This window comes from Paraburkholderia tropica (assembly GCF_900109265.1).
In the GTDB taxonomy this organism is placed as follows: Bacteria; Pseudomonadota; Gammaproteobacteria; order Burkholderiales; family Burkholderiaceae; genus Paraburkholderia; species Paraburkholderia tropica.
Genome location: NZ_FNZM01000003.1, coordinates 114,355 through 170,632, shown reverse-complemented (window position 1 = coordinate 170,632; position 56,278 = coordinate 114,355). Strand labels below are relative to the sequence as shown.

Genomic DNA, 56,278 nt, shown 5'->3' with positions numbered 1-56,278 from the left:
GAACAGCGTGCTCTTGCCCGCGCCGCTGCGGCCGACAATCGAGACGATCTCGCCGCTGCGCACGCTGAAATCGAGCCGTTCGAAGATCGGCACGTCGACACCATCGGCAGTCCGAAATGCGTGACTGAGTTGCTGGACCTTCAGGCGGTCCGTACCCGACGCATGCGTCGAAGCGATGTTCCCCGCGTGCGGGGTTGCAATGGCTGAGACACTCATGGACATCCTCATCGGTACGTGGCGTACGTTTGTGCTGTGCACAACACATAGTGCACAGTCAAAAAACCACGACGCAAGTGAAAAAATAAATTCCGCGCAATCGGGAATTCACCTGCTCGATGATGGTGCGTCAATGCGGATTCGCGGGCGCGAATCGCACCAGAGCGGCGTGCAAACGCCGTGCGATGGTGCGCTTTTCGGGGAGACGTGTGAACAGGGGGCGCGCGTCGAAAAAGAAACCGCGCGCAAACAACGAGACTAGCGAAATCAAAATAGAAACGCCGCCAGCGAGATCGCGGGCGGCGCGTCTTACTGCCGGAATCGACGATTAGCGGATACCGCCCGCCGCCAGCAGATGCTCGCCGGTTAGCCAACGCGCTTCGTCGGAAGCGAGGAACACCGCGACATCGGCGATATCTTGCGGCTGGCCCGCGCGGCCGAGCGGCGTCTTCGCGATGAAGTCCGCGGCCATGTCCGAGCCGGTAATGCCCGCGCTATGCGTGCCTTCGGTTTCAACGTAGCCGGGATTGATCGCGTTCACGCGGATCTTGCGCGGGGCAAGCTCCAGCGCCAATACGTTCGTGATCGCGTCGAGCGCGCCCTTGGTGCCGGTGTAGATCGCGCTCGCGGGCGGCGTGATGCGCGTGACGCCCGAACTGATATTGATGATGCTTGCGCCTTCGCCCAGATGCTTCACGGCCGCCTGGGTGACGAGCAGCGGCCCGAGCACGTTGGTGTCGAACTGGCGATGGAACTCCTCGGCGGTGATGTCCTCAACCGGCGAGAACGCATACACGCCCGAATTGTTCACGACGATATCGAGGCGGCCGAACGCGTCGATGGCCGTTTGCACGAGCTTCGCGGCGTCGGCGGGCTGCGAGACGTCGCCGCCTGCCGCCGTCGCCTTGCCGCCCGCAGCCTGAATCTGCTCGACGACCGCCAGCGCGCCGGATTGGCTGCTCGCATACGTCACCACGACCGACGCGCCCTCTTTCGCGAGCGCGCGGGCGATCGCCGCGCCGATTCCCTTCGATGCGCCCGTAACGAGCGCGACCTTTCCTTCGAGCCTGGCCATGACAAACCTCCAATGTGGGTTGAACCGTTCGCTCGCCGCGCTGCGGCTTGCGTCGGTGCCGAACCACAATGTAGAGGGTGCCAGTGCAGCGAAAAAGGGCCTGGCGACGAATGGAGTGGCCGCATTTGCCGAACAATGCGCGTCGTGGACAAAGCCTCGACAGCGCTCAGTCTTCGTGTGGAATCCCGTCGATCGGGCACTCCGCCGTGCCGGGCGTGCTGCGCGTGAGCGCTTCCACGCGTCGGCGCGTGGCCTCGGGGTCGGCCACCCAATCGCGATAGAAACCGAACGGGCAATCCGCCACGCCGTTCGCGCCGTCGCCGGAATGGATCGTGCCGGTATAGCCGCGATGCAGCAGCTTGTACAGATGGTTCTGCGACTGCATGTTGCGGCGCGCGTCGCGGATCATGCCGAGCGACAGTTCCGCGTATTGCACCCCCATTTCCTCTTCGCCGCATTCGCCGAGCGTGCGCCCGTCGAAGCCCACGATCGCCGAGTGGCCGAAGTACGAATACACGCCGTCCCAGCCCGTGGCGTTCGCGACCGCCACATAGGTGTTGTTCATCCACGCCATCGCTTTCGCGACCATCACCTGCTGCTCTTTCGCCGGATACATATAGCCCTGGCAGCGCACGATCAACTCCGCGCCGTTCATCGCGCAGTCGCGCCAGATCTCCGGATAATTGCCGTCGTCGCAAATAATCAGGCTGATTTTCAGGCCTTTCGGACCGTCCGACACATACGTGCGATCGCCCGGATACCAGCCTTCGATCGGCGTCCACGGCATGATCTTGCGGTACTTCTGCACGATCTCGCCGCGATTGTCGATCAGCACGAGCGTGTTGTACGGCACCTTGCGCGGATGCTCCTCGTGACGTTCGCCCGTGATCGAGAACACGCCCCACACATTGGCCTTGCGGCACGCCGCCGCGAAAATATCGGTCTCTTCGCCGGGAATCGTCGACGCCGTATCGAACATCTCCTGGCGGTCGTACATGATGCCGTGCGTGGAATACTCGGGAAATACCACGAGGTCCATGCCCGGCAAACCCTGCTTCATGCCGACCACCATATCGGCGATACGGCGCGCGTTGTCGAGCACCTCCGCCTTCGTGTGCAGACGCGGCATCTTGTAGTTGACCACCGCAACGCCCACACAATCGCGGCTGCTCGAAATATCACCATGTCGCATGATGCTTCCTCCTTGAATGCGTTGATGCCGCGCGCGAAGGCCGCCGCTTGCGGGCAGCGGTTCGCGCGCGGCACACCTTAGTGGCTGATCATCCAGGGCCGTCCCGCCGGCCGTTTGAGACCGTCCGACGCCGCGCCCGCGAGCTTCGCCGCGCCGCCCGAGCAGCAACTGCAGCCCGCGCGATGACGCAGTGGCGGACCGTCGCCGGACTGACGCGGCGCGTGCGCGGCGCGTTCGTTGGTCGCGTGCGCCGCGCGGCGCGTGTTCGCCATCAGCGCCAGCGAAGGCGCACTGATGACGCGTCCGCCTTCCGCGCCGCAGTCGGGACAACGGCACGGTTTTTCGCGGTCCGCAATGCGGCGCATGACGGAGAACGGCCCGCAGCTTGCGCACTCGAAGTCGTAGATCGGCATGACAGCTTCCTTTGAATGACGTCGGCGAGAATCCGGAATCAGGCCTTCACGAGATCCGGCGAACACGGCAGATCCACGCCGCCCTGAATGTGCTGGATCGGGCCGTCGGCGTTCGGGCGAATGTCGAAATCGAAGATCTGCGTGGGCAGCCACAAGGTCGCGCACGCATTCGGAATATCGACCACGCCGCTGATATGCCCCTGCACCGGCGCACAACCGAGCAGCGAATACGCCTGCGCGCCGGAATAGCCGAACTTCTTCAGATATTCGATCGCGTTCAGACACGCCTGGCGATACGCGGTGGTCACGTCGAGATAATGCTGGCCGCCCTGCTCGTCGACGGAAATGCCTTCAAAAATGAGGTAATCGTTGTAATTGGGCGTGATCGGGCTCGGCTGGAACACGGGATTGCGAATGCCGTATTTCGCCATGCCGCCCTTGATGACGTTCACGCGCATATGCACCCAGCCCGCCATTTCGATCGCGCCGCAGAACGTGATTTCGCCGTCGCCCTGGCTGAAGTGCAGATCGCCGACCGAAAGGCCCGCGCCATCCACGTAGACCGGGAAAAACACCTTCGAGCCGCGCGACAGATCCTTGATGTCGCAATTGCCGCCGTGCTCGCGCGGCGGCACCGTACGTGCGCCCTGCGCGGCGGCTTTGTCGCGTGCTTCGCCCGCGAGCTTGCCCATGTGCGCCGTGGCCGCGAACGGCGGATTCGCAAGCGGCGGCACGCGTTCCGGATCGGTGGCGATCAGGCCGGTTTCGCGCGCATTCCACGTTTCCAGCAGTTTCGGATCGGGCAGGCAGCCGATCAGACCCGGGTGAATCAGGCCGGCGAAATTCACGCCCGGAATATGGCGCGAACTCGTGTAGACACCGTGAAAATCCCAGATCGACTTTTGCGCGCTCGGGAAATGATCGGTCAGAAAGCCGCCGCCGTTCGTCTTCGAAAAGAAGCCGTTGAAACCCCACTGGCTGTCCGCTTTCGCGCCGATGTCGAGCAGATCCACCACGAGCAGGTCGCCCGGCTCCGCGCCGTGCACGCCCACCGGGCCGGAGAGAAAGTGCACGATCGACAGGTCGATGTCGCGCACGTCGTCGGCGCTGTCGTCGTTCTTGATGAAGCCGCCGGTCCAGTCGTAGGTTTCGAGGATGAAGTCGTCGCCGGGCTTCACCCAGCAGGCCATCGGAATGTCGGGGTGCCAGCGGTTGTGCACCTGTTCGTTTTCGTAGGCCGACTGGTTCAGATCGACCTTGATGAGAGTGTCGGGCATTGCGTTCGCTCCTGGGTTCGCGGATTGACATACGGCGCGGCGCGCGAACGCCGCGCCGCGCTCAGACGGAGAGGTATTCGCGGATGCGGTCGGTGTCGCCCGCATCGCGCGTGCTTTGGTGCACGAAGCGCCCGCCTTCGATCACGAAGAGCCGGTCGGCCACGTCGAGCGCGAAGCTCAACACCTGCTCCGACACGACGATGGCGATGTTGCGGCTCGTGCGAATCTGATTGAGCGCCTTGGCGATGTCCTTGATGACCGAAGGCTGGATGCCTTCGGTCGGCTCATCGAGCAGCAGCACTTTCGGGTCGGTCGCGAGCGCGCGCGCAATCGCGAGTTGCTGCTGCTGGCCGCCCGAAAGATTGCCGCCCTTGCGCTTGCGCATGTCGAACAGCACGGGAAACAGCGCGTAAAGTTCGTCGGGCACGCGCTGGCTCTGCGCGTTTTCGAGGCCCGTCTGAATGTTTTCCTCGACGCTCAGCGAGGCGAAAATCTGCCTGCCTTGCGGCACGTAGGCGATGCCTTTCGACACGCGGCGGTAACTCTCGTCCTTCGAGACGTCGGCGCCGCCCACGCGCACCGTGCCGCGATTGGCGGGCAGCATGCCGATCAGCGCCTTGAACAGCGTGGTCTTGCCCATGCCGTTGCGGCCCATCACGGCCACGCTTTCGCCTTGCGAAACGGAAAAGCCGATGCCGTGCAGCACTTCGCTCTGGCCGTAGCTGACGACGAGATCGTCGACTTCCAGCATGATGTGTTCTCCGTGTTGTCGTTCGTTTGCCGACTCGGTGGCCAACTCAGTGGCCCAGATAGACGTCGATCACGCGCGGATCGGCCTGCACCTGCGCCATCGGCCCTTCCGCGAGAATCTTTCCCTGATGCATGACCGTGACCTTGTGCGCGATACGCTCGACGAACGCCATGTCGTGCTCGATCACGATCATCGAGCGATTGCGGCAGATTCGATCGAGCAGATCGGCGGTCAGTTCGCGCTCGCGCACGCTCATGCCCGCGATCGGTTCGTCGAGCATCAATAGTTCGGGATCCTGCATCAGCAGCATGCCGATTTCGAGCCACTGTTTCTGGCCGTGCGAGAGCAATCCCGCTTCCATATCGAGCGCGGCGGCCAGACCGATTTCGTCGGCGACGTCACGCACGCGGTCGGCCACTTCGGCGTCTTCGCGATAGGCGAGCGCGCCAAACACGCTGCGTCCGCGCGGAAACGACACTTCGAGGTTCTGCGCCACGCTCAGGTTTTCGTAGATCGACGGCGTCTGGAACTTGCGGCCGATGCCCTTGCGCACGCGGCGAAATTCCGCGAGATTCGTGATCTCCTCGTTGCGGAATTTGATGCTGCCGGCCGTTTCCTTCGTCTTGCCGCAAATCAGATCGAGCAGCGTGGTCTTGCCCGCGCCGTTCGGTCCGATCACCACGCGCAGCTCGCCGCGTTCGAGATAGAGATTGAGCGAATCGATCGCCTTGAAGCCGTCGAACGACACGGTCAGGTCTTCGATCGCGAGCAGAAAGTCGGTATTGCTCATGCTTCATGCCTCCTTGTTCGCCGCGCCGAGCAGCCGCCGCACGCGCGGGCGCACGTGCTCTTCGTAGAGGCCCGCGAGCCCGTTCGGAAACACCATCACCACGCCGATGAACATCGCCGCCATCAGATAGAGCCAGAGATTCGGAAAGCTCTCCGAGAACCAGCTCTTGCCGAGGTTGACGAGAATCGCGCCGTACACCGCGCCGACCAGCGACATGCGCCCGCCGATGGCCGCGTAGATCACCATTTCGATCGACGGCACGATGCCCACGAACGACGGCGACATGAAGCCCACCTGCAGCGTAAACATCGCGCCGCCGATGGCCGCCAGCATCGCCGCGAGACAGAACGCGAACACCTTGAACATGGCGACGTCGTAGCCCGAGAAGCGCACGCGGTCTTCCTTGTCGCGCATCGCGAGCAGCAGCGTGCCGAGCTTGCTGCGCTGGACCCAGCGGCAGGCGAGCAGCGCGCCGATCAGCAGCGCGGCGTTCACGAAGTACAGCACCAGCTTCGCGTGATCGGTGCGAATGTCCCAGCCGAGCAGCGTGCGCAGGTCGGTGATGCCGTTCACGCCGCCCGTATAACCTTGCTGGCCGATGATCAGCACCGAGAGAATCAGCGCGACGGCCTGCGTGATGATCGCGAAGTACACGCCGCCCACGCGCCGCTTGAACATCGCGTAGCCGATCACGAACGCGAGCGCCGTGGGCACCACGAGCACCGCGAGTATCGAGAACGGCAAGTAGTGAAACGGCTTCCACCACGCGGGCAGCGCGGTGAGCTGATTCCAGTCCATGAAGTCCGGAATGCCGGGCGTGGTCTGCGTGCGCGTGGCGGCCGGATCGGACGCTTCGAGCTTGAGAAACATCGCCATCGCGTAGCCGCCGAGGCCGAAGAACACGCCCTGGCCGAGACTGAGCACGCCGCCGTAGCCCCACGCGATCACGAGGCCGATCGCCACGAACGCGTAGGTCAGGTACTTGCCCATCAGGTTCAGGCGGAACGTGTCGAGCGCGAGCGGAAACACGACCACGATCACCAGCGCGAGCAGCACGATGCCCGCGTAGCCCGAAGCGTCGAGCCACGCGAGGCGCGCGCGCCAGCCGGCCGGCGGCGCGCCCTGGCCGGATCGCGGGGATACGCCGCCCGCCGTGGGTTGGATGGGTTCCATGTCCATCTCCATACGAATGAAGCTGTGTGAATGAGGCTTGTGCAAAGACGTACGCTTTAACGCGGCTTCTGCGCGGCTTAAACGCGCCGCACCTTCGAAGCGAACAGACCTTGCGGACGCAGCATGAGAATCACCACGACGGTCAGCAGCGTGAGCACGCGCGCAATCGAGCCCGAGAGAAAGAACTCGCTGATCGACTGCATCTGCGCGATGCCGAACGCCGACGCCACGGTGCCGAGCAGACTCGCCGCGCCGCCGAACGTGACCACCAGAAACGAATCGACGATATAGAGCGAGCCGCTCGTCGGTCCCGTCGAGCCGATCGCCGTGAAGGCCGCGCCCGCCACGCCCGCGATGCCGCAGCCGATCGCGAAGGTCATGCGGTCGGTGCGCCGCGTGTTGATGCCCGCCGCGTTCGCCATCGGCCGGTTCGCGACCGTGGCGCGCACGCGCAGGCCCCAGCGCGAGCGATAGAGCGCGAGCAGCAGGCCGCCCGTCATCAGCAGCGCGAGACCCATCACGAACATGCCGCTCACCGGTATGTCGAGGCCGGGCGTGGGCTCCCACGAACCCATCAGCCAGTCGGGCAGCGCCGGGCTCACTTCCTTCGGCCCGAAGGTCGAGCGAAACACCTGCTGCATGCCGAGGCTCAGGCCCCAGGTGGCGAGCAGCGTGTCGAGCGGGCGCTTGTAGAGATGGCGGATCAGCGCCCATTCGGCGAGCCAGCCCGCCGCGAACGCCAGCGCGAACGCCGCGAGAATCGCGAAGAAGAAATACACGGGCGTGAATGCGTGCCAGACGTTCTGCGAGAACCACGAAAACATGTAGACCGTATAGGCGCCGATCGTCATGAATTCGCCGTGCGCCATATTGATGACGCCCATCTGGCCGAAGATCACGGCGAGCCCGAGCCCCATCAGGAGCAGGACGCTGAAGAGGCTCAGACCGGCGAAGCCCTGCATCAGCGTGATGTTGAAAATATCGGTAGCGGACATCGAACGCTCCTCGCGCGGCGGCGTCGTGCGCCGCCGCGCCGCTGCGGTTGACGGATTACATGTAGCCCTTCGGGAACGGATTCGGCTGGATCGGCTGCTCCGACTGCGCCACGACCTTGAACTGGCCGTCCGCCTGTCCTTCGCCGATCAGCGAACGGCTCCACAGGTGATGGTTCGGATCGACCTTCGCGTAGCCCTGCGGCGCGTTCGCCACTTCGATACCGGCCGAATGCGCGACCACCTTGTCGACGTCGAAACTGCCCGCGCGCTCGCACGCGGCCTTCCAGATCCACGGGCCCAGATAGGCGGCCTGCGTGACGTCGCCGATCACCGACTTCTGGCCATAGCGCGCCTTGAACGCCGCCACGAACTTCTTGTTGTTCTCGTTATCGAGCGACTGGAAGTACTTCATCGACGAGAAGAAGCCCGCGAAATTCTCGCCGCCGATGCCGAGCACTTCGTCTTCCGTGACCGAGAGCGTCAGCAGGAACTGCTTCTGCGGCGTGATGCCCGCGGCCTTGAGCTGCTTGTAGAACGCCACGTTCGAGCCGCCCACCACGGTCGCGAAGATGCAGTCCGGGCGCGCGAGCTTGATCTTGTTCATCAGCGAGGCGAACTCGGTCGTGCCGAGCGGGTAATACTCCTCGCCCACCACCTTCGCGTGCAGATGCTGTTCGATATGGCGGCGCGCGATCTTGTTCGACGTGCGCGGCCAGATGTAGTCGGAGCCGATCAGGAAGAAGGTCTTCGCTTTCTTGGTGTTCGAGGCCCAGTCGAGCGCCCAGAGAATCTGCTGGGTCGCTTCCTGGCCCGTGTAAAACACGTTCTTCGACTGTTCGAGGCCTTCGTAGAAGGTCGGGTAATAGAGCAGGCCGTTGTCCTTCTCGAACACCGGCAGCACCGCCTTGCGCGAGGCCGAGGTCCAGCAGCCGAACACGGCCGCGACGTGATCGTTCTCCAGCAGCTTCTTCGACTTTTCGGCGAAGGTCGGCCAGTCGGACGCGCCGTCTTCCTGAATGATCTGCACCTTGCGGCCCAGCACGCCGCCCATCGCGTTGATCTGCTCGATGGCGAGACGTTCGGCCTGGATCGAGCCGGTTTCCGAAATCGCCATCGTGCCCGTGGCCGAGTGCAGCTGGCCGACCGTCACCGTGGTGTCCGTGACCGCGAGGCCCGTGGTGTTGACCTTCGCGGTGGGCGGCGTTTGCGCAAACGCGCCGCGCGAGAAGCCCATCGCCATCAGCGGCGCGGCGGCCAGGCCACCGAGCATTTTCCGGCGCAGCGGCGAGGGCATCGGGGCATCGTCATCGAATCGATCGTCTGCGGACATCACGTTCTCCTTATCGGGTGCCCGGCGCTGAACGCTGCGGGCTGGGTCGAGGGTTGGACGCAATGTAGAAAGCCAAATTGACGACCGGAATACGTCGATTGACGTATTCCCGGCGCGCGCACTGGAATGTAATTTGCATCGCACTGCGATCCCGCGCGCCGCCGCGGTTTCCGCCGCTTTCGCACCAATCCGGAACATCGTCATGTCCCAGAGTCACCCGTCACTGGGCGCGCCCAGCACGCAACGCATCGTCAAGGTGCGCCGCGACTACAACGCCTGGGTCGGCGACGAAACCCTCGAGGACTACGCGCTGCGCTTCACGCCGCGTTCGTTCCGGCGCTGGTCGGAGCTGCGCGTGGCCAACACCGCAATCGGCGCGGTGTCGTTTCTGGTGCTGGAGGCGATCGGCGGCAGTCTGGTCGTCAATTACGGCTTCACCAACGCGTTCTGGGCCATCGCCGCGGTCTCCGTGCTGATCTGGCTGACGAGCCTGCCCATCAGCTATTACGCCGCGCGCTACGGCGTGGACATGGACCTGCTCACGCGCGGCGCGGGCTTCGGCTATATCGGCTCGACGGTCACCTCGCTGCTTTACGCGGTGTTCACGTTTATTTTTTTCGCGCTCGAAGCGGCCATCATGTCGCTCGCGCTCCAGCTTTATTTCCACATATCGCTGGCGATTGCCTACGTGGTGAGTTCGCTCGTGGTGATCCCGATCGTCATGTTCGGCATCACGCTGATCAACCGCCTGCAAAGCTGGACGCAGCCGCTCTGGCTCGTGCTGTTCGTGCTGCCCTACGCCGCCGTGCTCTGGCATCACCCCGATCTGCTCGCGCAATGGACCACCTTCGCGGGCTTCGCGCCGCAGGGCCGCGCGTTCAGTCTGATCGCGTTCGGTCAGGCGTCGACGGTCGTGTTCGCGCTGATCGTGCAGGTCGGCGAGCAAGTGGACTATCTGCGCTTTCTGCCGCCGCTGACCGCGAAAAACCGCACGCGCTGGTGGCTCGCACTGCTCTCGGCGGGACCGGGCTGGATCGTGCCGGGCGCGCTCAAGATGCTCGGCGGCGCGTTTCTCGCCTTCGTCGCGCTGCAGTACGAAGTCGATGCGAGCCACGCGGCGCAGCCCACGCAGATGTATCTCGTCGCCTATCACCTGCTGCTCGATCCGTTCGGGCTCGCGAGCTGGGCGCTGCCCGCGATGACGCTATTCGTGATCGTCTCGCAGTTGAAGATCAACGTGACCAATGCGTATGCGGGCTCGCTCGCGTGGTCGAATTTTTTCGCGCGGCTCACGCACAGTCATCCGGGCCGCGTGGTGTGGCTCGTGTTCAACGTGATGATCGCGTTGCTGCTGGTGGAAATGGGCGTGTTCGACGCGATCGGCAAGGTGCTCTCGCTCTACGCGAACATCGCGATTGCGTGGGTCGGCGCACTGTTCGCCGATCTCGTCATCAACAAGCCGCTCGGTTATAGCCCGCGCCATATCGAGTTCAAGCGCGCGCATCTCTACGATGTGAATCCCGTGGGCGTGGGCGCGATGCTGATCGCGGCCGCCGTCGCGATGCTCGCGCACAGCGGCCTGTTCGGCGTGCTCGCCAAGGCGATGTCGTCGTTCATCGCGTTCGGCGTGGCGTTCGCGTGCGCGCCCGTGCTCGCGGTGATCACGGGCGGACGCTACTACATCGCGCGCGCGGCGCAACCGACCGGCGACGCCACCTCGCTGCGCTGCGCGATCTGCGAAAACAGCTTCGAGCCCGACGACACGGCGTACTGCCCCGCCTACGGCGGCACGATCTGCTCGCTGTGCTGCTCGCTCGATTCGCGCTGCCACGACCGCTGCAAACCGCACGCGCGCTTCGCCTCGCAGGCCGACCGCGCGCTGCACCGCGTGCTGCCCGGCGCGCGGCTCGGTCCCGCCGCGCTGCGTCTGATTCATTACGCGAGTCTCGTATTCGCGATGCTCGCCGTGCTCGGCAGCGTGCTCTATCTGATCTGGTCGCAGAGCGCGACTTCAGTGGCCGCCGCCGATTCGATCGTCGGCCCTGCCATCGGCCACGCGATTGCGAGCAGCTTTCTGAAGATCTTTCTCGCGCTCTCGCTGGTCGGCTGCATCGCCGCGTGGTGGTTCGTGCTGGAGCGCGAAAGCCGGCGCGTCACGCAGGAAGAATCGCAGCGGCAAAACGAATTGCTGATGCTCGAAATCGACGCGCACCAGAAAACCGACGCGGCGCTCAAGCGCGCGACCGCCGCGGCCGAATCGGCGAACCAGGCGAAAAGCCGCTACGTGTCCGGCCTGAGCCACGAATTACGCACGCCGCTCAACAGCATTCTCGGTTACGCGCAATTGCTGTTACAGGCGAAAGACGAACTCACGCCCACGCGCTACAACGCGGTGCGTACGATCCATCGCAGCGGCGAGCATCTGCTTGCGCTCGTCGACGGTTTGCTCGACGTCGCGCGCATCGAGGCGGGCAAGCTGCAACTGAATATCGCCAAGGTACCGCTCGCGGATTTCGTCGCGCACGTGACGTCGATGCTGCGTCCGCAGGCGCTCGAAAAAGCGCTCGCCTTCGACGTGCAGACAGTCGGACGCCTGCCCGCCACCGTGCGCACCGACCAGAAATGCGTCGGCCAGATCCTCACCAATCTGATCGGCAACGCGATTCGCTTTACGTCGAGCGGCACGGTCACGCTGCGCGTGAGCCACGTGCTCGACACGCTCAAATTCGAAGTCGCCGATACCGGCCCCGGCATTCCGCCCGCCGAAATGGAGCGCCTGTTTTTACCGTTCGAGCGCGGCGTGGCGGCGCACGCGCACGATCACGGCGCGGGCCTCGGCCTCACGATCTGCCGCTTGCTCACGCAGGCGCTCGGCGGCAGTCTCGAAGTGGACAGCGAAGTCGGGCGCGGCACGCGCTTCGTGGTGCGCCTGTTCGCGCCCGCCGTCGACAGCGCCGCTGCCACGCATACCGAACTCGCGTCGATACGCGGCTACACGGGCGCGCGCCGCGCGATTCTCGTGGTCGACGATCTCGACGATCAGCGCGGCATCGTCGTGCAGTTGCTCACGCCGCTCGGCTTCGACGTCGCCGAAGCGGCCAGCGGCACCGACGCGCTGCGCTGGCTCGCCACGCATACGGTGGACGCGATCATCATGGATATTTCGATGCCGCTGATGGACGGCTACGAAACCAGCCGCCTGATCTCCGAAAACCAGCTCTCGAACGCGCCCATCGTGCTGCTCTCGGCCAACGCGTTCGCCGACGACCGCGAGCGCGCGAGCGCGACCGGTTGCGCGGGTTATCTGGTGAAGCCCTTGCAGGTGAATCTGCTGCTCGACAAGCTCGCGCAATTGCTCGCGTTCGAGTGGATCGCGTCCGAGACGAGCGCGCCCGCGCTGCCGGACGCGACTGCGGCCGACCACGCGAAGCCCGCTTTGTCGACTTCGGACGCGCCGCCCGCGCCTGCCGCGTGGCCGCTCGAACTCATCGACCATCTGCATGCGCATCTTGAAGTCGGCTACGTGCAGGGCGTGGTCGAACAGCTCAATGCCGCGCACGCGACCTGGCCCGCGTTGCAGGATCAGATCGACGTGCTGCGCGCATTGGCCGAAGGTTTTCAGTTAAGGGAACTCGAGCATGAACTCGACCGACTTGCGCGCGGCGCCACTTGACGCGCACGCCGCGCTTGCGCCAACGCCACGCACGGACGACGCGGCCGTCTGGCTGCGCGACCGCCCCGTGGTGCTGATCGTCGACGATACGCCGGACAACCTCGCGTTTCTCTCCGATACGCTGCAGGCGCACGGCTATGCGGTGCTGGTCGCGCTCTCGGGCGAGGACGCCCTCAAGCGTCTCGCGCGCGTGACGCCCGACGTGGTGTTGCTCGACGCGATGATGCCCGGCATGGACGGCTTCGAAACCTGTCGCCGCATGAAGCAGGACGCGCGGCACGAGCATCTGCCCGTGATCTTCATGACGGCGTTGACCGAGACCGAGCACGTGGTGCGCGGTTTTCGCGTGGGCGGCATCGATTATGTGACCAAGCCGGTGCGGCCCGAGGAGTTGTGCGCGCGCATCGGCGCGCATGTGCAGCGTTCGCGCGCGCAGCTTTACGCGCAGGCGGCGCTGTCGCTCGACGCGCGCGCGGCGTTGATCGTCGGCGCGGACGGCGCGATCCGCTGGCAGAGTCCGCAGGCCGCGCATCAGATCGCGGCCTACGACACCGGTCGCACGGATACGGCCACCATCCGCGATGCCGACGATGGCGACGATGCGCAGCCGAAGCTGCCGCCGTCGCTGCTCACCTGGTTCGTCGACTGGCTCGCGCGCGGCGCACAGAGCGACGCCGTCCACGAATTCACCTCGGGCCACGTGCGGCGCTCGGCCAGCGCGACGCCCGCACCGGAACCGGGCGAGTGGATCGTCATCCTCAAGGAAACCGACGACACCGTGCATCGCAATGCGCTCGCCGAGCGCTTCGGCCTGACCGCGCGCGAAGCCGAAGTGCTGCTCTGGGTCTCGCGCGGCAAGACCAACCGCGATATCGGCGACATCCTCGGCATGGCGGCGCGCACGGTGAACAAGCATCTTGAACATCTGTTCCGCAAACTGCATGTCGAGACGCGCGCGGCGGCGGCGGGCGTGGCGATCAAGACGCTCGATCGCGCCTGAGATCCGCGTAAAACGGAACCTTTTGGTACCGTTTTGTGTGCATTCTCGTTAGCACCGCGAAGCCGGTTCGTCAGCCGAATGCAACCCTGTCGTAAATATTTGCACCGATACAACACGCATTGATTGTAGGTAATTACCCGTAGTAGGATGCGCAACTCAATTAATAATGATTCGCATTTAGCTTGGGGTTCTTTTCAATGCGTCACCGCCAGATCTACGCTGCACTGCTGCTCGCCTTCTCCGCCACCCCAACGCTCGTGCTCGCGCAAGCCGCTTCCGCCGATGCCGCCAGCGCTGCATCAGAAAGCCCGCAGAAAGCTGGCGCGGATGCGCCCGCAAGCGCCGCCGGCAACGGCGAATTGCCCACGGTCAAGATCAGCGCGAGCGGCGCGCCGCGCGCGGCCTTCGACATGCCCGCCGCCGCGCAGGTGACGAAGTCGTCGGTGCCCTTGAAGGAAACGCCGCAGTCGATCAGCGTGGTGACGCGCGATCTGATGGACGCGCAGCAGGTCCAGACGCTCAACGACGCGCTGCACGACGTGCCCGGCGTGATCTCGGGCACCTATGGCCGGCGCGGCTGGGACGACTTCATCATTCGCGGCCAGACCGCGTCGGATTCGGTCTACCTCGACGGCCTGCGCGCCGCCATCAACAACCGCTTCGCCGAAGAGACCTTCGGCCTGCAGCAGATCGAAGTGCTCAAGGGTCCGGCCACGCTGCTCTCGGGCCTCGTGCTGCCCGGCGGCATGGTCAACGAAGTCAGCAAGCGCCCGGTGGACTACACCTTCGCCGATGTGGACGCCACCGTCGGCAGCCACGGCTACTACCAGGGCAGCGTCGACATGGGCACGCCGCTCTCGGAGAACGGCAAGGCCGCGTTCCGCATCAACGCGCTGGCGATGAATTCGAACGACGCCACCGATTACGTCTGGTCGCGCAATCGCTACATCGCGCCGTCGCTGTCGCTCGATCTCGGTCCACGCACGGAATTCACGATCCTGACCAGCTATCAGGAACGCAATTACATCCGCCAGCAAGGCCTGCCGTGGTCGGGCTCGGTGCTCGCGAACAAGAACGGCAGCCTCTCGCGCAGCACCTTCACGGGCGAGCCCGACCAGCAGCCGTACTCGGGTCACGAGGCGCGCGTGGGCTACAGCTTCGCCCATCACTTCGATTCGGGCTGGACCGTCAACCAGAACTTCCGCTGGCAGCAGTTCTCGCTCGGCGGCCAGCTGGTGGCCAACGGCAAGGTCGCCTCGAACGGCTATACGCTGAGCCGCACGGCCACCGATTCGCAATGGTCCGGCGACACGATCTCGCTCGACAACAACGCGCAAAAGACCTTCGATACCGCGCTCGGCCGCCACGAAGTGACCTTCGGCATCGACTACATGCGCGGTCGCGAAGACGCCGCCTCGACCACCTGCACGGTCGGTTCCATCAACATGTACGACCCGGCTTACACGGGCACGATCACCTGCCCGTCCACGCCGAAGACGCATACGTACACCACGATCCGCGATCTCGGCTTCTACGCGCGCGACCAGATCGCGCTCGGCCAGCGCTGGCGCGTGCTCGCGGGCGTGCGTTACGACAACGCGTCGAGCGACGTGCTGAACGAACTCAAGGACACGCGTAGCGGCAATCCGTCGAGCGCGACCACGGGCTCGGTCGCGCTGATGTACGAACTGCTGCCGGGCGTGCGTCCGTACGTGAGCTACGCGACTTCGTTCTATCCGAACAGCGGCGCGGACGTGAACGGCAGCGCGTTCGATCCGGAAACGGGCAAGCAGTGGGAAGCGGGCGTGAAGTTCGACATCGAAAAAGGCCGCACTAGCGTGACGGTCGCGGCGTTCGATCTGCGCCGCCGCAACGTGCTCGAAGACGATCCGAACAACGACGGCTACAGCATCGCCGTGGGCGAGGAGCATTCGCGCGGCTTCGAATTCAGCTTCAACACCGCGCCGACCAATCACCTGAGCGTGACGGGCGGCTATGCGTACACCTCGGCCGTGATCGCCGACGACGGCGGCCAGACGCCTTCGACCGACGGCACGCGCATCAACAACGTGCCGCGTCACAGCTTCAACGTGTTCGCGCGCTACAAGCTGCCGGGCGAGCTGTATCGCTGGGAAATCAACGGCGGCGTGCGCGGCCAGAGCAGTATGTACGCGTACGGCTACACGATTCCGGGCTTCGTGGTCAGCGACGTGGGCGTGGGCTATAGCGCGCCGCGCTGGCACGCGGCGCTGCGTCTGAGCAACATCTTCAACCGGCATTACTACACGGGCGGCTTGAGCAATGCCGTGGCGCTCGGCGACGACCGCGCGGTGATGCTCACGCTCGGGTATCGCTACTGAGCGAAGACTGAGCGAAGACTGAAGGAAGTGAGGCGGCTGCGCGCGGAGGTTGTGCGCAGCCGTGAAAGGCCATCAGGAAGACGGTAAAGAGCGCAGCGTCAGCCGCGTTTGCGCAGCGGATCGAGCAGGCTGCGCAGACCGTTGTGGTCCATCTCCTGCATCAACGCAAGCAGACGGCCGATCTCGCCAGGCGGAAAGCCTTCGCGGGCGAACCAGTTCAGATAGTGCCCCGGCAGGTCGGCGATGAGCCGGCCTTTGTATTTGCCGAACGGCATGGCGAGGGTGACGAGGCGTTCGAGGTCTTCGACTTTCATGAGAAGCGGCGGAAAAGCAGGCAAGCGGGTGAACGCATGATACCCGGCCTGCTCCGCCGCTTCACGTCATCAGAACGTTTCCCAGTCGTTGCTGTCGTCCTTCGCGACGACAACCGCTTCGCGCACAGGCGCGCGCGGCTCGGTTCGCGCCTCGGTTCGCGCCTCTGCTCGCGCCTCGATCTGCTTCGGCTTCGGCGCGGGCTTCGCGCTGGCCGCGCTGCCCGCACGCTTCATGCTGGCCTGGCTCGACTGGCTCGCCGGCTTCGACGCCAGCACGGGACGGCGCAGCGGCTCGACGCCCGCCGACATCGCGCCAGAACCGCCCGCGAGGTGGAACACCGACACCGCCTCGCGCAGACGCTGCGCCTGATCCTCGAGCGACTTCGCCGCCGCCGCCGCTTCCTCGACGAGCGCCGCGTTCTGCTGCGTGACGTTGTCCATCTGCACGACGGCCTGATTGACTTCCTCGATGCCGGTGCTCTGCTCCTCGGCGGCCGCCGCGATTTCGCCGACGATGCCCGACACCTGGCGGATCGAGTCCTTGATTTGCGACATCGACGCGCTGACCTGCGAAGCCTGATGCGCGCCGCCTTCGATCGTCGCCACCGACGCGCCGATCAACTCCTTGATCTCCTTCGCCGCCGCCGCCGAGCGCTGCGCGAGCGAACGCACTTCGCTCGCCACCACCGCGAAGCCGCGGCCCTGTTCGCCCGCGCGCGCCGCTTCCACGGCCGCGTTGAGCGCGAGAATGTTGGTCTGGAACGCGATGCCTTCGATGATCGTGGTGATCTCCGAAATCTTGCTGGAGCTTTCGCTGATCTGCGACATGGTCGCGACCATCTCCTCGACGGTCGACGCGCCGCCGTCCACGACCTGCGTCGCGTTGCTCGTCAGCTCGCTCGCGTGGCGCGCGTTGTCGGCGCTCTGGCGCACGGTCGTCGTAATCTGCGTCATGCTCGACGCGGTCTCTTCGAGCGACGCGGCCTGCTGCTCCGTGCGCGCCGAAAGATCGGTATTGCCCGCCGCGATTTCGATCGACGCCGACTTCACGCTCTCGGTCGCGTCGCGAATGCCGCGCACGGTGCCTTCGAGCTGGTCGCGCATCTCGCGCAGCGAAAAGATCAGGCTCGACGTGTCGTCGCCCTGCACCTCGACGCGTTGATCGAGACGGCCTTGCGCGATGTTGCGAGCGATTTCCTGCGCGTAAGCCGGCTCGCCGCCGAGCTGGTTCAGAATGCTGCGCCGGATGAGAATCGAGAGCCCGATCGAGATCACCAGACCCGCAAGCGCGAGCGCCAGCAAAGTGCCGCGCCCCGCGTCATAGGTCGAATGCGCCGACGCGGCGGCGCGCTTGTTCTTGTCGACTTCGTAGTCGCGGAAACGGCCGATCGCATCGGTCCACGATTGCAGCGCGGGCGACGTCTGCTGGTTGAGCATGTCGGCGGCCGTGGCGTCGCCCTTCATGCCAAGCGCCGCGTTGTTCATCACGAGCGGTTCGGCGGCCTGCGCGAGCTGGTTGATCTGATTGAGGAGTTCGCGCTCCTGGTCGTCGGTGTCGTCGCTTTGCTGGAGCAAGGCCGAGACCTGCGTGATGGCGTCGTGATAGCTCGCGAGTTTTTCGTCGACGCTGCGCTTTTGCGCTTCCATGCCGGCGGTGTCGTGCGTGACGATCAGGCGTTGCATCGCGAGCGACGCGCCCTGCGCCTTGCCGAGCGCGCGGCCGACGAGGCCGATCTTGGCCGAGCCCGAGTCGAGCCCCGAGGCGATCACGGTGTTGAGCGAATGCAGGACGACGAGCGACGCCCCGACGACGATGGCGAACAGCACCAGCAGGACGCCGAAAGCGACTGAGAGGCGCGTCCCTACGTTGAATCGCGAAAGCTGCATGAGAGACAATCCCCGAAAATAAAAAAAGGTGTCTCTTCCGTTTGCTGTCGCCCCTAAAGACCAAGGGTTGTTGTGATGGCCGGCGCCGCCGCCCAGCTTGCCGTTCTGGCGCAATCGATGTTGGAGGTGTGTGCTTTGCGCCGCGACAGTCGCTCTATCGGCAAGTCTGAGCCAAACTTTAGACGAATACCTCGAATGGCGGCGCAGGCCTTATTCCACGGGCCGCAGATGGCGCGCGAACCACTGCGCCGCGCGTTGGCTGGTGGTGTCGAAATGCTCGACGTAGGGCGTGAAATGGCCGCCGGCGATCATCTCCAGCTGCTTGGGCTGGAGCGCGTCTTCGTAGGCGCGCAGGCAGAGGTCGGTGGCGGTCAGCGTGTCGGCGTCGGCGACGATCATCAGCAGCGGCGTCGGGCTGATGCGCGCGATGTACACGCCCGGTTCGTTTTCGCGCGAGCGTTCGGCGCTGCGCAAGGTCACTTCGTTGCGCCAGGCCGGCGCGAAGGCCGCCGTTGCCGCGAAGAACGCGTGGCTGTCCGCGCCCGCCATCGCGCAAGGTTCGGCGGGATCGGCGCTGGTGGCGGGCAGCATCGCCGGTGCGCCGCCCGCGAAACGCTGGGCGCGGTCCGCTTCGAAGCGCGCCAGCAGCGCGGGCACCTGATCCGCGCGCGTGCGCCGCAACGCCGACTGATAGCCGCTGATTTGCGGCACCTGCGAGACCACGCACTTCACGCGACGGTCGATCGCGGCGACTTCGAGCACGTGACCGCCGCTGAAGCTCGATCCCCAGATGCCGATGCGCGACGCGTCCACGTCGGCGCGCGTCTGCACGTAGCTGATCGCGTCGCGATAGCCGCGCTTCTGCGACACCGGATCGACTTCCTGGCGCGGCAGACCTTCGCTTGCGCCGAAATTGCGATGATCGTAGACGAGCACGGCGAATCCCGCCGCGGCGAACACCTCGGCGTAACGGTCGAGATATTGCTCCTTGACCGCCGAAAAGCCGTGCGCCATCACGATGGCCGGATGCGGTCCCGTTTGCGCCGACGGCAAGTAAAACCAGCCGCGCAGGCGCGCGCCTTCCGAATCGAACTCCACGTTTTCACGTTGCATCGCGTATTCCTCCTGAGTTGAGCGTTTCAGGACGATACGCAGACGCGGCACGCGCTGCGTCGCGCGGCCGGACATCCGCTACGCCGGATCGGACAGCTTGCAATCCGCCGCATTGAAATACGCGCTCGGCGTCGCGCCCGTCACGCGGCGGAACATGGCCGCGAACGCGCCCGGCGTGTCGTAACCGAGCGCGGCGCTCACGTCGGCGACCGGCATGCCGCTCGCGAGCAGCGGCAGCGCGTGCTGCACGCGCACGAGCTGACGCCAGTGCACGAACGACAGCCCGGTTTCGGCGATAAAGAGCCGCGCGAGCGTGCGCGTGGATGCACCCGCCTCAGCGGCCCAGGCGTCGAGCGTGCGCGGATCGCCGGGCGCGCGGAGAATCGCGCCGCAGATGTGCTTGAGCCGGCGGTCGCCGCCCGCGGGCATACGCAGCGGATGGCCGGGCACCCAGTCGATTTCGGCGAGCAGATGCGCGATGACCAGCGCGTCGCGGCCCGTGGGTTCGTCGTCGACGGGAATCGATGCCGCGCGCACGATCAATTCGCGCAGCAACGGCGTGACGTTGACGGCGTGCGGCGTCGACGGAAAACCCGGCGGGCAATGTCCGTCGCGGATATACGGGCTGCGCAGCGAGACCGCGCCGCGCGCGCGCATGGCGTGCGGCGTGTCGGCGGGCATCCAGAGCGCGCGTTGCGGCGGCACGAGCCAGAGCGTGTGCGCGACCGTCACTTCGAGCACGCCGCGCGTCGCGTAGATCAGTTGCGCGCGTGCGTGACGATGCTCGCCGACCTCGAAGCCGTCCGCGTATTCCTTCGCGAGCACCGAAGCGGGACCGGGCGCGCGCTGATAATCGGCGGGATTCGTGCTCCGCGCGGGCAAGTTTGAAGAGGGCGACGAAAGCGGCGCGTTGCGTGAACGGCCTGACGAAGCGGCGGACGGCATGGGCGCGGACGAGCGGTGCAAAGGCCAGCAGTATAGTGCGGCCCCGGCGAGCGCGCCCGCGCCCGCGCGGCTTTAGAACTTGTGCAGCAGGCCCACGCGCCAGACCATCTGGTTGCCGCTCGACGACAGATCGGCGGACCCGACGATATGCGCCGCGTCCAGATCCGTTCCCGTGCTGCCGTTGGTGTGCTGCCACGCGCCCTGCGTGTACACCGAAGTGCGCTTGCTCAGGCTGTAACTGAGCGCGAGCGCGCATTGCAGCCAGTACGGACTGGTACTTGCCTGCGTCTCCTTGAACGAGCCGTGCGTATACGTGACCGCGCCCGCCAGCGACAGATCGGGCTGGATGAAATACTGGCCGTTCAGTTCGAAGTTATCGAATTTCCACGACTTCCAGGCATTGCCGCCGATGTCGCTCACATAGGCGTTCGCGGTCGGATCGTCGACATCGACGTGCGAATACGCGAAGCCCACGTTCGAGCCGTCGGAGAAGGTCCATTTGACGCCCGCGTTGATATTCTGCTGCGACGACGCCGTGAATACCGCGTCGCTGCCCAGCGCGCCGTTCGCCGTTGTGCCGCCATTGTTCGTGCGCATATAGGCCGCGGCCGCGCTCAGCGAACCGGCGGACCACGTCACGCCCGCGCTGTAGTTGCGGTTGTCGGCGAAGCCCGTCGAATTGCTGAAGCCGTAGACCGCTTCGACCTGCGCGCCGCCGAACACCGGCGACAGATACTTGACCGCGTTGTTCACGCGCGTGTCGTAGTCGGCGTTGTCGTTGTCGAACGGATGCGCGGCGAGATCGCCGATCGTGCTGCCCGCCGCCGTGAACGGGCTCCACAGATCGACGGTGGCGTCGTACTGGCGGCCAAGCGTGAGCGTGCCCGCCTGTTGCGAGGCGAGGCCCACGAAAGCCTGACGACCGAACAGGCGGCCGCCCTGATTCGCCGCGCCGGTGGACGCATTGAAGCCGTTTTCGAGTGTGAAGATCGCGCTCAGTCCGCCGCCCAGATCCTCGACGCCCTTGAGGCCCCACATCGACTCCTGGCTGTCGCCGCTGACCATCGCGAAGGCATGATGGCCCGCCGCATTGGAGGTGAAGTTCACGCCTTCGTCGATGGCGCCGTACAGCGTCACGCTGCTCTGCGCATGCGCCGCCGTAGCGCCGAGCAAGACCGTAGCGAGAATGGCGCTCGCGCGCGCTATGGTGTGTTTTTTCATGAGAGGTGGCTTTGTCGTTATCAGCATCTATTTGGATGACTAATTATTTGCAGGCGAAGAACGAATTTTTTGCAGCGCGGCGCGGCCCGAGTCAGATCCGCCCGCCGCCCCGCATTACCTCCTCAGAAAGTCGTGACGACTTCCGGCGTCGTGCTCGCGCTGCGCACATCGGGCGGTCCGGCAAAGCGGTTGCGCACACCCAGACCGAACCACAGCAGCGTCATCACGCCGATCAATCCGAGGCTGACGTAAAGCACTTTCTCGTTCGGCGGCTGGCAACCCACGTACACCAGCACGGAGCCGCCCAGCACGGCCAGCAGCGCCACCGGCTTCGACCACTTGCCCAGATTGAACGGGCCTTTGCGCGTCCACGTGCGACCTTCGGCGTTCAGGCCCGCCGCGATCGGCATCACATAGGAGACGTACAGGAAGACGGCGCTGCCCGTCGAGAGCACGGCGAAGGCGTCGCCGTAGAGCGTCACCGCGATGGCGAGCGCAGAGCACACCCAGATGGCCGCGCCCGGCGTGCCGTAGTCATTCACCTTCTTGAGCCAATCGGCTCGCCTTCCGAAACCGTGAACTTCGAAGGCATGACTCGAATCGAGATTCACGGCCAATGTTCGATGGTCATCGACGCGGCCCGCTCGCGCCTGTTCGGCGTTGAACGCGCCGTGGTCATCGCACGGTTCGCCCCGCTCGAAGCGGTCAAGCGCGTCGGCGTGACCGGACTTGTCGATGCGCTCGCGGGCGGCTCGCCAGTCGGCAACCTCAATGCGCTCGAATCGCTGGTTTGGCGTCGCTACGTTCCAAAGGGCTATCGCGACGGGTATTCGTTGCGCGCAATCGCCAAACGAACCGGCGTGTCGAAGTCAACCCTTGCGCGTGCATCGGAATGGATCGACGGTCAATGCGACGGCTTTGAACCTCGCGCGCTTCGGCGTCTCGAAGAAACCTTCGTGCCGCACGGCGTTTGAGGCGCGATAGTGTTGGAGGCATAACCGCGGTTCAGGGAAGCTTTGCGCGTAACTTGTCGCGCCAGTTCGGCGGAATGGCGACTGTGCCCGATGCGTCATCGCCCCCCCGGCGAAACATGACGGCGCTTTCGTCGGGCATGAATACGGGCAAACTACCGTCCATCGAATCGAAATCGGTTCTGGCTAGAAGCGCGCCGCTGTGTAACTCATACAATCGTCCGACAAAGGAAACAACGTTTCCATTGGCCCCTGTTTCACACGCTTCGGCGCGATATCGGCCGCTAGGCGAAGTAACCGAATAACAGTCGTTTGCTTTCGCGCGCTCCCGTGCATCGAATATGTATTGCACGACAATAAACGCGACGACTATTGAGACGCCGACAACGACGATGCGACGAACGCGCTTTGGCACGCTCATTTCATCACCCTGAATCTGATTGGATCAATCTTCACAACCCGGCAATCAGAGAACAGCACCATATCGCCGCCCGCGTTATGCGCGTCCTGCCAACGCCGGAAGTCGCTGTTATGCACGGGCCAGAATGTGCGACCGTGTGGGCCTTCTGGCCTGATGATGTAATTACTCCAACTCCCCCAGTTCGCTTTTTGTGCAACGAACCCTTCCGGTACAAGACAGATTCCATCCTTGTTCCAGTGTCCGAGATATTGCGGTCCACCTTCGCCCGGATCGTCAAAAAACGAATAAGGATTCTTGACGTATATAGCTACCTTGGTTATCGAAACTTCGATTCCGCCAATGAATAATGGTGTAAATGTCGCTTCGGCAATTGCCGCATACATAGCGAAGCCGCCCAGCGCCCCGGCAAGATCATCCGGCTTACCGTGGCGAAGCATTGCGCCGAAGAATTGTGCCGCCTTATCGAGCGCAGACGTATCTACTTTTACATATTGAAATTGGAAATTATTGTGTAGCGCGTGAATATTTCCCCCGACTAGATCTAGCGTATTGATTCGCTGTCGATGACGGTATGGATAGACACCGCTGACGAGAGATTCCCGTGTGTTGGTGCTTAAGTAGTTAGAATTCTGCAAGTTTTTAAACCCTGATTGCGTGCGCGGATATGAAAGCACCCAATCAAGTTTTATGGTTTCCTTGTCGAAGCGATCAGCCGGGTATACGCCTGTTTTCCCGTCTCGATTGATTCCATGTGGCTTCTGAAAGCTGTTCATCGCCTGATTCTTTGGCGCATAGGCAAACCACTTTCTCAGCAACGCAGCCGACTTGTGCCAACCCATCTTTGACATGGCACCAGGAATTTCAGTGACTTCGAACTTTTCATCGGTCGTGAATGTTTCGGGGCCGCGTGTTATGTCGGGAGAATTTCCGCCTTCTCGGTTCGACCACCAGATATCACCAGATTGTTGCCGCCATTCCCCGTTACTCGGCGTATAGACGGTTAATTCTTGCGCGCTCATAGAGTTCATCAGGAAACCTTTGGAGCGTTCCTTATAGCACTGTGCGTTCACGCAAACCACTCCAAAGCGTCAACGGCTGTCAAGTTTCGAGTTCGCCGTATCATGGTCAACTCCGATGCACTTTATGCGCAGCACATGCCCCCCGCGATATGCAACGCTTGCACCTACAGTCACATGTGAAGGTGCGCCGCCTTGAAGCTGACGTTGACCGCATGGCCGATGTACTCGCGTTGATCGTCACGCTTGCCGACAGCGACCCCGCGCCGTTCACGCCCGCCGACACCCTGACCGAAATCGCGCGGCTCGGGCGCGCCGCGTTGATCGGCGCAACACCGCCCGACACGTCGCCTTGACGGTCAGGAACAAATCCTCTAGCCTTTCGTCAGGTTCGAAGTAGTGTGTTCGCAAGACCGAAAAGCCCCGGAACGGGGCTTTTTTCGTTCATGGCGGGCCTCGGAAGGGTCGCGGAGCACCCAAGCATAGGCGACCCCGTTCATCGCCTAGAAAGCCCGCCAATCGAACAGACAGAATTCCGAAATAAATATATAGCAGTCCATACATATTCGTATAGGTCCGCATATACCCGGAAGCCCCATGAAACCCACGCCGACGCCGACGCCCCGAACACGCGAACGGAAGTGGCGTCGTATCATGGCGCGACAACTCGCGCACCATCCGCTTTGTAAGCATTGCTGGGATGAAGGCGGGTTTGTTGTCGAAGCAACGGAGCATGAGTTCCTGCGTGTAGCCCATGCTGCCGAGAATGCTGGCGTCGTGATCCGCCGCATCCGTCTTCGGGGTGGGTTCCATCCTGATCTCCTGGTCGGGTCGGCCCGCGTGCGCCTGGCGCGCGCGCCGGTTTGCCTGCGTTGCCGGTGTGTTGTCGTGCGTGTTTTAGTTGGTTGTGCTTATTCTTATTGCGCGGCGACGACTTGCGCGTCGCCGGGTGCTGCGGACTGCTTGTTTAAAGCGCGATCGTTCAGCGAGAGCGGCAAAAAGCGGCCCGCCGCAGCGGGCCGTTTGCTTCAGGGGAACTTCGCCATGATGTGGCGCGCGCACGTGTACTCTTCCAGCGCGAACACCGACATGTCCTTGCCGTAGCCCGACCGCTTCATGCCGCCGTGCGGCATTTCGCTCACGAGCGTGAAGTGCGTGTTGATCCACGTGCAGCCGTATTGCAGTTCGGCGGCCACCTTGAAGGCCTTGTTGACGTCGCGGGTCCAGACCGAACTCGCGAGGCCGAAGTCCGAATCGTTGGCCCAGTCGATCGCCTGCTCCGCGCCGTTGAAACGCGTGACCGACACCACCGGCCCGAACACTTCGCGGCGCACGATCTCGTCGTCCTGACGCGCGCCCGCCACCACGGTCGGCTCGTAGAAGAAGCCGCGGCCGTCGGCGAGCTTGCCGCCCGTCGTGATCTCGATGTGCTTCTGGCTCGCCGCGCGCTCGACGAAACTCGCCACGCGTCCGCGCTGGCGCTCGGAGATCAGCGGTCCCATCTCCACGCCTTCGAGATGCTGCTCGCCGTAGCGGATCGAACTCACGGCGCTCGACAGATCGGCAACGAGGCGATCGTAGATTTTGTCTTCCGCGTAGACGCGGCACGCGGCCGTGCAGTCCTGTCCCGCGTTGTAGTAACCGAAGGTGCGCAGGCCGGCCACCACTTCGTCGAGATCGGCGTCGTCGAACACGATCACGGGCGCTTTGCCGCCCAGTTCCAGGTGCGTGCGCTTCACCGTGCGCGACGCCGCTTCGAGAATGCGCTGGCCCGTCGAGACATCGCCGGTGATCGAAATCATGCGCACTTGCGGCTGCGTGATGAGCGGCGCGCCCACGGTGTCGCCGCGTCCCGTCACCACGTTGATGACGCCTGCCGGAAAAATCGCCGCGATCAGTTCGGCGAGCTTGAGCGTGGTGAGCGGCGTCTGCTCGGACGGCTTGAGCACGACTGTGTTGCCCGCCGCGACGGCGGGCGCGAGCTTCCACGCGGCCATCATCAGCGGATAGTTCCACGGTGCGATCGAGGCGATCACGCCCAGCGAATCGCGGCGGATCATGCTCGTGTGGCCCGCCAGATATTCGCCCGCGACCGGGCCGTGCTGCGTGCGGCACGCGCCCGCGAAGAAGCGGAACACGTCGGCGACCGCGGGGATTTCGTCGTTGAGCGCGCCGAGATACGGCTTGCCGCAATTGAGCGATTCGAGCCGCGCGAATTCGGTGGCACGCGACTCGATGGCGTCGGCGAGCTTGAGCAGCAGCGTGGCGCGATCCTTCGGCGTGCTGCGCGCCCACGCGGGCCACGCGCGGCTCGCGGCGGCCGTGGCCGCCTGCACCTGTTCGAGCGACGCCTCGGCCACGAGCGCGATCACTTCGCCCGTCGACGGATTGAAAATGTTTTCCTTGCTGCCGTGGCCCGGCACGAATTCACCGCCGATCAGCAGGTTCGTTTGCATCGATTTTTCCATTTGCTCTCTCTTCGTTGAGCCCACGCTCTTGAGTGTCGGTCTTGTCCGCGATGGCCGCGCGCTGTTCAGCGGCTGCTGCCTGCGGTGCTTTCGGTGTCGCGCGTGAGATACCACGCGCCCAGAATCGGAATCATCGTGATGGCCATCACCATCAGCGCAACCACGTTGGTCACGGGGACGTCGCGCGGCCGCGAAAGCTGGTTCAGCAGCCAGATCGGCAGCGTGCGCTCCTGCCCCGCCGTGAACGTCGTGACGATGATCTCGTCGAAGCTCAGCGCGAACGCGAGGATCGCGCCCGCCAGCAGCGCCGTGGCGATCTGCGGCAGCACGACGTAGCGGAAGGTCTGCCAGCCGTCCGCGCCCAGATCCATCGACGCTTCCACGAGGCTCGCGGGCATGCGCCGCATCCGCGCGACCACGTTGTTGTAGACCATCACCACGCAGAACGTGCCGTGCCCGACCGCGATGGTCCAGAAGCCCAGGTCGAGATTCGCGGTCTTGAACGCGGACAGCAACGCGATGCCGGTGATGATGCCGGGCAGCGCGATCGGCAAAATCAGCGCGAACGTAATCGCTTCCTTGCCGAAGAAGTTGCGACGGTACAGCGCGCCCGCCGCCGCCGTGCCGAGCAGCACAGCGAGCAGCGTCGCGAGCGCCGCCACTTTCACCGAGAGCCACGCGGCCGCGAGCATGTCGTCGCGCGCGAAGGCTTCGGTGAACCAGTGCAGCGTGAAGCCCTTGAGCGGGAAGCTGAACGCGCTGGTTTCGGTGTTGAACGCGTAGAGCGCGACCACGAGAATCGGCAGATGCAGGAACGCGAGGCCGCCCCAGGCGGCGCAGCGCAGCAGGCGCGAGGGTTGGGCGTCAGAGTGCATCGAAGGCTCCCAGGCGTTTGGCGACGGCGAGATACACGCCGATCAGCACCATCGGCACGACCGTGAAGGCGGCGGCCATCGGCACGTTGCCGATCGAGCCTTGCATCGTGTAGACCATGGTGCCGATAAACAGGCCGCTCGGTCCCACCAGTTGCGGAATGATGTAGTCGCCCAGCGTGAGCGAGAACGTGAAGATCGAGCCCGCCGCGATGCCGGGAAACGCGAGCGGCAGGATCACCGTGCGGAAGGTCTGACGCGGATGCGCGCCGAGGTCGGCGGACGCCTGCAGCAGATTGGCCGGAATGCGCTCGATGGCGGCCTGGATCGGCAGGATCATGAACGGCAGCCAGATATACGTGAAGACAAGGAAGCGGCCGATGTTCGAGGTCGAGAGCGAGTCGCCGCCGATCACGGGCACGCGCAGCAGCGCATCGAGCGCGCCGCGCAGATGCAGCGTGTCGATGATCCAGTAGAGCACGCCGCCTTGCGCGAGAATCACGGTCCACGCGTAGACCTTGACGATGTAGCTGGCCCACATCGGCAGCATCACGGCCACGTAAAACAGGCCCTTTTTCCAGCCCCTCGCGTAGCGCGCCATGTAGTACGCGACCGGAAACGCGAGCAGCGCACTCGCGATCGTCACGCAACAGGCCATGCCGGTCGTGCGCAGGACCACGTCGAGATTCGCGGGGTCGCGGATCAGCGCCACATAGTTCGCGAGCGTGAAGTCGGGGCTCACGGCCATCGTGAAGTCGTCGAAGCGCCAGACGCTTTGCAGCAGCAGCGCGAACAGCGAGCCCAGATAGACCACGCCGAACCACAGCAGCGGCGGCAGCAGCAACAGCAACAAATACAGATTCGCGTGGCGATGCAGGAAGCCGCTCGCGCGGCGCACCAGGCCGTCGCGTGGCGGGACGGCGCGCGGGACCGCGGCGTTCGAAGTCGTGGTCATGCTCACCCCCGCAGCTCCAGCGTCACCATCGCGCGGCGCGCCCAGGCGAGCGTGACGGCGTCGCCGACCGCGGGCAGCGTCGTCGTCGCATCGTCCTGATTCGCGATCGTCACGGCGAGGCGCTGGCCCGCATCCGAACGCACCTCGAAGCGGCTCGTCGCGCCGTAGTACTGGATGTCGATCAGCGTGCCGGGCAACTGCACGTCGTCGGCGTTTGCGGGCGATGCGCCGCCGAAACGAATGTGCTCGGGGCGAATCGCAAACGGCTGGGCCGCGCCGAGGCGTTGCAGCGAGGCCGCGTCGGCGATCACGTTCGAGGTGCCCACGAAATCGGCGACGAACGGCGTGGCCGGACGCGTGTAGAGATTGCGGGGCGTATCCACCTGCTCGATGCGGCCTTTGTTGAACACGGCCACGCGATCCGACATCGACAGCGCCTCGCCCTGATCGTGCGTGACGTAGATGAAGGTCACGCCGAGCTTGCGCTGCAAGCTCTTGAGTTCGATCTGCATCTGCTCGCGCAGCTTGAGATCGAGCGCGCCGAGCGGCTCGTCGAGCAACAGAATGCGCGGACGCCGCACCAGCGCGCGCGCCAACGCCACGCGCTGCCGCTGACCGCCCGACAACTGGCCGGGACGGCGCGCGCCATAACCGCCGAGCGCGACGAGTTCGAGCGCTTCCTCCGCCTGACGATGGCGCGTGCGTTTATCGACGCCGCTCACCAGCAGTCCATAGGCCACGTTGTCGCGAATATTCATGTGCGGGAACAGCGCGTAGTCCTGGAACACGGTGTTCACGTCGCGCTGATACGGCGGCAGGCCGGTCGCGTCGCGAGCATGCAGGACGACGCGGCCCGCGCTCGGCTGCTCGAAGCCCGCGATCAGACGCAGACAGGTCGTCTTGCCCGATCCCGACGGTCCGAGCATCGAGAAGAATTCGCCGTCGTGGACGACGAGCGAAACGTCATCCACGGCGCGCACGCCGTCGTAGTGACGCGAAACCCTGGAGAATTCGACTGCGCTATTCATGATGTTTCCTGCCGGTTGCGGCTGCATTCTTCTGCTTTCGATGCCGTGATGCGAAGCGATCCGGGCGCGGCTGAAGACGCGCCCGTGGCTCTATCGACCACCCATGATCGAGATGAAATCCTGGGTCCATCGGCTGTACGGCACGCACTTGCCCTGCGAACCGCAATTGGCGACCGGCGTCTTCCAGAAGTGAATCTGATCGAAGCGGTCATAGCCGTTTGCCGCGCAGAAGTTCGAACCGCCCACCGCCGCCTGCTGGCAACCGCCCTGGATCACCGGATTCGAGCCGAACCATTCGGCCAGATCGGCCTGCAATTTGCGGTTCAGCGACCAGTTCATCCACTTGTAGGCGCAGACCGGATGCGGCGCGTCCGCGTGCATCATCGTGGTGTCGGCCCAACCCGTCGCGCCTTCCTGCGGAATCGTCGCGGCGATCGGGAATTTCTCGGCTTGCAGCGAGTTCACCGCATAACCCCATGCGCTCGACACGGCCACGCCTTCGTTCTTGAAGTCGTTCATCTGCACCGTGACGTCGTGCCAGTAACGATGCACCAGCGGCTTTTGCGCGCGCAGCACCTTGAGCACTTCGGCGTATTGCGCTTCGTTCAGCTCGTACGGGTCCTTGATGCCGAGCGCGGGATTCTTGTGCATCAGATAGACGGCGGCGTCGGCCACATAGATCGCGCCGTTATAGGCCTGCACGCGGCCCTTGTTGCTCTTGCCGTCCGGCAGCGTCTGCTGCTCGAAGACGACCGACCACGAAGTGGGCGCCTTCGGGAAAATCTTCGTGTTGTACGCGAGGAAATTCGCGCCCCACTGATACGGCACGCCGTAATGGACGCCGTTGACCGTGTGCCACGGCGCGTTCTGCAGCCGCGGCTCGATCGTGTTCCAGGCGGGAATCAGCGCCGTGTTGATCGGCTGCACCTTCTTGCCGTAGACGAGCCGCAGGCTCGCATCGCCCGATGCGGTGACGAGGTCGTAGCCACCCTGGTTCATCAGCGAGACCATTTCGTCGGAGGTCGCGGCCGTCTTCACGTTCACCTTGCAGCCCGACTCCTTCTCGAAGCCGGTGACCCAGTCGTATTTCTTGTCGGTGTCGCCGCGCTCGATGTAACCCGGCCACGCGATGATGTTGACCTGGCCTTCCGGCTTCCCCAGTTGCGTGAGCGGACCGGCCGCGCTGGCCAGCCCCGTGTTGACGAGCGCGGCAAGGGCAATGGCGGCAGCCATGTAAGGGGTGTGCGACATGCTCCGATTCCTCGTGGTTGTGGCCCGGGCGGCGTACCGGAAAGCCCCGTGGGCAAAGGGTTTGAGGCAATACGATGATGGACGGAGCTATTCTAGGAGGCGGTCGTTTTTGACCGATAGGCCGAAACCCAGATACGAGCTATCGGTAATGCCGAAGGCTATCGCCGTACAAGTCGACGAAAACCTGCTCGAACGTGGCGACGCAACGGGTTGGGAATCGAGGCTCGCCCGTATGACACGGAGCTTTCAGACCCGGCGAAGCACCGTGGATTCGCCGCCCGGCGGGCCTCTACGGATGCGGCGGCGCCGCAGACGGACTCCGTAAAAACCCGAACGAGAGTGCGTAAAAATCGCGTCAATTTCGGCGAAAGCGAACGCTCGGAGAACGATATCGATATTTCAGATCGACGATTTGCTGTGCGTGCGCGAGTACTCGCGGGCCACGACGAGGAAGTGCTGCACCATCTCCGGCAGCGTGAGGCTGCGCCGCCAGGCGATGCCGATATCCACGGTCGGCATCTCGCCGAGAATCTTGCGCACCTCCAGCCGGTCGCCGTCGAGCGACCACGGGCGATACAGCACATCGGGAAGAATCGACAGGCCCGCGCCGGTGGCCACCAGACTGCGCACCGCTTCCACCGACGCCGTGCGCATCACCGTGTTCGGCCGTAGACCCGCCGCGCGCCAGAACGCGGTGGTGTTGTCTTCCAGCTCGTCCACTTTCAGCATGATCATGCCTTCGTTGGCGATCTCCTGAAGCGAGATGCTGCCGAGCCCGCGCAGCGCGTGATTCGCGGGCAGCCACAAACGCCACGCGGCTTTGATCAGCGATTCGGTTTCGATGGCCTGACTGTTCTGCACGTTCGAAACGATCAGCACGGCGACATCCAGCTCGCCGTTGACGAGCAGATGCTCGATGTAATCGCGCTGATCTTCGACCACCTGCACTTCGACTTTGGGAAAGACGCGCTTGTAGTGGTCCAGCAGATAAGGCAGAAAGTAGCCCGTCATCAGACTCGTGACGCCGACGTTCAAGCGGCCCGTCTTGGTGTCCGGGCGCGCGGAGAGCGCTTGCTGGGCGTTGCGGACGGCGGCGAGGATCTGATGCGCGTGACGCAGGAACTGGTGGCCCGCATGCGTGAGCACCATGCCGCGCGCGTGACGCACGAAGAGTTGCGCGCCGAGTTCGCTTTCGAGCCCTTTGATGGCTTCGGTGATGACCGACTGCGAGATGTTGAGTGTCTGCGTGGCGCCCGTCACGGATTCGGCTTCCGCCACCGCGATAAAGTAACGCACGCTTTTGACGGAGAGGCTCATGGGGGTGGTGCGGGATTTTGGGATTGGGGGAGTATATAACCTGTCCGTTTTCTATCGAATATCTGATCAAGCGGCGCAGTCAGTAGCGAGGAACATATACCGGACGACGAAGTTCGGCCAAGAGCGGCCCCTCTTCCTCGCTGTTCGTCGAAATTTGATCCATACGGCGCGGCTGAACACATCAAAGTCAGAACGTGTGCGAGATATCGCGTACCGTAAGCGCTTTGGCTTCCTCTCCTTCCATCCCATGATCACTGTCCGGACACTAGACGCCCATGACGCGGAGCAATTCAAAGCCGTGCGTCTTCTCGCCGTCGACAACTCCCCCACTGCCATATGGCCTACCCGCCAGGAGGAAATGGCGCGCTCGATCGCGGAGATCGTAGGCCGCATTCGTTCGACGCGAACACAGGCCGTCTTTGGTGCGTTTGAAGTTGACGTGCTGGTCGGCATCACGGGCATTCGTCGCGAGCCGCTATCTCAAGTGAGTCACAAGGCCACCATTTGGGGCGTGTTTGTCAACCCTTCATACCGCGGGCGGGGAATCGCACAAACACTTTTAGCCGCAGCTACAGCTCACGCGACCGACGAGTGGAACACCATCCAGTTGATGCTTTGTGTCAATGCGGAAAGCCTGTCAGCGAAGAGGCTTTATGCGTCGCAGGGCTTTCATGTGTTCGGCGTGGAGCCGCGAGCGATGAAGGTCGAAGATCGCTTCTATGACGAGGAGCACATGTTCAAAACGCTGGTCTAGCGAGTCGCCTCCTCACTCCAAGCTGCCTCTAGCCGCACAGGAAGGCGGATTCAACCGGTCAGTCGACATCGTCTCCTGGATCGTGGACAATCAGCGCCTCGATCCAGTCGGGGTCGTCATGTGCCGGCCGGCCGCGACCTCATTCGAGAAAACGCGAAGTGACTACTTCTGCGCCTACGCCAGCAACACTAAAAAGGCGTCAATGTTCGTGGGCAGTTGAGCAAAGCGCTGATCAAGCGCGGCTGTGCCGTACGCCTCTTCCAACTGGCTCCATTCAGCACGCAGCAATGGAAGAAAGCAAAGGTCGCTGTTTCCAAGTGAGTCCCTGCATAGCCGTGTATCAATCTCTGCATTAGCAAGCTGAGCGATGGCCACCACGACGATAAAGCAGTCCTCTCGTGATGCCCTGTACGTGACGTCGCTAGTATGTCCTTTGTAGCTCAGCCTGACGGTAAGAGCGGCGACGGGGGCAGGGAGAGAAATCATGTGCTCCGGATCAAGCAGATGGTTCCACTGACCAACAATCTCTTCCGTGTCGAGTCCCCAGTCCACCGTTAAGAAGGCATCACGGTGGCGCAAGAGTTGCCAATCTTCAGCGCGCCAACGGCCACGCTCCGACGGCAGAGCGAGTAAGCTGCGCACGATATCGAGCTTCGCCTTACCGCCAGGATCAGCGAGGGTCTCTGTCTTTGTCGGAACGGTTGTAATGGGAGCGTGCCCAAAGAGACGGCTTGGCATCTTGACCATTGTTGGAGCGCTGCTGTAATTGTCAGGCTATCTTACAAGAATTCCGCCTTGCGAAATCAACAGTGCTGAGCGACAGATTTTCGATGCACAGAATGACCACACAGGGTCGCTTATGCTTTTTGCAAAGGATGGCGTGCCCGCGGCGATCGCCACGCTTCGTCGTCGGGCGCTGCCCGGCCACAACCGGTCGTTCGACATCGCTGGCTGGATCGTTGACAATGCCGGCTGTGGATAACGTCGAGATCGGAAGAATGGATAAGAACCGAGCGTTTCTGCTGCCGTTCGGAATCGACCTAAGGGTTGAAGACGGAATCGTAAGTATCGAATCTAACTTGCCGGATGCACTACCTAGGTTTAGCGATCCCGTGGAAAACAGGCGTATCGTCGGGATTGTTAAAGGCGTCGAGCAATTGTTGCTTTCGCTCGCCCGCGTCGGTATCGGCTTGTCCAACCCGCAGTTCGCGGAGGCAATCCACGATTGCGTATCTAACCTCCATTCAGTTCGATCGACGCGTCGTCCTAAATCGCCGACAATCCGACGGTGGAGCGACAATAAGGGATGAGAGATGGGTTCATGGGTTCGGTGCAAGTGTGATCGACTTGTTCATAAGAACCTGTTCTGCGGAACGGGCATATCGTTGCTTGCGACGGAAGAATTCCTTGATTCAAACCACGAGGGAAGAAGCGCAGATGATCTGATCTCTGATCTCGTTCGGCGGTCTGACCTCCTCCTCACCTGCGGAAACTGCGGCCGGAAAATCTTAGTGAGGGAGACAAAAGACGTATTCGAGGTCCGGTTCTTCAAACCAGAACAAGACGAGTAGGCACGAATTGGCGCCGGTTCGCTCCCAGTCAATCGGGAGGGAAGTGGCATTTCAAGGTCGGCCAGGAGCGGGCATTCACGAGATCCATCACAAAACGCCGCCATTTAGACCACGGACATTGATCGATGTTATTCGGTTCGAAATCTGAGTTTGCCATCGAAGCCATGATCGAACCTGGTCTGGTCCCGCCTTCCGCCGTCTACGGGCGAATGCAAGTATGGTGCGCGAATACGTCGATAGGCGATTTTTCTAATCCTCGATGTTCTTTGTATCCGGCATATCTAGGATTCAAACAGCTCGTGGCGGCCCTTCCAGATCTTTGGCGAAGTGATCTGGACAATCTGAACGACGAACAGTTAATCGATCGTCTTGATCGGCTACTGTACGGGGCTCAAGGCGATCAATTGCTTGAAGATGACGTTCGAACCGCCTTCGAATGCGAGCGCGATTGGGAGAAATATGGCGTTTTCAATTTCTTGACGAATTGGGGCGAGCAATTCGACCGGGAAGGCAAGGCTTTCATTTTCTGCCCGCCGGCACAAGCGGCGAAGATTCTTATTCTGCGACGTGGCTCCGACACGATTCTGCCCTTGCATGCAGCAGTGCCCGCCGCCGCCGCTATCGATAAGTTCCTCAGGTGGTTTGATGAATCAGCAGCGCTGCTTGCCAACCCAAACTCGATCTAGGCGCATACGTTGAACGGTCGCTTTGGGGAAAGTCAAAGGTCAGCAACGGGTCGCACTCAGACTCTCCCCTCTATCTTGACCCGCACCATGCAATACGCGCGAGCGGCACCCGACCACGAAAGAACGTTCGACAGCGGGCGTAAAACTGTTGACATCGCAAACCGCCGAATATCACCATTATCGCGCGGCGAGAAATGGCCCACCGACGGCAATACTGAAAACGTGAGTCGCCTAACACGTCATCAAGGAGCAGAGTCGTATGAAAACCGATTGGCATCTGATACGTAATGTTTTGAACGCCGCGATCGACAGTTGCGAGGCGTTGCAATCGGCAGGGTACGCCGAAGAGCACCGGGCTCGGACGATCATCGTGAATGGACGACCGGTTAGCGTTCAAGAGTTCTTGACCAGCGCGTGGACATTGCCCGAGAACGTACGCTATGCGGTGATTCGCCAGCGGCACGACGCAGGACTCGACAGTCCCTACATTCCCGAGGCGGCGAGAATTCTTATTGCCGTCGCTGCCGCGTGCGCGGAAATTGTCGGCGCGGGAAATAGCCCGCCCGGTATCGAAGGGATGCAAAATATGGCAGCGTGGTATCGCAACCACTTCGATCCCAACGTGAAGGCGGCGATCGATGGCATCAGCGGACCATATTCGAGTGCAACAACTCCATAACGCACAAGGCAGGCCGACGGATCTGGATATGCGGAGAGTCATCCGCGTACTCGCCGCGCTAATCCTCGGTTGTTTCGACTGAGTAATTTAGACGATAAGCCAGATTGACCTTGTATCGCGATGGCCGCTTCGGTGTGACTCTGCGGCCTCTTGTGGGTCGACGTGTATCGCGCACCGGTCCACGCAGGCTTCATACGGCCAGCTTCGCTAACGCCATGAAGCCCTCGAGATCGTCAGCATGCGCATCTGGAATGGATGCGGCCGTTCGGGGCGCTCCCCGCGCTATACGCCCAACGCTGTAACACGCCCCCGACTCATAAGGTCAAACTCCCCCGCCCGATCACGCCATCCAATCCACTCAAACCGCGCCCGCCAGATGAAAGCGCGACGCCGGATGCCAGAGTTGCACCGCGGTCGCCACATCGTCTCCGACCCAGGTGCGCCGCCATAGCATCAGGCAAGGCTCGCCGATATCCATCGCGAGATGGCGGCGAATCTGCGCATCGGGCTTGCGCGCGTAAATGCGGAATTCCGCGCGCTGGATCGGCGCGACCCGCACCATGTAAACGTTCGGCGTTTCCAGCGTGAAGTCCTGCTCCAGATAGTGCGGAAACACGCGCGGATTCACATAGCGGTCCTCGAACTGGATCGGTTCATCGTCCTCCATATGGATGATGGCGGAATGAAAAACCGGACCGCTGTCCAATTCGAGTTCGTCAATCGCCGTAGGCCAGCCGCTCGCTTCGAGCGCGATCACGCGCGCCGCGTGTCGATGACCGCGCGAAGCGATTTCATCCGCGATATTGCGGATATCGAGCACCGTCGATTCGTAATCGCGCGGCGCGACGAATGTGCCCGATCCCTGCACGCGCGTGAGCACGCGCTCCGCGGTCAGTTCGCGCAACGCGCGCGAGACCGTCATGCGCGCCACCCCGAACTCCTTCACGAACTCGGTTTCCGAGGGTATTGCATCGCCGGGTTTCCAGGTGCCGTCGGCGATATGCCCCATCACGTAACGCTTGATCTGCTCGTAGGGCGGCGCGACCTTGCGCGGCGCGGACAGCGAGCGCCGCATCGCGCTGTCGGCCTGCATCGGAGCATTCATGTCCGTCATGTTCTCGTTGCGCCTTGAATGGCTTTAGCTGCCGACCACGCCCGGCATCGCATCGTTGGCCGACGCAGCACCCGCACCCGCCACGGACTCCACGGGCGCGGGCGTACAGCGCTCAAGCGTCGAAGGGAAATCGCACGGATCGGGCAGCGGCGGCGGCCCGCCGTCGGCGATCAGGTGGAAGGCCAGCGTCATGTCCTCCGCGAGCGGGCGATCGTCGCAATAGGTCGGCAGGACGGCGCGCACCTGCGTATAGAGCGCTTCCGTGTATGGCGCGCGCGACGCCGCGAGCGGCTGGAGATCGTAGGCCTGCGCCGCCGCCAGCAGTTCGATGCCGACAATGCGACTGCTGTTTTCGATGACGGCGAGCGCCTTGAGCGCGGCGGGCGTCGCGTGGCACAGGTGATCTTCCTGCAAGCCGGACGTCACCCCGCCGTCGAGACTTGCCGGAGCGGCTTCGCGACGGTTCTGCGCGACCAGCGCCGCCGCCGTGTACTGCGCGATCATGAAGCCCGAACGCGTGCCGCTCGCTTGTGCGAGGAATGCGGGCAGTCCGCTCACAAGGGGATTCACGAGGCGGTCCAGTCGTCGCTCCGCCATCGCCGCGACCTGCGCGACGGCCGCGGCGAGGCTGTCCATCGCCAGCGCGATCGATGCGCCCACCGCGTGCGCCTGCGAATACACGCGCGGCTCGTCGAGCGTCCCGGCGACAATCGGGTTGTCGGTCGTCGAGGCGAGTTCGCGATTCACCACTTCCGCCGTCGCGGCCAGCACGTCGCGCGCCGCGCCGTGCACGTGCGGAATCGTCCGCATGCTCAGCGGGTCCTGAGTGCGCCGGCCGAGCGCCGCTGCCAGCAGGCCGCTGCCCGCCAGCGCCGCGCGCATACGCGCGCCGACTCGCGCGAGCCCCGGCGAAACGCGAAACGCCAGCGAGCCCGCGTCGAACGCCGCCATCTGGCCGCCGAGATTTTCGAAGCTCATCGCGGCGACGGCATCGGCCCAATCGAGCAGCCAATGCGCGCGCTGGAGCGCAAGCGCCGCGAGCCCCGTCACGCACGGCGTGCCGTTCACGAGGCTCAAGCCTTCCTTTGCTTGCAGCGATAGCGGTTCGAGCCCGAGTCGCCGCAACGCGTCTGCGCCGCTCATGCGTTCGCCGCGCCAGCGCGCGTGCCCCGCGCCCACGCACACGAGCGCGATGTGCGCCATGTGGCTCAGGTAACCGACCGAACCGAGCGCGGGCACTTCGGGCAGGCAATCGGCCTCGAGCAGCGCCACGAGCCGTTCGACGAGTTCGACGCGCACACCCGAATGACCATGCGCGTAATTGTTGATGGCGGCGGCCATGATCGCGCGCGTTTCCTGCGCGCCCAGCGGCTCGCCCACGCCCACCGCGTGGCTCATCAGAATGTTGTGCGAGAGCGCATGCTGCTCGGCCGGCGACACCACCACGTCGCACAGTGCGCCGACGCCCGTGTTCACGCCGTACGCGCGGATATTGCGGGCAATGATCTGCTCGACGAGCGCACGCGCGGCGCCGATGCGTTCGCGCGCGTCGGGCGCCAGTTCGAGCGGCGCGCCCGCGGCGACGGCGCAGATTTCGCGCCAGTCCAGCGGGCGCGTGGAACGGATGACTGACATGATGAACTCGCGCTGGAAATCAGTGAGCGTTGCGGTCCTGGTGGCTCGACACGAACTGGCGGAAGCGTTCCGACTTGTGTTCGCCGAATACCTCGTCGGGCGTGCCGTCCGAATCGACCTGGCCTTGATGCAGAAACATCACGCGATTCGACACATGTTTCGCGAACCCCATTTCATGCGTGACGACCAGCATCGTGCGGCCTTCGTCGGCGAGCGCGCGCATCACGCGCAGCACTTCGCCCACGAGTTCGGGATCGAGCGCCGAGGTCGGCTCGTCGAACAACATGACCTTCGGATGCATCGCAAGGGCGCGCGCGATGGCCACGCGCTGCTGCTGGCCGCCGGAAAGATGCGCGGGATAGTGCGCGCGCTTGTCGGCGAGACCGACCTTGGCGAGCAGCGCTTCGGCTTCCTCGACCGATTCCGCGCGCGTGCGCTTGAGCACGCGCATCGGCCCTTCGATGAGGTTGTCGAGCACGGTCATATGCGACCAGAGATTGAAGTTCTGAAACACCATGCCCAGTTGCGAGCGCACGCGGTCCACCTGGCGGCGGTCCTCCGGTTGCAGTTTTCCGTCGCGGCGGCGCTTCATTTTCAGCGCTTCGCCGCCGAGCGATACGGAACCGTCATCGGGCATTTCGAGCAGATTCAGGCAACGCAGAAAGGTGCTCTTGCCCGAGCCGCTCGCGCCGAGAATCGAAATCACATCGCCTTCGTGAGCATCGAGCGAAATACCTTTGAGGACGTGATGGTCGCCGAACGACTTGTGAATGTTCTTCACGGACAGGGCGACCGGTGCGGATGCGTTCATACGTTTCTCCGGGGAGATGCGCGGCTCACGAAGCGGCGCGGCGGGTTTCGAGTTGCGTGGCAGCACGGCGCGCTGACACGGGCGCGGCGCGCAGATGGCGCGACAGGCGACGCTCCAGCAGCCCGATCAGGCGAACCACGAGGAAATTCAGGCACAGATAAATCAGCGCGGCGCAGGCGAACACTTCGGTGGTCCGATAGGTTTGCTGAATGATTTGCTGCGCAACGCCGGTGACTTCCCACACGGTGACGAGGCTCGCGAGCGCCGTCGACTTCACGAGCAGCACGGCCTCGGTCGAATACGCAGGCAGGCACTGACGCAGCGCGATCGGGCCGATGACGCGGCGCAGCAGCGAGAAGCCCGAAAGGCCGATGGCATAGCCCGCCTCGATCTGTCCGACCGGCACCGCCATCAAGCCGCCGCGAATAATTTCGGCGGTATAGCCCGCCGTGCAGAGCGCGAGCGAAAGCACGGCGCACACATACGGCTCGCGCAGCACGGGCCACAGAAAACTCTCGCGAATCACGCCGAACTGGCCGAGACCGTAATAGACGAGAAACATCTGGATCAGCAGCGGCGAGCCGCGAAACACGAGGATGTACGCGCGCGCAAAGCGATTGGGCAGCCAGTGCGGCGAGACGCGCATCGTGACGACCACGAGCGACAGCAGCCCGCCGATCACGAGCGAGGCGAAGAACAGACCCAGCGTGACCGGCACCGCCGCGATCAGCTGACGCGTGGTGTCGAGAAGAAAGTCGAAGTCGATTTGCATGATGGGGCCGCTCTGGCGTCAGTTGCGCGCGAAGTTGCGTTTGAAGGAGCGGCCGACGATCGCTTCCGCCCGGCCGAACACGCGGTTCGATACCCCCGTCATCGCGAGATACAGCGCGCCGCCCACGACGAAGAACAGGAAGTACTGATGCGTCGATCCCGCCGCCACCTGGCTCGCGCGCAGCAATTCGACGAGACCGGTGACCGAAATCAGCGCGGAGTCTTTCAGGCTCAGTTGCCAGACGTTTCCGATACCGGGCAATGCGAAACGCAGCACCTGGGGAATCAGGATGCGGCGCGCCATCGTGAGCGTGGGCATGCCGATCGCGCGCGCGGCTTCGAGTTCTCCGCGCGACACCGCCTGCACGGCGGCGCGATAGACCTCGGCCTGATACGCGCCGGAAATCATGCCGACGGCGAATGCGCCGATCACGAACGGCGGCACGCCGATAAAGCCGTCCGCGCCGAACCACTGCCCGATCGAGGACACCAGCGACGAGCCGCCGAAATAAAACAGATAGATGACGAGCAGTTCCGGCACGCCGCGAAACACCGTCGTGTAGAAGTCGCCGATCACGCGCGCCGTGCGAAAGCGCGAGAGCTTGGCGGCCGCCACCATCGCACCGAACACCGCGCCGATCGCGAGCGCTGCGATCGTCAACACCACCGTCATGAGCGCGCCGAGCAGGAGCACGCCGCCCCAGCCTTCGGTCCCGAAACCGAGCATTTGGAAAAGAGCCATCACGCCACCTCAAGCAAGCCTGCGAAACCCACCGCGCGACAGCCGCCGCTCGCTCCGGAGCCGGCGGCCGCGCGCGCTCACGCGACGCGCGCCAATCAGGGCGTCACGTCGGTCTTGAACCACTTCTCCGAGAGCTTCTTCACGGTGCCGTCGGCAATCGCCGCCGTGATCGCCGCGTCGAACTTCGCCTTCAGGTCCGCGTCCTGCTTGCGAAACGCGAGGCCCTCGCCGGGTCCCCAGATCGGGCCGCCGATCTTCGGGCCGGCCGCGACGGTGGGCACCGCCTCTTTCTTGTCGGCGTTCGCGGCGTAGTAAGTCACGTCGTCGAAGGAGGCATCGATACGGCCGTTGGACAGGTCGAGATCGCGTTCCGGCGAGGTCTTGTAGACGCGGATCGAAGCAACGTCCTTGAAGTTCTCGTTGATGAAGCGCGTGTACACCGTGCCCGACTGGATGCCGATGGTCTTGCCCTTGAGCGCGGTGCGCAGCGCCTGCACGGCGGGCGCGTTCGATTTCGCGTCGGTGTCGAGCTTGAGCGCCGCCGCGGTCGGGCCCGCCTTCGGCAGGATCTTCGTGTCGGTCACGGCGAAGGTCGCCGGCGTGGACGCATACGGCTTCGAGAACGCGATGATCTTCTCGCGCTCGGGCGTGATCGAAATCGCATCCATCAGGACGTCGAACTTTCCGGCCTGGAGGCCCGGGATCATGCCGTCCCAGTCCTGCGCCACGAGATTGCACTTGAGCTGCGCGCGTGCGCACAGATTCGCGGCGAGTTCGGGCTCGAAGCCGCCAAGCTTGCCGCCCGGCAGCGTCATGTTCCATGGCGCGTAGCCGCCTTCAAGCGCGATCGTCACATCCTTCGCCTGCGCGGCGCCGCCGAACAGGGCCGTGCCGATGGCCGCCCCGATCATTCCCTTGGCCAACTTGCTGTACTTCGACTGCATCTCGATGCTCCTTTGATTGGCGAAACAGCGGAACGGCTCGTGAGGCGATGACGCCTCGCGTGTTGTCTAGACAAGATGCGGGAACAAAATAATTGAAGCAAGCGGAATTCTCAGAAATTCACCCGCTCCAGGGTATGCCCTGGACATTGGGCCCGCTTCAGACAGCAGGAAGCGCGTATTCGTCGGACGCATGCCCCAGAATCGTGCGGATCGACAGCAAATAGAAAGCGTCCGTGCGGCGCATGCACACAGTTGACTAGACGAGATTGCACGAGCGAGATGGCTTGCGGTGCGGAGGCTGCTGCACGACGCCGCCGGGCCAACAGACGAGCGTTGAATCGGGCACTTGATAGATTACAAAAAATACAGCCAGAATGATGCCGCGACGAGTGATGGCGATCCGTATGTATGTATCTGCATACATCCCTACCCAATGACACTCCCGAGGATTTCGAACATTGCCGAAAAACCGCATTCCCCTTCGAAACGCCGGCCAGAAAAATTACCCAGAACCTGCCTCCAACCCTCGGGAGCCGCAAATGAAGTCTCTTTGGCGCTTTTTTACGCTGATCCATGGGCTGATGGCGGCTCTCTTCACATGTGCCGCGCTGATGTTGATTGCGATTGCCGCACACACCGGATGGACAGCGTTCACACACCAGTGGGACCAGACAGCCGCGCTATCGATCATCGAAGCGCTGGGACTGCTGGCCGGCGCCGTTGTGGCAATCCAGATTGCCGAGACGATCGTCGAAGAAGAGGTCATCCGGGAAGCGGACGTTAGCGGACCGACTCGCGTACGACGTTTCATGTCCCGGTTTCTTGTCGTTGTGGTCGTCGCGCTTGCCATCGAGGGACTCGTGGCGACATTCAAGGCGCTACATCAGGATCCCTCGCAGCTCTGGTTTGCGGCGGCGCTGATCGCGTCCACTGCCTTGCTGCTTGCGGCCTGGGGGGTGTTCGTCCACCTGAATCGGTCGGCGGAAGAACTGGAACCGGAAGCCATGGAGAAAGCAAAACGCGAAGACGCGAAGATCCAATAGACCCGCACTCAATGCACTTCTCCGGCACAAAAAAGCGCCGCGCGGTTTTTAGTGCTGCCGTGCCAATACCGGGGCGTGCAGATAAAAAAAGCAGCCGGCAATTGGCCGGCTGAAATGTCGTAGCGATGCACTTCGCTACGCGATTTGCGATTTGCGATCCGGGGTTATCGGAATCGCCCTTAAAGTCACGACTTTTTCTTGTCCTTTTCCTGATGCGCCGGCGCCTTGGCAGGTGCATGTTGCGCCGTCACCTGCGCATGTGCGGCCACGGCATTACCACCACGTTGCTGGCCGCCGGGTTGAGCGCCGGTGTGCGCGGCTCCAGCCGCCATATGCGGATTGCCCGTCGCATGATCCGGCAGATGACCTTCGTGATGCGCCATCACGTTATGCAGTTCATCTCGTCGATGGAAAACGTCTGCGCGATGATCGCCATGTGCATAGAATTGGCGATGGCGTCTGCCATCCGGACCGATAATCCAGATGTAGGTCGAACCGCCGATGAACACCACATCGCTATCGGCAACGACCGCGATCGACGCGTCGTAAGGCATGGGGGCGTAGTAGTCTTCGACCACGACGGGCACAGGCGGCGGCGGAGCGAGCACGCTCTGAATCGCCGCGCCCACGTTGGGATCGACGACGAGTTGCCCCTGAGGGTTAGTCACACAGCCTGCAAGCAGCGAAAAAACGGTAAAAGCCGCGCAGCGCGTGGTTGTTATTTTCATGGTCATTCCTCGATGCGGTCATTTTTTGTTTTCGATTCTGTATCAACGACCCCCGCATCGATTTCTTAAGAACTTATTGATAAGTCTATATTTCTGATCGTTACAGCTCCGCCACGCACAAAGCGTTCGCGGCGCGCGTTCGTGGAAGCCTTGCAATTGCCCCGTTCATTCGCGATCGAAGCCGCGGACATTCAACGTTCAAAGGCTCGATATGGCGGATGCCGATGCCCGCATCCACCCGCGCGTGTCGAAGGCGAAAGAGCAATCGATCACAAAGCTCACCAGAGCCTTGCACCAGTATTCAGACACGTCGTGCGATTGCGCGATCATTGCGCCGTCGCGAAACACGCGACACAGCGGCACATCCGTGCGGATGTCGACGTCATCGCCCATATCCGTCATGAAGGGATCGCCAGCGCGCCGCACTCACGCGGCGCGTGGCGTCGATGCGTTAGCGCGGCGAAGCGAGCACGCTCGCGATCACGCCGGTCGCCACCGCGGCCAGCACGTAGTCGCCGTTCACGCCGACCCAGTGATAGCCGCGCGGCGGTGCGGAGAGTCCGTGGCCGCGCCAGTCGTCGACGACATAGTTGCGATCGCGGTATTCCGGCGGAATGCGGTCGCCTTTGTGCCAGTCGTTATGCGGCACCGGACCTCCCGGACGGGAAATCGACGCGTCATGCATCGGCGCACCATGCCCCGGGTTGCCGTGAGGTGCGCCATGCGGCGCCCCATGCGGCGCGCCGTGGCTCGCGCCTGGATGACCCTGACCATCGGGTCCACCGTCCTGATGCGGTTGAGCGTACACAACGGCCGACACACGGAACAACGAGCAAATAAGTGCACTCGCAACAGCTTTGCGATACATAAAGATTCCTCCCTGGGTTATGACTGAGTCATGCTCGCGTCCCGGCTGGATGTTCGCTACACGCCGCCGGTCGCAGCAAAAGGTTAGCAGAGGCAGCTAGCCCCCGCAGAAAAGCACACACTCGCCTGTCGGCAAGCACGCCACGTTCCGCGGCCGACGCCCATGCCAGTCGTTTTGCCGCAAGCCGTCGCCGGTACGATCGTGTGCGCGTTTGCGGCACACAATCCAGCCAATATTGGCCGGACGAGGCGCAATTCAAATGCCTGTATCATGAGCGGTTTTTCGATGACGCGGTCGGCGCGCCATCAAACCCGAGGTAATGCCCTATGTTCGGCCGATTCATGCCCAGAGACGGCAATTTTTTCGAGATTTTCAATGCCCATGCCCGATATATCGTGGACGGCAGTCATGCTCTCGAAAAGCTGATCGAGAATCTCGACGACGCGGAGCGACACCGGCGAAACATCAAGATCAACGAAAAGTCGGCCGATAAACTGACTCGCGACTGCAACGATCTGCTGCACAAGACCTTCATCACGCCGCTGGATCGCGATCAGATCCAGCAGCTCATCAACACGCTGGATGACATCATCGACGTGATTGAGGATGTTGCGAACACCATTACGCTGTATGACGTGCAAGCGTTGCCCGACGATGCGATCGAGTTCGCGCGGCTGAGCACGAAGACAGCCATTCAGGTTCAGCAGGCCGTCAGCATGCTTTCCGACATGAAGCAGGCAGATCAGATCCTGCGATGCTGCAAGGAAATCGACGAACTCGAATCCGAAGTCGACCGGTTGCTGCGTATCGCGATCTCGCGGCTATTCCGCGAGGAAGCCGATGTCAAGACGCTCATCAAACTGAAAAGCGTCTACGAACTGCTTGAAACCATTACCGATAAATGCGAGGTCGCCGCAACCATTATCGAGGGCATTGTGCTGGAAAACGCTTGAGCGAATTCAACCATGCATCCGATTCAACTCGCTCTCTGGGCCATCATTCTGCTCGTCGCGATCGCCCTCCTGTTTGACTTCATGAATGGGTTTCACGACGCCGCCAACGCCATTGCGACCGTGGTGTCCACCGGGGTGTTGAAGCCGCAGCAAGCGGTCGCATTTGCGGCGTTCTTCAACGTCGTTGCGTATTTTGTCTTTCACCTCGGCGTGGCCGCCACCATCGGCAAAGGCACGATCGATCCCGCGATAGTCGATCAGTACGTGGTGTTCGGCGCACTGATCGGCGCCATCGGCTGGAATTTCATCACCTGGTACTACGGCATTCCCTCCAGTTCGTCGCATGCGCTGATCGGCGGACTGGTCGGCTCGGCGCTGGCCAAATCCGGCTGGGGCGCGCTGAATCTCGACGGCGTCATGAAGACCGTGGCCTTCATCGTCATCTCGCCGGTGCTGGGTTTCGTGCTGGGCTCGTGCTTCATGCTCGGCATCGCCTGGCTCTATTTCCGCGTGCCGCAAAGCAAGGTGGATCGCCAGTTCCGCAGCCTGCAATTGATCTCGGCGGGCCTTTACAGCCTCGGGCACGGCGGCAACGACTCGCAGAAGACCATCGGCATTATCTGGATGCTGCTGATCGCCGCGGGCTACGCATCGCACAACGCCGTCGCGCCGCCGCTCTGGGTGGCCGCCGGATGCTATGCGTCGATGGGACTCGGAACCCTTTTCGGCGGATGGCGCATCGTGCGGACGATGGGGCAGAAGATCACGAAGCTCAAGCCGGTGGGCGGTTTTTGCGCCGAACTCGGCGGCGCGCTCACCTTATTCGTCGCCTCGGGGCTCGGCATTCCCGTTTCGACGACGCATACCATCACCGGCGCGATCGTCGGCGTCGGCGCCACGCAGAAGCTCTCCGCGGTGCGTTGGGGCGTGGCGGGCAATATCATCTGGGCCTGGGTGCTCACCATCCCGGCTTCCGCGGCGATGGCGGCAATGGCCTGGTGGATCGGGACCCGGCTGCTTTAAGAAAACGGCCGCCGTTTTTTATCGCATCGAATCGCGCCATTCTGTGTGACACTAGTGTTACATCCAGACGCCGATCGCAAGGCGCCCCGTCAACGGGGCCCCAAAGTCGTGCAGTAACCGTCGCCTATCGTGTTGATCCTTCTGAATCTGCTTTCCGGTGTGTCGCTTCTGGTGTGGGGCACACACATCGTTCGCACCGGCATACTGCGCGTGCTCGGCGCCGATCTTCGCGCGATCCTCGGCCGCAGCACGGGTAGCCGCCTCAAGGCCTTTCTTGCCGGGCTGGGCGTCACCAGCCTCGTGCAAAGCAGTAACGCCACGGCGGTCATCATCTCGTCGTTCGCCGCGCAAGGCATGGTGTCGCTGGCCAGCGGCCTGACCATCATGCTGGGCGCCGACGTGGGCACCGCGCTCATGGCGCGGGTGCTGACACTCGATCTGTCGTGGCTGTCTCCGCTGCTGATACTCGCCGGCGTACCGCTGTTTCTCACGCGCAAGCAGACGCGCGCCGGCCAGACCGGGCGCACGCTCATCGGGCTCGGTCTGATCCTGCTGGCGCTTCACCTGATCGTGGAAGCGGCACAACCGATGATGCAGGGCACGAGCGTCAGGGTGATGTTCAGCGCCCTGACCGGCGACACGATGCTCGACGCGCTCGTCGGCGCGGCCTTCGCGATGCTCTCGTATTCGAGCCTCGCCGCCGTTCTTTTGACCGCGACGCTCGCCTCCTCCGGCGTCATTTCGTTGAAGGTCGCCTTGTGTCTCGTGGTCGGCGCGAATCTCGGCAGCGGTCTGCTCGCGCTGATGAGCGCATTGCCCCAAAACGCCGCGGCGCGCCGCCTCGCCGTGGGCAGTTTCGCCTTCAAGCTGCTCGGCGCGGTGATTATCCTGCCGTTCGCCTCGTTGCTCGCACGCGCATTGCCGGTCATCATTTCGAATCCGCGCGAGGCCGTGGTCGGCTTCCATCTCATCTACAACACGGTGCGGTGTTGCGCCTGCCTCACGATGGTCGACCGGGTCGCCGCCATCTGCCGTCGCTTGTTGCCCGACCGGCCGCAGGTGGCCGGCGAACTGCGTCCGCTCCATCTCGACCCCGCCGGGCTGGCCACGCCGGGACTCGCGCTGGCCAACGCGTCGCGCGAAGTGCTGCGGATTGGCGACATCGTCGGCGTGATGCTGGAGAACGTGTCGGAACTGCTCAGACGCAACGATCTCGCCGTCGCGCGCGAAACCATGCGCATGGACGACGACGTCGACCAGCTCTACGCCGAAGTGAAAAGCTATCTGACGCTGATCTCGCGCGAGCAACTCGATGAAGCCGAAAGCCGCCGCTGGACGGACATCATTTCCCTCACGATCAATCTCGAACATGCGGGCGACATCATCGAGCGCATCGTGAGCGACATCGAAGAGAAAAAGATCTCCCAGCGGCTCGCGTTCTCCGAGGAAGGACTGGGTGAACTCGACGATCTGCACGCGCGGCTGGTGAGCAATCTGCGGCTAGGCCTGTCGGTGTTCCTGAACAACGATCTGCGCTGCGCGGAGCAGCTTCTGGCCGAGAAGGAACGCTTCCGCGATCTGGAGCGCGTGTATTCCCACAAGCATCTGGACCGGCTGGCAGGCCAGTCGCTTCGCAGCGTGGAAACCAGCGCGCTGCACCTCGATCTGATCAGCAATATGAAGCGGCTGAATTCGCTGTTCTGCTCGACGGCGTATCCGGTGCTTGACGCCGCCGGCGCGCTTCATGAAACGCGCCTGCGCAAACGTTCGCTCGACAGTCTGCACACGAAGGAGTGACGCCGCTGTTCCTGCTCGCTGCTCCTGCTCGCCGACGTGTTCCAGACGGTGCCGCAGACGGTGCATTCGCGGCGCGCCCGCGCCCGCGCCGCCATATCCGTTATAGCGGCGCCAGGCGCTCCACGACCTCGTCGAACGACGGTCTGTGCTCGACGCTTGCGGCCAGACAATCCGTAACCAGTGCCTGAAACGCCGCAGCCAGCTCGCCAGCCTCCCCCACCAGGCGAGACGCCAGTTCCTCGAGCAAACACCCGAACGCCCGCACCTCGATCCGCTCGAGCGACTGCGCCAGCGACTCGTCGCGCGCGTCGAACAACGACGCCGCGCCAAAATCCCCGAGCAACGCGTGCCCCGCGCCGTCATGCAGAATATTGTGCGCATACAGATCGCCGTGCATGATCCCGCGCCGATGCAGATGCCGCGCCGCCGACGCCATTCCGCTCGCGATCCGCAGCGCCACGGTCCGGTCGAACAGCGTATCGGCGGCGTACACATCGCGCGTGCACGAATCGAGACTCGGCGGCCCGGCGAGATTGCCGAACGCCGGATCGATCAATGCCATCACGAGCCCATGCTCGCCGAGCGGATGCCCCGTGGCCTTGCCCAGCACGGGAATCAGATTCGGATGCGGCCCCGCCTGCAAACACGCCGCCATTTCCAGTTCCGGCAATCCGTCGCTGGTCACCGCGCCCTTGAACAGCTTCACGGCGACCGCTTCGGCCGGATGCCCGTCCTTCAACAGACGCGTCGCGCGATGCGTCACGCCCGACGCGCCCTCGCCCAGCGTTTGCCCGAGCGCGAGCGTATGCCAGTCGATATCGGGCACCGAGGCATCCGTGAGCGCAGCCTGTTCGCGCATCGCATTCAGCGGATTGCCCGCATAAGCGAGCCACGCGAGCCGCGGCAGACGCAACAGCCAGTCCGGCAACGCGTCGAGCCGGTTCGCCGACAGCCGCAGCAGTTCGAGCCGCTCGCAGGCCGCCATCGTCTCCGGCAGCGCGCGCAGCCGGTTACCCGCCAGCATCAGTTTCTGCAATTGCGGACGTTCGCCGATTTCCTGCGGCAACGCATCGATGTTGTTGTCGGTCAGGATCAGCCAGCGCAATGACGGCGGCAGCGCGCTCGCCGCAACGTGGCGAATGCGGTTCGCCTTGAAACCGACCATGCTCAGCGACGCGCAATCGCCGAGCATCGGCGGCAACGCGGTAAACGGATTATTCGACGCGAACAGAATGCGCAGATGGCGCAGCTTCGGCAGGTCGTCGGGCAGCGAAGTCAGCGCGTTGCCCGAAAGGTCGAGCACTTCCAGCGTGTCGGCGAGATCGAAAATCTCGCGCGGGAATTCGGTCAACCCGCAAGCGAGCTTGAGCTGTCGTGCGCCGGCAAGGCGGCCGGCGCGCAGTTGTTCGAGGGTGGCGGTGGTCACGCGTGGATCGAATCGGAGAATGGCAGGGAGTGTCGGATGCGCGCAGGCGGCGTCCATGCTGCCAATTCTAGCGGGAACGATCCGCGAGGGCGGCGATGGCGCGATTTCACGCGTGTCGAACGGGGCGCGATCCCTTCGCGAGCGCCATGTCGGCGGGCAGAAATGACAACGGCGCCGCGTGAGCCTCCACGCGGCGCCGTTGCTGCATCACGTCTGATTTACGGGCGGCGCGCGCCGCCTGCGTCCTCGGTGACGCTCACGCGTTGCAGACGCGCGTCGGAGGGTTGCGTGTCTTGCGCGCGCTCCGCGTCGTCGTCCGTTGCGACCTGCGAGAGATCGCGGCCGCGCGTTTCGGGCAGCATCAGCGCCGCCGTCACCACGAGCAGATACGAGACGCACGCGCAGATGCCCATCGCCGCGCCGAGTTCGAGTTTCGCGCTCAGCACGCCGACCATCGTCGGCATGATCGCGCCGATCGCGCGGCCCGCGTTGCCGCACAGCCCTTGCGCCGATGCACGGATGCGCGTCGGGAACAGTTCGGCGATATACGCACCGGTGCCCGCCGCCGTGCCCGATTGCAGCGTGCCCAGCACGAAGCCGAGCACCAGCGTGACCGGCAGCGTGATGTGCACGAGCGTGTACGTGGCCACGGCAATCGCCTGCAGGCACGCGATCACGATGAACGTATAACGGCGGCCGAAGCGATCCGCCATCCAGCCGTTCAGGAACGCGCCCGCGAACGAACCGAGAATGTTGATCGCGAGATAGCCGCCCACGTTCGTGATCGACAGATGCAGCGCGAGTTTCAGATACGCCGGCAGCCACGTAATCATCACGTAGTTGCCGCCGTAGATGCCGAACGTCAGCAGGATCGCCTTGAAGGTGGTCATGCGCGTGGGCGCGGCGAACACTTCCCAGATGCTCGGGCGGTCCTCGGCGTGCTCGCGCTGGATCTGCGCGAACACCGGCGCTTCCTTGATGTGTCGGCGAATCCACAGCACGAGCAGCGTCGGCAGCAGGCCGATGGCGAACATCACGCGCCACGCGAGCGCCGGTTCGAGCGTGTTGAACAGCAAGGTGGAGAGCAGCACGGCCACGCCGTAGCCCACGGCCCAGCCCGCCTGAAGCGAGCCGACCGCGCGGCCGCGCACTTGCGGACGGATCGTTTCGCTGATGAGCACCGCGCCCACGGCCCATTCGCCGCCGAAGCCGAGGCCTTGCAGCCCGCGCGTGATCATCAGTTGCCAGAACGAGTCGGTGAACGCGGAGAGCAGCGTGAACGCCGAGAACCACAGAATGGTGATCTGCAGGATGCGCACGCGTCCGTAGCGGTCGGCGAGAATACCCGCGATCCAGCCGCCCAGCGACGCCATGATGAGCACCGTCGTGCCCAGAATGCCGGCCTGGCCGCGCGTCATGCCCCAGAGGGCGATCAGCGTGGGAATCGCGAGGGCATACATCTGCGTATCCATCGCATCGAGTCCCCAGCCGCTGAAGCACGCCCAGTAGGTGCGCTTCTCCGGCTTCGTCAACTCGGTGTACCACTTGAACATGCTCTGTCTCCTTCCACCTGCCTGATGCCGTGCCTCACTTGCCTGCATGCGCCGAAGCGCTACGACAACCGCGACAACCCAGCGAAAACCACTCAGTCGATATAGCGCAGCCCGAGCTTTTCGAGCGGCTCGCGCATCTTGTACATGTCGAGGCCGAGCACGCCCGAAGCGAGCTTCGCGCGTTTTTCGCCTTCGAACGATTCGCGTGCGATGGCTTTATCGAGCGTATCGACGGCCTTCGCCGCCGGCACCACGACCACGCCGTCGTTATCGGCCACGATCACGTCGCCCGGATTCACGAGCGCGCCCGCGCACACCACGGGAATGTTGACCGAGCCGAGCGTCGCCTTGATGCAGCCCTTCGACGAAATGGCCTTGCTCCACACCGGGAAGCCCATTTCCTGCAGCACGCTCACGTCGCGCACGCCGCCGTCGATGATCAGCGCACGCGCGCCGCGCGCCTTGAAGCTGGTCGCCAGCAGGTCGCCGAAATAACCGTCGGTGCATTCGGCCGTGATGGCCGCGACCACGATGTCGCCGGGCTGAATCTGCTCGGCGGCCACGTGCATCATCCAGTTGTCGCCGGGATGCAGCAGCACCGTCACGGCCGTGCCGCTCACCGGCGCGCCCGCGTAGATCGGCCGCATATACGGCTTCATCAGGCCGACGCGGCCCATGGCTTCGTGCACGGTCGCGCTGCCCAGCGCGCCGAGTTCGTCCGCCGCGCGGCGTTCCGCGCGGGCGATGTTGCGATACACCACTCCGAGTTCAGTCATGTTCAACGTCCTTGTGCCTTGAGCGTGGCGTCGAGGCGCGAATACACGCGACGCGCATTGCCTTCGTAAATCTTGTAGCGCTGGTCCGGGTTCATGTCCGCGGCTTCCACGTAGCGCTTCGTATCGTCGAAATAATGGCCCGTTTGCGGATCGATGCCGCGCACCGCGCCGATCATTTCGCTGGCGAACAGAATGTTGTCGACCGGAATCACCTTCGTCAGCAGGTCGATGCCCGGCTGGTGATACACGCAGGTGTCGAAGAAAATGTTTTTCAGCAGATGCTCTTCGAGCAGCGGCTTTTTCATTTCCTGCGCGAGGCCGCGGAAACGGCCCCAGTGATACGGCACCGCGCCGCCGCCGTGCGGAATCACGAATTTCAGCGTGGGGAAATCGCGGAACAGATCCGACGTGAGGCATTGCATGAACGCCGTCGTGTCCGCGTTCAGATAATGCGCGCCGGTGGTGTGGAAGCACGCGTTGCAGCTCGTGCTCACGTGCACCATCGCCGGAATGTCGTATTCGACCATCTTTTCATAGATCGGATACCACGAGCGGTCGGAGAGCGGCGGGCTCGTCCAGTGGCCGCCCGAGGGATCCGGATTCAGATTGATCGCCACATTGCCGTACTGCTCCACGCACTTCACGAGTTCGGGAATACAGGTTGCGACATCCACGCCGGGGCTTTGCGGCAGCATCGCGGCTGGAATGAAATGCTCCGGAAACAGCTGGCTCACGCGGTAGCACAGCTCGTTGCAGATCGCGGCCCACGTAGCGGAGACTTCGTAATCGCCGATGTGGTGCGCCATGAAGCTGGCGCGCGGGCTGAACACCGTGAGGTCGAGGCCGCGCTCGCGCATCAGGCGCAGCTGGTTCTGCTCGATCGACTCGCGCAGCTCGTCGTCGCTGATCTTCAGCTCGGAGACGGACGGCATCTCCGACGGGCTGTTGATGCCCGCGATCTGGCGGTTGCGCCACGTTTCCAGCGCCTTGGGAGCGGTCGTGTAGTGACCGTGGATGTCAATGATCATCAGTATTCCGTACTACATGAAAAATTCTTGAAACGGTTCAATGCGAGGCGCCCACCGTCGCGTTCGCCGCCGCCACGCTCGTACGCTGCGCGAACAGGATCGCGATGGCTGCGAGCACCGCCGGCACCGCCAGCGTCGCGAGAATCGACTCGAAACCCCAGCCGAGACCGAGCAGCGCACCGCCGATCGCCGAGCCGAAAATGCTGCCGAAACGGCCCATGCCCAGCATCCAGCTCACGCCCGTGGCGCGCGCCTGGGTCGGATAACGGCCCGGCGCAAAAGCATTCAACCCCGTCTGCGCGCCGCTCATGCAGAAGCCCGCAGCAAACACGAGCATCGTCAAGCTCGACGACAGCGCGCCCACCGACGCCACCGCCAGCACGCACAGCCCGCCGCCCACGTAAGCCGCGCTGATCACCGGCGCGGGACGCGTCTTGTCCATCAGCCAGCCGACGATCACCGCACCGATCGTGCCGCCGATCTGGAACATCGCCGTCACATTGGCCGCGACCGTCACCGAAAGGCCCGCGTCCTTGATCAGCGTCGGCAGCCAGCCCGTCAGCAGATAAATCACCAGCAGGCCCATGAAATACGTCACCCACAACAGCAGCGTCATCGCGCCATAGCCCTGCGAGAACAGGATGCCGATGGGCTTGCGCGACGGCACCGGCGGCTCGTTCGAGATGAAGCGCTCCTCACCCGTGAAGCGGCCTTCGCAGACGCGGTTCAGGATCTGCGCGATCCGCGCCGAGGCCGCACCACGCACCGCCAGCAGACGCGCCGATTCCGGCAGCAGCCACAGATGCAGCGGGATCATCACCAGCGGCAACGCACCGCCGACGATCAGCACCGCACGCCAGCCGTGCGTCGGAATCAGCCAGCCCGCGACGAAACCAATCAGCGCCGAGCCCAGATTGAAGCCCGTGAACATGATGGTGATCATCAGCGCGCGCTTGCGTTGCGGCGCGTACTCCGACAGCAGCGTCGTCGTGTTCGGCATCGCCGCGCCGAGACCGATACCGGTCAGCAGACGCAGCACGGCCATTTCAGTCGGCGTGCTCGTGAACGCTGTCGCGATCGTGAAGATCCCGAAGACGAAAATCGACGACAGCAACACCACCTTGCGCCCGAAACGGTCCGACGACGGACCCGCCACCAGCGCGCCAATCACGAGGCCGAGCGGCGCCGCGCTCATGACGAGGCCAAACGCGGGGCGGGAAATCGCCCATTCGTGAAGAATCGGCGGCGCGACGAAACCCATGATCGCCACGTCCATGCCGTCCGCCGTCACCACGAGAAAACACAGTGCGACCAGCAACCACTGGTACGCCGTAATCTTCTGCTCGTCGATGAAGGCCTTGATGTCGATAACCCTGCTCCCCGCCATTGCCTCGTCTCCTCTGTCATGGCGGTGCTGCCCGCACATTCGTGCTACGCGCACCGCGAATTCATCTTGTCTAGCCGCGCTCGCCGGATTTTCCGGTCGATTGGCGCTGACAATAAGGAGACCGCCGACCCGAGGCTACTACGGGTTAACCACAAGTCAAGCCGCCGAACGTGGAATGCAAGGGGCAGCGCGACGCTTTCCGCGCCAGGCTTGCAAGCCTGAAAGCCAAGCCGCATAAGGCCTGGCGTGGCTTGCGTCGGATCACCGCGCGGTGCCCGAACGCAGTGGCGCGCGAACCAGTCGATAAACGAAACAGATGGGGATTGCAAGACTTCGCAATCGGGCTCCGCGCGGGGGGCATGAAATCGGAGAAACCCGCTGAATTCGATCGAAGGGCGTGCGGGTGTCCGTGCGGCCGGGTGGAGATCGTCTGTCGAAAGCGTAGGTGAAAACGATCAGGCGGGCACGACGAGCGCCTGTCGGCCGGACTAACGACAGGCGCATGAAAGCGAACGCCTTGCGATCGAGGGCGCTTGAATCGTTCGGAAACCTGATCAAATATGTGCCGCCTTCAGCGGACTGGCGATGCAGAAACGTGTTCGTCCGAAGTCGGGCGAATTAAAACGCGCCTGGGGAAAAACGGTTCGGCTTCCGCGAGTCGCCCAACTTTTGGCGCGCGAGTTTTCTCGTCGCGCGATTCAGGGCTAACTGGAAATGTAGGGAAATCGAGTGGAATTGGCGCAGTGCAGCAGAATGCACCACGCGATTGCAGATTGCAGATTGGAGGAGCGGAAGATAAACCGACTCGCTGTTGAAGTTAGCTGTTGATGTTAGCTGTTGAACTGAGCGGTCGAAACGATCAAGCGGTGAAGCGGTAAAGGAATTAACAACCGTAGCCGGCATTGCGCCATTGAAAAGCGAAGCAGCGCTCCGCCAGCCACGGTTATTCGACCGCCATGCGGCTTTATTCTGCAGCCGCTGCCGGTGCTGCAGCAGTCGTTGCCGCCTTTGCAGCCGTCTTGCGCGGCGCACCGCGCTTTTTCGCAGCGACGGTCTTGCGTGCGCGCGTGGCGCCAGCCGGTGCTGCTGCGCGACGGCCAGCGGCCTTCTTCGCTGCAACCGGCTTCTTGGCCGCAGCGCGTTTTGCCGGTGCTTTCTTTGCTGCGGCGGCCTTGCTTTCCACCGCGCCGGCGATCAGGAATTTCGAGCGGTCTTTCACGTCGCGAATCCAGGCCGGTGCACGGCCACGGCCGGTCCACGTTGCGCCCGTTTTCGGGTCGGCGTATTTCGGCGCGACCGGCGCGCTTGCACGCCGCGTTTTAACGACGCCGTTCGCGGCCTTGACGCCCGGCTTGCGACCGCGCCTTTTCCCGACAAAGCTTTCGATATCGACGAGGCTCAAGCCATGCTTGTGCATCAGATCGCGAATTTTCGCGAGGCCGACCGAAGTCTGCTTTTCCGCAATGGCGGTCGCCTGCTTCTGGAGTTTTGCAATTTTCGAGTTGATCGAGTCGAGCGTAACCATTCTTCCCTCCCTGTCAGGAATGCGTCTGCCGGCTCTGCCTGAAAAAGACTTCTTTGGCATCTCGAAGTTTGGCCGGAGACATTGTGGCGATATCATTGCGCCACGCAGATTATGAAGGCAAATCGGCAACACATGCAAATTGCGTGTCCGTATTCGATCAATAGACGGGCTGAAATTGACTTTTTCGCCACGAAAATCTTTCGAACGCTTTCACCACAAGCTAACAGCGAACGAAATACCCAGTCATTTTTCTCTTCGCATGCCATGTCGTGCGCTTGATGAAGCCGGTCCGCAGTTTCAAAAATTGAAACATACGACGCTTGTGCATGCGCTTGCGCAGGCTTCTATCGCCGCGAAAAAAGTGCTGCGCCGTCTTTACCGCATTTTTCATGCAAGACCGGCATCGTGATTTCGACTATCGGTAGTCGCGCACGTCTGCG

General features: G+C 63.3%; 52 protein-coding genes and 1 pseudogene (1 of these 53 cut by a window edge). 13 read left to right on the top strand and 40 right to left on the bottom strand.

Going from position 1 to position 56,278, the window contains the following annotated elements; all coding sequences use genetic code 11:
* Positions 1-216, bottom strand: the beginning of a protein-coding gene (locus BMY06_RS05335) for an ABC transporter ATP-binding protein (protein ID WP_065060952.1). It extends 639 nt beyond the left edge of the window; the window shows 216 of its 855 coding nt (coding positions 1-216); its start codon is at positions 214-216; its stop codon lies beyond the left edge, outside the window.
* On the opposite strand from BMY06_RS05335, the gene BMY06_RS38470 reads away from it, so the two are divergent.
* Complete coding sequence (locus tag BMY06_RS38470) at positions 215-478, top strand: hypothetical protein (RefSeq protein WP_124263104.1); 264 nt, start codon at positions 215-217, stop codon at positions 476-478. The genes BMY06_RS05335 and BMY06_RS38470 overlap by 2 nt on opposite strands.
* A gap of 66 nt (positions 479-544) precedes the next feature.
* Here the strand turns inward: BMY06_RS38470 and BMY06_RS05330 are convergent, their stop codons facing one another.
* The 9 genes from BMY06_RS05330 to urtA form a co-directional block, all read right to left on the bottom strand.
* Positions 545-1,291: an SDR family NAD(P)-dependent oxidoreductase gene (locus BMY06_RS05330; RefSeq protein WP_065060953.1), complete on the bottom strand. Its 747-nt coding sequence runs from the start codon at positions 1,289-1,291 to the stop codon at positions 545-547.
* A gap of 166 nt (positions 1,292-1,457) precedes the next feature.
* A complete protein-coding gene (locus tag BMY06_RS05325) occupies positions 1,458-2,483 on the bottom strand; it encodes an aliphatic amidase (protein ID WP_065060954.1) in 1,026 nt (341 codons plus the stop codon).
* Between the two features lie 77 nt (positions 2,484-2,560).
* On the bottom strand, positions 2,561-2,896 hold the full coding sequence (locus BMY06_RS05320) for an FmdB family zinc ribbon protein (RefSeq protein WP_065060955.1): 336 nt from the start codon (positions 2,894-2,896) through the stop codon (positions 2,561-2,563).
* Positions 2,897-2,934: 38 nt separating this feature from the next.
* Positions 2,935-4,173: a formamidase gene (gene fmdA / locus BMY06_RS05315; RefSeq protein ID WP_065060956.1), complete on the bottom strand. Its 1,239-nt coding sequence runs from the start codon at positions 4,171-4,173 to the stop codon at positions 2,935-2,937.
* A 61-nt stretch (positions 4,174-4,234) separates the two neighbouring features.
* Positions 4,235-4,924 (bottom strand): urea ABC transporter ATP-binding subunit UrtE, encoded by a 690-nt coding sequence (gene urtE, locus BMY06_RS05310; protein WP_065060957.1) that lies wholly within the window; start codon positions 4,922-4,924, stop codon positions 4,235-4,237.
* Between the two features lie 46 nt (positions 4,925-4,970).
* Positions 4,971-5,714, bottom strand: coding sequence for an urea ABC transporter ATP-binding protein UrtD (gene urtD / locus BMY06_RS05305; RefSeq protein WP_065060958.1), 744 nt, complete (start codon positions 5,712-5,714; stop codon positions 4,971-4,973).
* A gap of 3 nt (positions 5,715-5,717) precedes the next feature.
* A complete protein-coding gene (urtC, locus tag BMY06_RS05300; protein WP_065061041.1) occupies positions 5,718-6,887 on the bottom strand; it encodes an urea ABC transporter permease subunit UrtC in 1,170 nt (389 codons plus the stop codon).
* 77 nt (positions 6,888-6,964) lie between these two features.
* Positions 6,965-7,882: an urea ABC transporter permease subunit UrtB gene (urtB, locus tag BMY06_RS05295; protein ID WP_074981902.1), complete on the bottom strand. Its 918-nt coding sequence runs from the start codon at positions 7,880-7,882 to the stop codon at positions 6,965-6,967.
* A 55-nt stretch (positions 7,883-7,937) separates the two neighbouring features.
* Positions 7,938-9,212, bottom strand: coding sequence for an urea ABC transporter substrate-binding protein (gene urtA, locus BMY06_RS05290; RefSeq protein WP_065060960.1), 1,275 nt, complete (start codon positions 9,210-9,212; stop codon positions 7,938-7,940).
* Positions 9,213-9,414: 202 nt separating this feature from the next.
* On the opposite strand from urtA, the gene BMY06_RS05285 reads away from it, so the two are divergent.
* The 3 genes from BMY06_RS05285 to BMY06_RS05275 all read left to right on the top strand — a co-directional run bounded on the left by BMY06_RS05285 (position 9,415) and on the right by BMY06_RS05275 (position 16,245).
* Positions 9,415-12,885 (top strand): hybrid sensor histidine kinase/response regulator, encoded by a 3,471-nt coding sequence (locus tag BMY06_RS05285; RefSeq protein ID WP_074982185.1) that lies wholly within the window; start codon positions 9,415-9,417, stop codon positions 12,883-12,885.
* A 67-nt stretch (positions 12,886-12,952) separates the two neighbouring features.
* Positions 12,953-13,885, top strand: coding sequence for a response regulator transcription factor (locus tag BMY06_RS05280; RefSeq protein WP_074982186.1), 933 nt, complete (start codon positions 12,953-12,955; stop codon positions 13,883-13,885).
* Positions 13,886-14,082: 197 nt separating this feature from the next.
* Positions 14,083-16,245 carry a TonB-dependent siderophore receptor gene (locus BMY06_RS05275; RefSeq protein ID WP_074981901.1) on the top strand — a complete coding sequence of 721 codons (2,163 nt, stop codon included), beginning with the start codon at positions 14,083-14,085 and terminating at the stop codon, positions 16,243-16,245.
* A gap of 98 nt (positions 16,246-16,343) precedes the next feature.
* Here the strand turns inward: BMY06_RS05275 and BMY06_RS05270 are convergent, their stop codons facing one another.
* From BMY06_RS05270 to BMY06_RS05245, 6 genes and pseudogenes are all read right to left on the bottom strand, one after another.
* The gene (locus BMY06_RS05270; protein ID WP_065060963.1) at positions 16,344-16,559 is read right to left on the bottom strand and encodes a DUF3820 family protein; all 216 of its coding nucleotides are present in this window, start codon (positions 16,557-16,559) and stop codon (positions 16,344-16,346) included.
* Positions 16,560-16,628: 69 nt separating this feature from the next.
* Positions 16,629-18,446 (bottom strand): methyl-accepting chemotaxis protein, encoded by a 1,818-nt coding sequence (locus tag BMY06_RS40455; protein WP_074981899.1) that lies wholly within the window; start codon positions 18,444-18,446, stop codon positions 16,629-16,631.
* A gap of 210 nt (positions 18,447-18,656) precedes the next feature.
* Positions 18,657-19,559: an alpha/beta hydrolase gene (locus BMY06_RS05260; protein ID WP_074982183.1), complete on the bottom strand. Its 903-nt coding sequence runs from the start codon at positions 19,557-19,559 to the stop codon at positions 18,657-18,659.
* 78 nt (positions 19,560-19,637) lie between these two features.
* Complete coding sequence (locus tag BMY06_RS05255) at positions 19,638-20,441, bottom strand: AraC family transcriptional regulator (protein WP_234774684.1); 804 nt, start codon at positions 20,439-20,441, stop codon at positions 19,638-19,640.
* A gap of 135 nt (positions 20,442-20,576) precedes the next feature.
* On the bottom strand, positions 20,577-21,725 hold the full coding sequence (locus BMY06_RS05250) for a porin (RefSeq protein WP_074981894.1): 1,149 nt from the start codon (positions 21,723-21,725) through the stop codon (positions 20,577-20,579).
* A gap of 122 nt (positions 21,726-21,847) precedes the next feature.
* Positions 21,848-22,282: pseudogene (locus tag BMY06_RS05245) on the bottom strand (amino acid permease); the annotation flags it as partial.
* A gap of 66 nt (positions 22,283-22,348) precedes the next feature.
* Between BMY06_RS05245 and BMY06_RS05240 the strand changes: the two are divergent.
* On the top strand, positions 22,349-22,699 hold the full coding sequence (locus BMY06_RS05240; protein ID WP_074981893.1) for a helix-turn-helix domain-containing protein: 351 nt from the start codon (positions 22,349-22,351) through the stop codon (positions 22,697-22,699).
* 31 nt (positions 22,700-22,730) lie between these two features.
* Here BMY06_RS05240 and BMY06_RS38465 read toward each other — a convergent pair whose 3' ends face one another.
* Both BMY06_RS38465 and BMY06_RS38460 read right to left on the bottom strand, forming a co-directional pair.
* A complete protein-coding gene (locus tag BMY06_RS38465; RefSeq protein ID WP_124263103.1) occupies positions 22,731-23,117 on the bottom strand; it encodes a hypothetical protein in 387 nt (128 codons plus the stop codon).
* Complete coding sequence (locus BMY06_RS38460; RefSeq protein ID WP_237181754.1) at positions 23,114-24,136, bottom strand: DUF6402 family protein; 1,023 nt, start codon at positions 24,134-24,136, stop codon at positions 23,114-23,116. The genes BMY06_RS38465 and BMY06_RS38460 overlap by 4 nt, the downstream gene beginning before the upstream one ends.
* A gap of 212 nt (positions 24,137-24,348) precedes the next feature.
* Here BMY06_RS38460 and BMY06_RS39500 point away from each other — a divergent pair, with 212 nt between their 5' ends.
* Positions 24,349-24,489 (top strand): hypothetical protein, encoded by a 141-nt coding sequence (locus tag BMY06_RS39500; RefSeq protein ID WP_161495602.1) that lies wholly within the window; start codon positions 24,349-24,351, stop codon positions 24,487-24,489.
* 672 nt (positions 24,490-25,161) lie between these two features.
* Here the strand turns inward: BMY06_RS39500 and BMY06_RS05235 are convergent.
* The 6 genes from BMY06_RS05235 to BMY06_RS05210 form a co-directional block, all read right to left on the bottom strand.
* Positions 25,162-26,589, bottom strand: coding sequence for a gamma-aminobutyraldehyde dehydrogenase (locus BMY06_RS05235; RefSeq protein WP_110327331.1), 1,428 nt, complete (start codon positions 26,587-26,589; stop codon positions 25,162-25,164).
* Positions 26,590-26,666: 77 nt separating this feature from the next.
* Positions 26,667-27,476, bottom strand: a complete 810-nt coding sequence (locus BMY06_RS05230) for an ABC transporter permease (RefSeq protein ID WP_065060969.1) — start codon at positions 27,474-27,476, stop codon at positions 26,667-26,669.
* A complete protein-coding gene (locus BMY06_RS05225; protein WP_074981891.1) occupies positions 27,466-28,428 on the bottom strand; it encodes an ABC transporter permease in 963 nt (320 codons plus the stop codon). The genes BMY06_RS05230 and BMY06_RS05225 overlap by 11 nt, the downstream gene beginning before the upstream one ends.
* Before the next feature lie 2 nt (positions 28,429-28,430).
* Positions 28,431-29,456: an ABC transporter ATP-binding protein gene (locus BMY06_RS05220; protein ID WP_065061044.1), complete on the bottom strand. Its 1,026-nt coding sequence runs from the start codon at positions 29,454-29,456 to the stop codon at positions 28,431-28,433.
* A 90-nt stretch (positions 29,457-29,546) separates the two neighbouring features.
* Positions 29,547-30,707 (bottom strand): ABC transporter substrate-binding protein, encoded by a 1,161-nt coding sequence (locus tag BMY06_RS05215; protein ID WP_234774685.1) that lies wholly within the window; start codon positions 30,705-30,707, stop codon positions 29,547-29,549.
* 399 nt (positions 30,708-31,106) lie between these two features.
* Positions 31,107-32,024: a LysR family transcriptional regulator gene (locus BMY06_RS05210; RefSeq protein WP_065060972.1), complete on the bottom strand. Its 918-nt coding sequence runs from the start codon at positions 32,022-32,024 to the stop codon at positions 31,107-31,109.
* 247 nt (positions 32,025-32,271) lie between these two features.
* Between BMY06_RS05210 and BMY06_RS05205 the strand changes: the two genes are divergently transcribed.
* A complete protein-coding gene (locus BMY06_RS05205) occupies positions 32,272-32,778 on the top strand; it encodes a GNAT family N-acetyltransferase (protein WP_074982181.1) in 507 nt (168 codons plus the stop codon).
* A gap of 174 nt (positions 32,779-32,952) precedes the next feature.
* On the opposite strand, the gene BMY06_RS05200 is transcribed toward BMY06_RS05205, so the two are convergent.
* The gene (locus tag BMY06_RS05200; protein ID WP_074981887.1) at positions 32,953-33,525 is read right to left on the bottom strand and encodes a hypothetical protein; all 573 of its coding nucleotides are present in this window, start codon (positions 33,523-33,525) and stop codon (positions 32,953-32,955) included.
* 949 nt (positions 33,526-34,474) lie between these two features.
* On the opposite strand from BMY06_RS05200, the gene BMY06_RS05195 reads away from it, so the two are divergent.
* Together BMY06_RS05195 and BMY06_RS05190 are read left to right on the top strand one after the other, a co-directional pair.
* Complete coding sequence (locus tag BMY06_RS05195) at positions 34,475-35,035, top strand: hypothetical protein (protein ID WP_124263100.1); 561 nt, start codon at positions 34,475-34,477, stop codon at positions 35,033-35,035.
* A 259-nt stretch (positions 35,036-35,294) separates the two neighbouring features.
* Positions 35,295-35,714, top strand: coding sequence for a hypothetical protein (locus tag BMY06_RS05190; RefSeq protein WP_065060975.1), 420 nt, complete (start codon positions 35,295-35,297; stop codon positions 35,712-35,714).
* Positions 35,715-36,072: 358 nt separating this feature from the next.
* Here the strand turns inward: BMY06_RS05190 and hutC are convergent, their stop codons facing one another.
* The 6 genes from hutC to BMY06_RS05160 form a co-directional block, all read right to left on the bottom strand.
* The gene (gene hutC / locus BMY06_RS05185; protein WP_231957601.1) at positions 36,073-36,807 is read right to left on the bottom strand and encodes a histidine utilization repressor; all 735 of its coding nucleotides are present in this window, start codon (positions 36,805-36,807) and stop codon (positions 36,073-36,075) included.
* A gap of 45 nt (positions 36,808-36,852) precedes the next feature.
* Positions 36,853-38,463 carry an HAL/PAL/TAL family ammonia-lyase gene (locus BMY06_RS05180; protein ID WP_065060976.1) on the bottom strand — a complete coding sequence of 537 codons (1,611 nt, stop codon included), beginning with the start codon at positions 38,461-38,463 and terminating at the stop codon, positions 36,853-36,855.
* 19 nt (positions 38,464-38,482) lie between these two features.
* Positions 38,483-39,274, bottom strand: coding sequence for an ABC transporter ATP-binding protein (locus BMY06_RS05175; RefSeq protein WP_065060977.1), 792 nt, complete (start codon positions 39,272-39,274; stop codon positions 38,483-38,485).
* A gap of 25 nt (positions 39,275-39,299) precedes the next feature.
* A complete protein-coding gene (locus tag BMY06_RS05170) occupies positions 39,300-40,046 on the bottom strand; it encodes an ABC transporter permease (protein ID WP_065060978.1) in 747 nt (248 codons plus the stop codon).
* An 18-nt stretch (positions 40,047-40,064) separates the two neighbouring features.
* Positions 40,065-40,787, bottom strand: coding sequence for an ABC transporter permease (locus BMY06_RS05165; RefSeq protein WP_065060979.1), 723 nt, complete (start codon positions 40,785-40,787; stop codon positions 40,065-40,067).
* A gap of 95 nt (positions 40,788-40,882) precedes the next feature.
* A complete protein-coding gene (locus tag BMY06_RS05160; RefSeq protein WP_065060980.1) occupies positions 40,883-41,731 on the bottom strand; it encodes a transporter substrate-binding domain-containing protein in 849 nt (282 codons plus the stop codon).
* 539 nt (positions 41,732-42,270) lie between these two features.
* Here BMY06_RS05160 and BMY06_RS05155 point away from each other — a divergent pair.
* Positions 42,271-42,774, top strand: coding sequence for a hypothetical protein (locus BMY06_RS05155; protein WP_065060981.1), 504 nt, complete (start codon positions 42,271-42,273; stop codon positions 42,772-42,774).
* Positions 42,775-42,959: 185 nt separating this feature from the next.
* Here BMY06_RS05155 and BMY06_RS05150 read toward each other — a convergent pair whose 3' ends face one another.
* The 3 genes from BMY06_RS05150 to BMY06_RS40555 form a co-directional block, all read right to left on the bottom strand.
* Positions 42,960-43,502, bottom strand: a complete 543-nt coding sequence (locus tag BMY06_RS05150) for a hypothetical protein (protein WP_244144268.1) — start codon at positions 43,500-43,502, stop codon at positions 42,960-42,962.
* A 198-nt stretch (positions 43,503-43,700) separates the two neighbouring features.
* Positions 43,701-43,904 (bottom strand): hypothetical protein, encoded by a 204-nt coding sequence (locus BMY06_RS05145; protein ID WP_074981881.1) that lies wholly within the window; start codon positions 43,902-43,904, stop codon positions 43,701-43,703.
* A gap of 49 nt (positions 43,905-43,953) precedes the next feature.
* On the bottom strand, positions 43,954-44,187 hold the full coding sequence (locus BMY06_RS40555; RefSeq protein ID WP_110330037.1) for an RcnB family protein: 234 nt from the start codon (positions 44,185-44,187) through the stop codon (positions 43,954-43,956).
* 509 nt (positions 44,188-44,696) lie between these two features.
* Here BMY06_RS40555 and BMY06_RS05135 point away from each other — a divergent pair.
* From BMY06_RS05135 to BMY06_RS05125, 3 genes are all read left to right on the top strand, one after another.
* A complete protein-coding gene (locus BMY06_RS05135) occupies positions 44,697-45,323 on the top strand; it encodes a DUF47 domain-containing protein (RefSeq protein WP_065060985.1) in 627 nt (208 codons plus the stop codon).
* A 12-nt stretch (positions 45,324-45,335) separates the two neighbouring features.
* Positions 45,336-46,346: an inorganic phosphate transporter gene (locus BMY06_RS05130; RefSeq protein ID WP_065060986.1), complete on the top strand. Its 1,011-nt coding sequence runs from the start codon at positions 45,336-45,338 to the stop codon at positions 46,344-46,346.
* 129 nt (positions 46,347-46,475) lie between these two features.
* Positions 46,476-48,143, top strand: coding sequence for a Na/Pi cotransporter family protein (locus BMY06_RS05125; protein WP_074981877.1), 1,668 nt, complete (start codon positions 46,476-46,478; stop codon positions 48,141-48,143).
* 100 nt (positions 48,144-48,243) lie between these two features.
* Here the strand turns inward: BMY06_RS05125 and BMY06_RS05120 are convergent, their stop codons facing one another.
* From BMY06_RS05120 to BMY06_RS40450, 6 genes are all read right to left on the bottom strand, one after another.
* Positions 48,244-49,569, bottom strand: a complete 1,326-nt coding sequence (locus BMY06_RS05120; protein ID WP_074982179.1) for a leucine-rich repeat-containing protein kinase family protein — start codon at positions 49,567-49,569, stop codon at positions 48,244-48,246.
* Positions 49,570-49,787: 218 nt separating this feature from the next.
* The gene (locus tag BMY06_RS05115; RefSeq protein ID WP_074981874.1) at positions 49,788-51,122 is read right to left on the bottom strand and encodes an MFS transporter; all 1,335 of its coding nucleotides are present in this window, start codon (positions 51,120-51,122) and stop codon (positions 49,788-49,790) included.
* Positions 51,123-51,214: 92 nt separating this feature from the next.
* Positions 51,215-51,898 carry a 4-carboxy-4-hydroxy-2-oxoadipate aldolase/oxaloacetate decarboxylase gene (gene ligK, locus BMY06_RS05110; RefSeq protein ID WP_074981872.1) on the bottom strand — a complete coding sequence of 228 codons (684 nt, stop codon included), beginning with the start codon at positions 51,896-51,898 and terminating at the stop codon, positions 51,215-51,217.
* A gap of 2 nt (positions 51,899-51,900) precedes the next feature.
* A complete protein-coding gene (locus tag BMY06_RS05105) occupies positions 51,901-52,926 on the bottom strand; it encodes an amidohydrolase family protein (protein ID WP_065060989.1) in 1,026 nt (341 codons plus the stop codon).
* 37 nt (positions 52,927-52,963) lie between these two features.
* Positions 52,964-54,313 (bottom strand): MFS transporter, encoded by a 1,350-nt coding sequence (locus BMY06_RS05100; protein ID WP_065060990.1) that lies wholly within the window; start codon positions 54,311-54,313, stop codon positions 52,964-52,966.
* Between the two features lie 964 nt (positions 54,314-55,277).
* On the bottom strand, positions 55,278-55,898 hold the full coding sequence (locus BMY06_RS40450) for an H-NS histone family protein (protein ID WP_269453904.1): 621 nt from the start codon (positions 55,896-55,898) through the stop codon (positions 55,278-55,280).
* Positions 55,899-56,278 lie beyond the last annotated feature (380 nt).

What these genes read in the sequence shown, in the direction of transcription:
- BMY06_RS38470 (WP_124263104.1), top strand. Translation starts at nt 215, where the DNA reads ATGGACATCCTCATCGGTACGTGGCGTACGTTTGTGCTGTGCACAACA.
- BMY06_RS05330 (WP_065060953.1), bottom strand. Translation starts at nt 1,291, where the DNA reads ATGGCCAGGCTCGAAGGAAAGGTCGCGCTCGTTACGGGCGCATCGAAG.
- BMY06_RS05325 (WP_065060954.1), bottom strand. Translation starts at nt 2,483, where the DNA reads ATGCGACATGGTGATATTTCGAGCAGCCGCGATTGTGTGGGCGTTGCG.
- BMY06_RS05320 (WP_065060955.1), bottom strand. Translation starts at nt 2,896, where the DNA reads ATGCCGATCTACGACTTCGAGTGCGCAAGCTGCGGGCCGTTCTCCGTC.
- fmdA (WP_065060956.1), bottom strand. Translation starts at nt 4,173, where the DNA reads ATGCCCGACACTCTCATCAAGGTCGATCTGAACCAGTCGGCCTACGAA.
- urtE (WP_065060957.1), bottom strand. Translation starts at nt 4,924, where the DNA reads ATGCTGGAAGTCGACGATCTCGTCGTCAGCTACGGCCAGAGCGAAGTG.
- urtD (WP_065060958.1), bottom strand. Translation starts at nt 5,714, where the DNA reads ATGAGCAATACCGACTTTCTGCTCGCGATCGAAGACCTGACCGTGTCG.
- urtC (WP_065061041.1), bottom strand. Translation starts at nt 6,887, where the DNA reads ATGGAACCCATCCAACCCACGGCGGGCGGCGTATCCCCGCGATCCGGC.
- urtB (WP_074981902.1), bottom strand. Translation starts at nt 7,882, where the DNA reads ATGTCCGCTACCGATATTTTCAACATCACGCTGATGCAGGGCTTCGCC.
- urtA (WP_065060960.1), bottom strand. Translation starts at nt 9,212, where the DNA reads ATGTCCGCAGACGATCGATTCGATGACGATGCCCCGATGCCCTCGCCG.
- BMY06_RS05285 (WP_074982185.1), top strand. Translation starts at nt 9,415, where the DNA reads ATGTCCCAGAGTCACCCGTCACTGGGCGCGCCCAGCACGCAACGCATC.
- BMY06_RS05275 (WP_074981901.1), top strand. Translation starts at nt 14,083, where the DNA reads ATGCGTCACCGCCAGATCTACGCTGCACTGCTGCTCGCCTTCTCCGCC.
- BMY06_RS05270 (WP_065060963.1), bottom strand. Translation starts at nt 16,559, where the DNA reads ATGAAAGTCGAAGACCTCGAACGCCTCGTCACCCTCGCCATGCCGTTC.
- BMY06_RS40455 (WP_074981899.1), bottom strand. Translation starts at nt 18,446, where the DNA reads ATGCAGCTTTCGCGATTCAACGTAGGGACGCGCCTCTCAGTCGCTTTC.
- BMY06_RS05260 (WP_074982183.1), bottom strand. Translation starts at nt 19,559, where the DNA reads ATGCAACGTGAAAACGTGGAGTTCGATTCGGAAGGCGCGCGCCTGCGC.
- BMY06_RS05250 (WP_074981894.1), bottom strand. Translation starts at nt 21,725, where the DNA reads ATGAAAAAACACACCATAGCGCGCGCGAGCGCCATTCTCGCTACGGTC.
- BMY06_RS05240 (WP_074981893.1), top strand. Translation starts at nt 22,349, where the DNA reads ATGGTCATCGACGCGGCCCGCTCGCGCCTGTTCGGCGTTGAACGCGCC.
- BMY06_RS38465 (WP_124263103.1), bottom strand. Translation starts at nt 23,117, where the DNA reads ATGAGCGTGCCAAAGCGCGTTCGTCGCATCGTCGTTGTCGGCGTCTCA.
- BMY06_RS38460 (WP_237181754.1), bottom strand. Translation starts at nt 24,136, where the DNA reads ATGAGCGCGCAAGAATTAACCGTCTATACGCCGAGTAACGGGGAATGG.
- BMY06_RS39500 (WP_161495602.1), top strand. Translation starts at nt 24,349, where the DNA reads ATGGCCGATGTACTCGCGTTGATCGTCACGCTTGCCGACAGCGACCCC.
- BMY06_RS05235 (WP_110327331.1), bottom strand. Translation starts at nt 26,589, where the DNA reads ATGCAAACGAACCTGCTGATCGGCGGTGAATTCGTGCCGGGCCACGGC.
- BMY06_RS05230 (WP_065060969.1), bottom strand. Translation starts at nt 27,476, where the DNA reads ATGCACTCTGACGCCCAACCCTCGCGCCTGCTGCGCTGCGCCGCCTGG.
- BMY06_RS05225 (WP_074981891.1), bottom strand. Translation starts at nt 28,428, where the DNA reads ATGACCACGACTTCGAACGCCGCGGTCCCGCGCGCCGTCCCGCCACGC.
- BMY06_RS05220 (WP_065061044.1), bottom strand. Translation starts at nt 29,456, where the DNA reads ATGAATAGCGCAGTCGAATTCTCCAGGGTTTCGCGTCACTACGACGGC.
- BMY06_RS05215 (WP_234774685.1), bottom strand. Translation starts at nt 30,707, where the DNA reads ATGTCGCACACCCCTTACATGGCTGCCGCCATTGCCCTTGCCGCGCTC.
- BMY06_RS05210 (WP_065060972.1), bottom strand. Translation starts at nt 32,024, where the DNA reads ATGAGCCTCTCCGTCAAAAGCGTGCGTTACTTTATCGCGGTGGCGGAA.
- BMY06_RS05205 (WP_074982181.1), top strand. Translation starts at nt 32,272, where the DNA reads ATGATCACTGTCCGGACACTAGACGCCCATGACGCGGAGCAATTCAAA.
- BMY06_RS05200 (WP_074981887.1), bottom strand. Translation starts at nt 33,525, where the DNA reads ATGGTCAAGATGCCAAGCCGTCTCTTTGGGCACGCTCCCATTACAACC.
- BMY06_RS05195 (WP_124263100.1), top strand. Translation starts at nt 34,475, where the DNA reads ATGTTATTCGGTTCGAAATCTGAGTTTGCCATCGAAGCCATGATCGAA.
- BMY06_RS05190 (WP_065060975.1), top strand. Translation starts at nt 35,295, where the DNA reads ATGAAAACCGATTGGCATCTGATACGTAATGTTTTGAACGCCGCGATC.
- hutC (WP_231957601.1), bottom strand. Translation starts at nt 36,807, where the DNA reads ATGCAGGCCGACAGCGCGATGCGGCGCTCGCTGTCCGCGCCGCGCAAG.
- BMY06_RS05180 (WP_065060976.1), bottom strand. Translation starts at nt 38,463, where the DNA reads ATGTCAGTCATCCGTTCCACGCGCCCGCTGGACTGGCGCGAAATCTGC.
- BMY06_RS05175 (WP_065060977.1), bottom strand. Translation starts at nt 39,274, where the DNA reads ATGAACGCATCCGCACCGGTCGCCCTGTCCGTGAAGAACATTCACAAG.
- BMY06_RS05170 (WP_065060978.1), bottom strand. Translation starts at nt 40,046, where the DNA reads ATGCAAATCGACTTCGACTTTCTTCTCGACACCACGCGTCAGCTGATC.
- BMY06_RS05165 (WP_065060979.1), bottom strand. Translation starts at nt 40,787, where the DNA reads ATGGCTCTTTTCCAAATGCTCGGTTTCGGGACCGAAGGCTGGGGCGGC.
- BMY06_RS05160 (WP_065060980.1), bottom strand. Translation starts at nt 41,731, where the DNA reads ATGCAGTCGAAGTACAGCAAGTTGGCCAAGGGAATGATCGGGGCGGCC.
- BMY06_RS05155 (WP_065060981.1), top strand. Translation starts at nt 42,271, where the DNA reads ATGAAGTCTCTTTGGCGCTTTTTTACGCTGATCCATGGGCTGATGGCG.
- BMY06_RS05150 (WP_244144268.1), bottom strand. Translation starts at nt 43,502, where the DNA reads ATGAAAATAACAACCACGCGCTGCGCGGCTTTTACCGTTTTTTCGCTG.
- BMY06_RS05145 (WP_074981881.1), bottom strand. Translation starts at nt 43,904, where the DNA reads ATGACGGATATGGGCGATGACGTCGACATCCGCACGGATGTGCCGCTG.
- BMY06_RS40555 (WP_110330037.1), bottom strand. Translation starts at nt 44,187, where the DNA reads ATGCATGACGCGTCGATTTCCCGTCCGGGAGGTCCGGTGCCGCATAAC.
- BMY06_RS05135 (WP_065060985.1), top strand. Translation starts at nt 44,697, where the DNA reads ATGTTCGGCCGATTCATGCCCAGAGACGGCAATTTTTTCGAGATTTTC.
- BMY06_RS05130 (WP_065060986.1), top strand. Translation starts at nt 45,336, where the DNA reads ATGCATCCGATTCAACTCGCTCTCTGGGCCATCATTCTGCTCGTCGCG.
- BMY06_RS05115 (WP_074981874.1), bottom strand. Translation starts at nt 51,122, where the DNA reads ATGTTCAAGTGGTACACCGAGTTGACGAAGCCGGAGAAGCGCACCTAC.
- ligK (WP_074981872.1), bottom strand. Translation starts at nt 51,898, where the DNA reads ATGACTGAACTCGGAGTGGTGTATCGCAACATCGCCCGCGCGGAACGC.
- BMY06_RS05105 (WP_065060989.1), bottom strand. Translation starts at nt 52,926, where the DNA reads ATGATCATTGACATCCACGGTCACTACACGACCGCTCCCAAGGCGCTG.
- BMY06_RS05100 (WP_065060990.1), bottom strand. Translation starts at nt 54,313, where the DNA reads ATGGCGGGGAGCAGGGTTATCGACATCAAGGCCTTCATCGACGAGCAG.
- BMY06_RS40450 (WP_269453904.1), bottom strand. Translation starts at nt 55,898, where the DNA reads ATGCCAAAGAAGTCTTTTTCAGGCAGAGCCGGCAGACGCATTCCTGAC.